This window comes from Dyella tabacisoli (assembly GCF_003350925.1).
In the GTDB taxonomy this organism is placed as follows: domain Bacteria; phylum Pseudomonadota; class Gammaproteobacteria; order Xanthomonadales; family Rhodanobacteraceae; genus Dyella_C; species Dyella_C tabacisoli.
On record NZ_KZ857177.1, the window covers coordinates 1 to 57,671 of the forward strand.

The 57,671-nt window shown below is 59.4% G+C and carries 44 protein-coding genes and 1 tRNA gene (1 of these 45 running past the window's edge); 36 read left to right on the plus strand and 9 right to left on the minus strand.

The features are described 5' to 3' along the window. Nucleotides 1–15 precede the first annotated feature (15 nt). The 3 genes from DVJ77_RS11900 to DVJ77_RS11910 are packed head-to-tail and all read left to right on the plus strand — an operon-like array spanning nucleotide 16 to nucleotide 14,364. Entirely contained in the window at nucleotides 16–13,710 is a 13,695-nt protein-coding gene (locus tag DVJ77_RS11900; RefSeq protein ID WP_225427967.1) for a putative Ig domain-containing protein, read from the plus strand. Nucleotides 13,711–13,726: 16 nt separating this feature from the next. Then, on the plus strand, nucleotides 13,727–14,158 hold the full coding sequence (locus tag DVJ77_RS11905; protein ID WP_114845752.1) for a hypothetical protein: 432 nt from the start codon (nucleotides 13,727–13,729) through the stop codon (nucleotides 14,156–14,158). Beyond that, a complete protein-coding gene (locus DVJ77_RS11910; protein ID WP_114845753.1) occupies nucleotides 14,137–14,364 on the plus strand; it encodes a hypothetical protein in 228 nt (75 codons plus the stop codon). The genes DVJ77_RS11905 and DVJ77_RS11910 overlap by 22 nt, the downstream gene beginning before the upstream one ends. A gap of 208 nt (nucleotides 14,365–14,572) precedes the next feature. Here DVJ77_RS11910 and DVJ77_RS11915 read toward each other — a convergent pair whose 3' ends face one another. Beyond that, on the minus strand, nucleotides 14,573–14,911 hold the full coding sequence (locus DVJ77_RS11915) for a hypothetical protein (RefSeq protein ID WP_114845754.1): 339 nt from the start codon (nucleotides 14,909–14,911) through the stop codon (nucleotides 14,573–14,575). 378 nt (nucleotides 14,912–15,289) lie between these two features. Here DVJ77_RS11915 and DVJ77_RS11920 point away from each other — a divergent pair, with 378 nt between their 5' ends. Continuing rightward, the gene (locus DVJ77_RS11920) at nucleotides 15,290–15,940 is read left to right on the plus strand and encodes a dihydrofolate reductase family protein (protein ID WP_114845755.1); all 651 of its coding nucleotides are present in this window, start codon (nucleotides 15,290–15,292) and stop codon (nucleotides 15,938–15,940) included. 154 nt (nucleotides 15,941–16,094) lie between these two features. On the opposite strand, the gene DVJ77_RS11925 is transcribed toward DVJ77_RS11920, so the two are convergent. After that, complete coding sequence (locus DVJ77_RS11925) at nucleotides 16,095–16,490, minus strand: hypothetical protein (protein WP_114845756.1); 396 nt, start codon at nucleotides 16,488–16,490, stop codon at nucleotides 16,095–16,097. A gap of 757 nt (nucleotides 16,491–17,247) precedes the next feature. Here DVJ77_RS11925 and DVJ77_RS11930 point away from each other — a divergent pair. From DVJ77_RS11930 to DVJ77_RS12050, 25 genes are read left to right on the plus strand one after another with little or no spacing between them, the layout of a single operon-like run. After that, nucleotides 17,248–17,511: a flagellar biosynthetic protein FliQ gene (locus tag DVJ77_RS11930; protein ID WP_114845757.1), complete on the plus strand. Its 264-nt coding sequence runs from the start codon at nucleotides 17,248–17,250 to the stop codon at nucleotides 17,509–17,511. 6 nt (nucleotides 17,512–17,517) lie between these two features. After that, nucleotides 17,518–18,282: a flagellar biosynthetic protein FliR gene (locus tag DVJ77_RS11935; RefSeq protein WP_162791467.1), complete on the plus strand. Its 765-nt coding sequence runs from the start codon at nucleotides 17,518–17,520 to the stop codon at nucleotides 18,280–18,282. After that, entirely contained in the window at nucleotides 18,282–19,358 is a 1,077-nt protein-coding gene (locus DVJ77_RS11940; RefSeq protein WP_114846087.1) for an EscU/YscU/HrcU family type III secretion system export apparatus switch protein, read from the plus strand. Before DVJ77_RS11935 ends, DVJ77_RS11940 begins: the two co-directional genes overlap by 1 nt. After that, nucleotides 19,355–21,409, plus strand: a complete 2,055-nt coding sequence (locus DVJ77_RS11945; protein WP_225427968.1) for a flagellar biosynthesis protein FlhA — start codon at nucleotides 19,355–19,357, stop codon at nucleotides 21,407–21,409. Before DVJ77_RS11940 ends, DVJ77_RS11945 begins: the two co-directional genes overlap by 4 nt. A gap of 7 nt (nucleotides 21,410–21,416) precedes the next feature. After that, nucleotides 21,417–22,091, plus strand: a complete 675-nt coding sequence (locus DVJ77_RS11950) for a flagellar hook-basal body protein (RefSeq protein ID WP_114845760.1) — start codon at nucleotides 21,417–21,419, stop codon at nucleotides 22,089–22,091. A gap of 10 nt (nucleotides 22,092–22,101) precedes the next feature. Then, nucleotides 22,102–22,869, plus strand: coding sequence for a flagellar hook-basal body protein (locus DVJ77_RS11955; protein WP_114845761.1), 768 nt, complete (start codon nucleotides 22,102–22,104; stop codon nucleotides 22,867–22,869). A 26-nt stretch (nucleotides 22,870–22,895) separates the two neighbouring features. Further along, nucleotides 22,896–23,579: a flagella basal body P-ring formation protein FlgA gene (locus DVJ77_RS11960; protein WP_162791468.1), complete on the plus strand. Its 684-nt coding sequence runs from the start codon at nucleotides 22,896–22,898 to the stop codon at nucleotides 23,577–23,579. Beyond that, entirely contained in the window at nucleotides 23,569–24,159 is a 591-nt protein-coding gene (locus tag DVJ77_RS11965; RefSeq protein WP_225427969.1) for a flagellar basal body L-ring protein FlgH, read from the plus strand. Before DVJ77_RS11960 ends, DVJ77_RS11965 begins: the two co-directional genes overlap by 11 nt. Further along, complete coding sequence (locus DVJ77_RS11970) at nucleotides 24,156–25,271, plus strand: flagellar basal body P-ring protein FlgI (RefSeq protein WP_114845764.1); 1,116 nt, start codon at nucleotides 24,156–24,158, stop codon at nucleotides 25,269–25,271. Before DVJ77_RS11965 ends, DVJ77_RS11970 begins: the two co-directional genes overlap by 4 nt. A gap of 10 nt (nucleotides 25,272–25,281) precedes the next feature. After that, nucleotides 25,282–25,653 carry a flagellar basal body rod protein FlgB gene (locus DVJ77_RS11975; RefSeq protein WP_114845765.1) on the plus strand — a complete coding sequence of 124 codons (372 nt, stop codon included), beginning with the start codon at nucleotides 25,282–25,284 and terminating at the stop codon, nucleotides 25,651–25,653. Between the two features lie 2 nt (nucleotides 25,654–25,655). Then, complete coding sequence (locus DVJ77_RS11980) at nucleotides 25,656–26,078, plus strand: flagellar basal body rod protein FlgC (protein ID WP_114845766.1); 423 nt, start codon at nucleotides 25,656–25,658, stop codon at nucleotides 26,076–26,078. Continuing rightward, entirely contained in the window at nucleotides 26,075–26,377 is a 303-nt protein-coding gene (gene fliE, locus DVJ77_RS11985; RefSeq protein ID WP_114845767.1) for a flagellar hook-basal body complex protein FliE, read from the plus strand. Before DVJ77_RS11980 ends, fliE begins: the two co-directional genes overlap by 4 nt. A gap of 43 nt (nucleotides 26,378–26,420) precedes the next feature. Further along, a complete protein-coding gene (gene fliF / locus DVJ77_RS11990; RefSeq protein ID WP_114845768.1) occupies nucleotides 26,421–27,851 on the plus strand; it encodes a flagellar basal-body MS-ring/collar protein FliF in 1,431 nt (476 codons plus the stop codon). Continuing rightward, the gene (locus DVJ77_RS11995) at nucleotides 27,848–28,300 is read left to right on the plus strand and encodes a hypothetical protein (RefSeq protein WP_114845769.1); all 453 of its coding nucleotides are present in this window, start codon (nucleotides 27,848–27,850) and stop codon (nucleotides 28,298–28,300) included. Before fliF ends, DVJ77_RS11995 begins: the two co-directional genes overlap by 4 nt. Beyond that, nucleotides 28,297–28,944, plus strand: a complete 648-nt coding sequence (locus DVJ77_RS12000; protein ID WP_114845770.1) for a FliH/SctL family protein — start codon at nucleotides 28,297–28,299, stop codon at nucleotides 28,942–28,944. The genes DVJ77_RS11995 and DVJ77_RS12000 overlap by 4 nt, the downstream gene beginning before the upstream one ends. Then, nucleotides 28,944–30,281 carry a FliI/YscN family ATPase gene (locus DVJ77_RS12005; RefSeq protein WP_114845771.1) on the plus strand — a complete coding sequence of 446 codons (1,338 nt, stop codon included), beginning with the start codon at nucleotides 28,944–28,946 and terminating at the stop codon, nucleotides 30,279–30,281. The genes DVJ77_RS12000 and DVJ77_RS12005 overlap by 1 nt, the downstream gene beginning before the upstream one ends. Continuing rightward, nucleotides 30,278–30,727 carry a hypothetical protein gene (locus DVJ77_RS12010; RefSeq protein WP_114845772.1) on the plus strand — a complete coding sequence of 150 codons (450 nt, stop codon included), beginning with the start codon at nucleotides 30,278–30,280 and terminating at the stop codon, nucleotides 30,725–30,727. Before DVJ77_RS12005 ends, DVJ77_RS12010 begins: the two co-directional genes overlap by 4 nt. After that, entirely contained in the window at nucleotides 30,724–31,548 is an 825-nt protein-coding gene (locus tag DVJ77_RS21115) for a hypothetical protein (RefSeq protein WP_162791469.1), read from the plus strand. The genes DVJ77_RS12010 and DVJ77_RS21115 overlap by 4 nt, the downstream gene beginning before the upstream one ends. 12 nt (nucleotides 31,549–31,560) lie before the next feature. Continuing rightward, a complete protein-coding gene (locus DVJ77_RS12020; protein WP_114845774.1) occupies nucleotides 31,561–31,980 on the plus strand; it encodes a flagellar hook capping FlgD N-terminal domain-containing protein in 420 nt (139 codons plus the stop codon). A gap of 10 nt (nucleotides 31,981–31,990) precedes the next feature. Next, nucleotides 31,991–33,157 (plus strand): flagellar hook protein FlgE, encoded by a 1,167-nt coding sequence (locus tag DVJ77_RS12025; RefSeq protein WP_225427970.1) that lies wholly within the window; start codon nucleotides 31,991–31,993, stop codon nucleotides 33,155–33,157. A 3-nt stretch (nucleotides 33,158–33,160) separates the two neighbouring features. Continuing rightward, a complete protein-coding gene (locus tag DVJ77_RS12030) occupies nucleotides 33,161–33,937 on the plus strand; it encodes a flagellar motor switch protein FliM (RefSeq protein ID WP_114845775.1) in 777 nt (258 codons plus the stop codon). After that, nucleotides 33,934–34,239 (plus strand): FliM/FliN family flagellar motor switch protein, encoded by a 306-nt coding sequence (locus DVJ77_RS12035; RefSeq protein ID WP_114845776.1) that lies wholly within the window; start codon nucleotides 33,934–33,936, stop codon nucleotides 34,237–34,239. The genes DVJ77_RS12030 and DVJ77_RS12035 overlap by 4 nt, the downstream gene beginning before the upstream one ends. Before the next feature lie 17 nt (nucleotides 34,240–34,256). Then, nucleotides 34,257–34,646, plus strand: coding sequence for a hypothetical protein (locus DVJ77_RS12040; protein ID WP_162791470.1), 390 nt, complete (start codon nucleotides 34,257–34,259; stop codon nucleotides 34,644–34,646). Next, the gene (gene fliP, locus DVJ77_RS12045) at nucleotides 34,643–35,386 is read left to right on the plus strand and encodes a flagellar type III secretion system pore protein FliP (protein ID WP_114845778.1); all 744 of its coding nucleotides are present in this window, start codon (nucleotides 34,643–34,645) and stop codon (nucleotides 35,384–35,386) included. Before DVJ77_RS12040 ends, fliP begins: the two co-directional genes overlap by 4 nt. Nucleotides 35,387–35,420: 34 nt before the next feature. Further along, a complete protein-coding gene (locus tag DVJ77_RS12050) occupies nucleotides 35,421–36,104 on the plus strand; it encodes a sigma-70 family RNA polymerase sigma factor (RefSeq protein WP_225427997.1) in 684 nt (227 codons plus the stop codon). 122 nt (nucleotides 36,105–36,226) lie between these two features. Here the strand turns inward: DVJ77_RS12050 and DVJ77_RS12055 are convergent. Then, a tRNA-Val gene (locus DVJ77_RS12055) sits at nucleotides 36,227–36,301 on the minus strand. Between the two features lie 133 nt (nucleotides 36,302–36,434). Here DVJ77_RS12055 and DVJ77_RS12060 point away from each other — a divergent pair. Continuing rightward, complete coding sequence (locus DVJ77_RS12060; protein ID WP_114846089.1) at nucleotides 36,435–36,779, plus strand: lipid-A-disaccharide synthase N-terminal domain-containing protein; 345 nt, start codon at nucleotides 36,435–36,437, stop codon at nucleotides 36,777–36,779. Nucleotides 36,780–36,842: 63 nt separating this feature from the next. Here the strand turns inward: DVJ77_RS12060 and metH are convergent, their stop codons facing one another. The 3 genes from metH to DVJ77_RS12075 all read right to left on the minus strand — a co-directional run bounded on the left by metH (nucleotide 36,843) and on the right by DVJ77_RS12075 (nucleotide 41,650). Next, nucleotides 36,843–39,533, minus strand: coding sequence for a methionine synthase (gene metH, locus DVJ77_RS12065; RefSeq protein ID WP_114845780.1), 2,691 nt, complete (start codon nucleotides 39,531–39,533; stop codon nucleotides 36,843–36,845). An 85-nt stretch (nucleotides 39,534–39,618) separates the two neighbouring features. Continuing rightward, a complete protein-coding gene (locus DVJ77_RS12070; protein WP_114845781.1) occupies nucleotides 39,619–40,713 on the minus strand; it encodes a homocysteine S-methyltransferase family protein in 1,095 nt (364 codons plus the stop codon). 10 nt (nucleotides 40,714–40,723) lie between these two features. Further along, nucleotides 40,724–41,650: an ArsR/SmtB family transcription factor gene (locus tag DVJ77_RS12075; RefSeq protein WP_114845782.1), complete on the minus strand. Its 927-nt coding sequence runs from the start codon at nucleotides 41,648–41,650 to the stop codon at nucleotides 40,724–40,726. A gap of 167 nt (nucleotides 41,651–41,817) precedes the next feature. Between DVJ77_RS12075 and DVJ77_RS12080 the strand changes: the two genes are divergently transcribed. Next, nucleotides 41,818–42,978 carry an acyl-CoA dehydrogenase family protein gene (locus tag DVJ77_RS12080; RefSeq protein ID WP_114845783.1) on the plus strand — a complete coding sequence of 387 codons (1,161 nt, stop codon included), beginning with the start codon at nucleotides 41,818–41,820 and terminating at the stop codon, nucleotides 42,976–42,978. A gap of 147 nt (nucleotides 42,979–43,125) precedes the next feature. Here DVJ77_RS12080 and DVJ77_RS12085 read toward each other — a convergent pair whose 3' ends face one another. From DVJ77_RS12085 to DVJ77_RS12095, 3 genes are all read right to left on the minus strand, one after another. Next, complete coding sequence (locus DVJ77_RS12085; protein WP_114845784.1) at nucleotides 43,126–46,332, minus strand: multidrug efflux RND transporter permease subunit; 3,207 nt, start codon at nucleotides 46,330–46,332, stop codon at nucleotides 43,126–43,128. Nucleotides 46,333–46,344: 12 nt separating this feature from the next. Further along, nucleotides 46,345–47,538, minus strand: coding sequence for an efflux RND transporter periplasmic adaptor subunit (locus DVJ77_RS12090; protein WP_114845785.1), 1,194 nt, complete (start codon nucleotides 47,536–47,538; stop codon nucleotides 46,345–46,347). A 422-nt stretch (nucleotides 47,539–47,960) separates the two neighbouring features. Next, a complete protein-coding gene (locus DVJ77_RS12095; protein ID WP_225427971.1) occupies nucleotides 47,961–49,436 on the minus strand; it encodes a hypothetical protein in 1,476 nt (491 codons plus the stop codon). Between the two features lie 321 nt (nucleotides 49,437–49,757). Between DVJ77_RS12095 and DVJ77_RS12100 the strand changes: the two genes are divergently transcribed. The 5 genes from DVJ77_RS12100 to DVJ77_RS12120 form a co-directional block, all read left to right on the plus strand. After that, nucleotides 49,758–50,321 carry an RNA polymerase sigma factor gene (locus tag DVJ77_RS12100; RefSeq protein ID WP_114846090.1) on the plus strand — a complete coding sequence of 188 codons (564 nt, stop codon included), beginning with the start codon at nucleotides 49,758–49,760 and terminating at the stop codon, nucleotides 50,319–50,321. Continuing rightward, complete coding sequence (locus DVJ77_RS12105) at nucleotides 50,318–50,968, plus strand: zf-HC2 domain-containing protein (RefSeq protein WP_114845786.1); 651 nt, start codon at nucleotides 50,318–50,320, stop codon at nucleotides 50,966–50,968. Before DVJ77_RS12100 ends, DVJ77_RS12105 begins: the two co-directional genes overlap by 4 nt. Nucleotides 50,969–51,048: 80 nt before the next feature. Beyond that, nucleotides 51,049–52,242, plus strand: coding sequence for a S8 family peptidase (locus tag DVJ77_RS12110; RefSeq protein WP_162791472.1), 1,194 nt, complete (start codon nucleotides 51,049–51,051; stop codon nucleotides 52,240–52,242). Between the two features lie 9 nt (nucleotides 52,243–52,251). After that, the gene (locus DVJ77_RS12115) at nucleotides 52,252–52,956 is read left to right on the plus strand and encodes a TorF family putative porin (protein ID WP_114845788.1); all 705 of its coding nucleotides are present in this window, start codon (nucleotides 52,252–52,254) and stop codon (nucleotides 52,954–52,956) included. 125 nt (nucleotides 52,957–53,081) lie between these two features. After that, a protein-coding gene (locus DVJ77_RS12120; protein ID WP_114845789.1) for an NAD-glutamate dehydrogenase crosses the window boundary here: on the plus strand, nucleotides 53,082–57,671 show its 5' portion. 339 nt of this gene lie beyond the right edge of the window; the window shows 4,590 of its 4,929 coding nt (coding positions 1–4,590); it begins with the start codon at nucleotides 53,082–53,084; the stop codon falls past the right edge of the window.

Genomic DNA, 57,671 nt, shown 5'->3' on the forward strand with positions numbered 1-57,671 from the left:
GATGGTGCCGGGCGCGTGGTCGCCAGCATCGATGCGCAAGGCGACGTGACGACGACGAGTTACGACGGCGTCGGCAACGCGATCGCCACCCGTGCCTACGCGACGGCACTGACGCTGAGCCAGTGGACGGCGTTGGGTAGTAGTCCGACCTGGGCCGCCTTGCAGGCCGACCTCAGTGTCAGCGCCAATGATCGCCTGACGCAGACGTTCTACGACGCGGACAACCGCGCCGTGGCCACCGTCGATGCGGCGGGCTATGTCACCGTCACCACCTACGATGCCGCCGGCGATGCCGTGAAAACCACGGCCTACGCGACCGCACTGACCGGCGCCCAGCAGACGGCCTTGAGAAATACACCGGCGCTGAGCACGCTGCAGGCGGATCTGAGCAGCACCGCGCAGGACCAGACCACGCGCAGCTACTACAACAGCCGTGGGCAAGTCATTTTGCAGATCGATGCCGCTGGTTATGTCACTACGAAGACATATCGTGAGATAGGAATGCAACCGGTTAGTCCGGCGAAGCAGGTGCTTTCCACACATTACACGCAGGCGCTAACCTACGCCCAGCTTGCTGCGCTCACTGGATTGGAGGCGGCGACCTCAATCGTTAGCATGGTGTCCGCAGGAACAAGCATGATCTCGCTGGACAATTGGGATGCTGACGGACGTTTGCTGCGCACGTACGATATTGGGTACGTCACCATAACTAGCTACACCTACGATAGCGTAGGGCATCTGTTGACAACGACGGCACAGCCTAGACTCGGTGGAGGTGCGGCACGTACCAGCGCCAGTGCCTACGACGCCTTCGGTGATGTCGTCAGTACGCTCGACGGCGTCGGCGCCGCTAACCTGACAAGTGGTATGACTGCAGCGCAGCAAGCGGCCGTGTTCAGCCAATACGGCACGACAAACACCTACAACGCGCTGGGCCAACGAATCACCAGCACCGACCCTCTCGGCAACACGACCTACGCGTACTACGACGCCAGCGGACGGTTGGCGTATACCGTGCAGGGCCAACCTGGCGGTAGCATGCTCAATGCCGTCGGCAATGTGACGGCCTATACCTACAACGCCTTCGGCCAGGTCGCGACCAGCCGAAGCTTCAGCAGCCCGTTGACGTTGACGACCAGCGGCAGCAGCAGCGGCACCACACTCAACGTGACCACTGCGACGACGGCGCAACTGACGACGACCGCGGCGTCGCTGGCCAACCCAGCGACAGACAGCTCAACCAGCTACACGTACACATTGAACGGTCAGGTCGCAAGCGCCGTGGATGGGTTGGGCTATCAGACGGCCTATCAGTACGACGCGTTCGGCGATCTTCTCCAGAAGCAACAGCAGTTGAGTGCGCCGGGCAGTGCACTCAGTGCCGCCAACAGCACGATCACCAGTGATAGCTATGACCTGCGTGGCGAGCGTATCGGCGAGATCGATGCGTTCGGTACCGGCGTGGCACACACTAAGTCGAGCACCTTCGATGCCTTCGGCCGCGTTGCCCAGACGATTGATAGCAGCAGCAATACCGCTGTCGGCTATGGCTACGACACCTTGGGTCGTCAGATCAGCGTCATGCAGTCGGTGCTGGGCGTGGTGCGTACTACGTTTGCCACCTACGATGCCTTCGGTCATGTGCTTACGCAAACCGACGCCGTGGGTAACGTCACCAGTTATCAGTATGACCTTGCCAATAATAAGACCACGGTCATCACGCCCGACGGCATGCAAATCATCACGGTGACCGACGTCTTCGGTGACACACTCACGGTTACCGACGGAGCCAATAACACCACCACCTACACCTACGATGCCGATGGCCATCTGACCCAAACCCAGGACGCTCTGGGCAATCTCAGCAAGAATCAATATGACCTTGACGGTCACTTGACGCAGAGTACCGATGCCACCGGTCATGTGATCACTTACAGTTACGATGCCAGCGGCCACGTGCTGACGAGAACCGTCGACCCGACGGGCCTCAATCTCAAGACAAGCTATACCTACGACGGCGAAGGCCGCACCCTCAGCGTGACCAACCCGAGTGGGATGGTGACCACCTACAGTTACGACGCCGATGGCAACGTGCTGACCCAGGTGCAAGATGCGGGCAGCGGCAAGCTCAATCTCACCACCACCTACACGTATGACGGCGCTGGCAAGACGCTTATCGTCAATGCGGGTGTCGGCACTGCGGCAGCAGCCACAACACAGTACGTGTACGACAACCTGGAGCGTCTATCGCAGCAGATCGTCGATCCGGGTGCAGGGCGGTTAAACCTTACGACCAGCTATACCTACGATGCCAACAACAATCTGGTGACTAAGACAGATGCCGGTGGCAACGTCACCAGTTATGTGTACGGCCATGCCAACGAGCGCACCTTCACCATCGATCCGAGCGGGGCGGTAACGCAAACTGTTTACGATGCCGATGGGCGCGTCACGCAGACACATAGCTACGCCACACTGTTGACCGCCAGCCAGCTCGCAGCACTAGGCCATGCACCAACCCTGGCTGCCTTGCAGCCGTACCTGACCGTAAGCAGTAGCGATCGCATCACCTATACGCTTTACGACGCGAATGGTCATGTCGCCGCAACCATCGACGCATCCGGTTACGTCATCACCACTATTTACGACAGTGCTGGTCGTGCGGCGAAGACCACGGCATACGCCACGGCGCTGACAACGGCACAGATGAGCGCACTCGGCACTACACCGACCCTGCTCGCGGTGCAGGCGGACCTGGTCACCAGTGCGCAGGATCAAACCACACGCAATTACTACGATGCCGACAACCGTGTCGTAGCGCGTATCGACGCTGACGGTTATCTGACTGTCAACAGCTACAACCAGGCCACGGACACCACGACAGCGACACGCTATGCGACCGCGTTGACCGTGACTCAGCTCGGTGCATTGACCGGCACCGAAAACGTTGTCGCCCTGGTAAGCCTGCTTGGTGCTAACACCACCAGCCAGCAAAGCAGCGTGACCTACAACGCTCTTGGTCAAGTTGCGACGAGTACGGCGGTGGACGGCACAGTAACCACCTATACCTATAACGGTGTCGGCCAGTTGCTCAACAGTACCGTCACCCCGGTCGCCGGGCAGGGTGTCGCACGCACCATCAGCGCGACCTACGATGCGCTAGGCGACGCGTTGACTCACACGGACGCCGCCGAGGCCGTAACCAGCTATGCGTATAACGCACTCGGCCAGCGTGCCAAATCCACGGACGCGCTCGGCAACAGCACCTGGTACTACTACGACGCTGCCGGGCGTCTTGCGTATTCGATACAAGGGCAGCCTTCCAGCCCCACCAGCTCTCTCAATACGGTAGGCAACGTCACGGCGTATGCCTATAACGCAGCCGGGCAGTTGATTAGCACGCGTCAATATGCGAGCCAGTTGTCCCTCACGACGACTGCCACAAGCACCGGTACGACATTGAATGTCGCGACGGCGACGCTGGCACAAGTGACTGCAGGGGTTGCGTCCCTGGCTACATCCGGCAACGACGCCAATGCGGTCACGGTCACGACTTATACCGCCGGCGGCCAGGTCGCCACGGTTACCGATGGCAATGGCTACCAGACGGCGTACCAGTACGATGCCTTCGGCGATCTGGTGCAAACGCAGCGGCAACTGAGCCAGCCGGGCAGTGCGCTGAGTGCGGCCAACAGCACGTCCTCGCAATATATCTACGACGTACGCGGTGAGCGGATCAGGGCTACCGATGGCTTCGGTGGCAGCGTGGCGCGCAGCACCTCAAACATCTATGACGCCTTCGGCCGGATAACCAGCAGTATCGACGGTAACGGCAATGCGATGGCCTACACCTACGACAATCTGGGTCGGCAGGTCACTAGCAGCCAGGTCGTCCAGGGCATCGGCCGTACCACGCAACGCAGCTACGACGCCTTCGGCAATGTACTCACCCAGACCGATGCCCTGGGAAATATCACGCAGTACCAGTACAACGCAGCCACTCACACCGCTACCGTCACCATGCCCGGCAACGTGACGATGACCACGGTGAAAGATGCCTTTGGCGATACGGTGAGCGTGACCGATGGCATGGGTAATGCGACTGCCTATACCTACGATGCCGACGGTCGCCTGACCCAAACCCATGATGCCCTCGGCAACATCAGCAAGAATCAATATGACCTCGATGGTCACTTGACCCAGAGCACCGATGCCACCGGTCATGTGGTGACTTACAGCTACGACGCCAGTGGCCGCGTGCTGACCCATACGGTCGATCCAGGCCAGCTCAATCTCATCACCACCTACGCCTACGATGGCGAAGGGCGGCAGCTTAGCGTGACCGATCCGATGGGCTCGGTCAGTACGTATACCTACGACGCCGACGGCCATGTCTTGACCCAAGTGCAAGATGCCGGCACTGGCAAGCTTAACCTCACCACCATCTACACCTATGACGGTGCCGGCAAGGCGCTTACCGTCACGATCGGTGCCGGCACCAGTGCGGCGCGCAGCACGCAGTATGTCTACGATGCCCTCGAACGGTTGAGCCAGCAGATCGTCGATCCAGCCGGCCTGCACCTCACGACCAGCTACACCTACGACAGCAACAACAACCTTATCAGCGTCACTGACGCTAACGGCAACGCGACGCGTAGCGTCTATAACGAGGCCAACGAGTTGGCCTTTACTGTGGCCGGTGATGGCGGCGTTACGCAGTACTGGCATGACGCCGACGGTCGGCGCACCCAGAGCATGGGTTATGCCACTGCCTTGACCGGTACCCAACTGACTGCATTAGGCAGCTCGCCGACGATCGCACAAATGGCGGCGCTGGTAACGGCCACGTCCAGCGATGCGTTTCAGCAAAAAGCCTATGACCCGGAAGGTCGGGTGATCTATGAGCTGGATGGGGGCGCGGGTCTTCATGTCACGCAATGGACGTACGATGCGAACGGTCGCGTGTTGGCAACAACGCGTTACCAAAATCTACTGAGTAGTGCGCCTGCCGGCGGCACATCGCCTACAGTGGCTTCCATTGCCGCGCTAGTCACCCCGTCGGCCGGTGATGAAACCACGCTTACCACGTATGACGCTGATGGCCGCATGCGTTTCAGCGTACAAGTCACCACGGTCAACGGTCAGCCGGCCGGCGTGGTCAGTGAGCAACGCTACGATGCCGCCGGGCGCCTGATCGCCAGCCTTCAGTACGGCACGACGATTGCGCTCAGCAGTAGTCAGTCGCTGACGTCACAAGTGAGTACCAGTGGTCTGGCGCAGACACTCGCCAGTGCCGCCAATCACACCACGTCTTCGATATACGACAATGCCGGTCGCCTGCGTTACACCATCGATACCACCAATCACGTTATCGAGACGCAGTACGACGCCGATGGGCGGGTACTGCAGCAGTCGGCCTACGCAAATGCCATCACGTTGCCGGGCACGTTGACAGTGGCCGCAGTCGGCGCGGCGGTGACCGCCGCCGGCGTCAGTGGCGCGCGCGTAAACACAACCACCTATGACGCGGCCGGTCGTGTGCTGACCACCGGCGATGCATTGGGCACCCGCGCCACCTTTGCCTACGACGCCACCGGCCTGCAATTGGGTCATGCCGATCGCGACGGCAACTGGACGTGGATGCTCTACGACAAGGCTGGCCGCAAGACGCTGGATCAATCGCCTGCGGTCACGGTGGGTAGCTATGATCCTGTCACCTGGGTGTTTCAGACGGCAGCCAACCAGTATCTGTACACCACCTACGCCTACGACGGTGTGGGCAATGTGCTTGCCACCAATAAAGGGGTCGGCCCTGACTCGGCGCACGTCACCACGCTAAGCACCACCACCTATGCCTACGATGCCCTGGGTCATCAGACTCAGGCGACCTATCCGGGCGGCGCTACCGCGCACGTAACCTACGATGCGCAGGGCCGAGTAGTAATGAGCCAGGACGGCAATGGCCATTATCAGTACAAGGCCTACGCCAGCATGGGCTGGGAGGCCTACAGCATTGATGCCGACGGTTATGTCACGGCCACTGGCCGCGATAGCATCGGCAATGTAACCGCGGTAACGCGTTACGCCACGGCGTTGAACACGGCGGCGATAAGCGGCTGGCATGCCGGGCAGCCATTGACGGTTGCGCAAATTCAACTGGGGCTGGTGACCTCGGCCAGTGATCGCACCACCACCACTACTTACGATCAGCGCAACCAGAAAACGCAGGTACAGCAGTCAGCCATTGCCTATGTGCTCTCGATGGGGCCGCTCAGCGGTGCCGCTATGGCGGCAACGCAGCCCACGACCACTTATACCTATGATGCCTACGGCAATGTCACCAGTACCGCGACGTTGCTCCAAGGTGCCAATGCGACCGGTGACAGTAACGCCACACCGGCGATCTGGGCCACGACCTACACTTATTACGATGCGCTCAATCGTGCGGTGATGACGGTAACGCCCACCGGCGCGTATACCAGCCCGCAGGGTTACGTCACCACCACCGCCTATAACGCCTTTGGCAATGTCACCTCGATCACGCAGTACGCCACAGCCATCGCCACCAGTGGCGTGACGACCGCCGCCGCACCGGCGCTACCGCCGGCGGGCACCGTAGTCACGGGTTACGACCGCGTCACCAGCTATGGCTACGATGCGATCGGGCGCAAAACCAGCGAGACCGATACCGGCGAATACAGCTACGTCAACGGCACGCCCGCCATCGCGGCAGGCAGCTCACTCACCACCTGGGCTTACGACGGCGAAAATCGTCTCACCACTGCCACGGTCAATGGTGCGACGGTCAGTACGACATACGACGCGCTCGGCCGCGTCATGTCCGTGACCGAGCCGACGCGCCAGGCCTTGGTGAGCAACTGGGCGTTGTTGCTGACGCAGAACCCATCATGGGATCTGACCACCGGCGCGCTCTATACCAATGTCGCTCCAGTAACCAGCTACGCCTACGATGCCCTGGGCGATGTGCTGAGCACCAAGGTTTCAGCAGGTAGTTCGTCGGTGCAGACCTGGTCGTTCTATGACGTACAGGGGCGCCAGATCAAACAGCTCGATGGCAATGGCAATCAAAGCACCATCAGCTATGACAACAACGGCAACATCGCCAGCAAGGGCTTCACGCTAACCACTAACGGCAATGACATCGCCGTTACCACAACCTATACCTACGATGCCGACAACCAGCGGCTGACCACCGCTGTACAGCGCGGCGGACAGAGCGGTTACGACAGCTATACCCAGGTGCAATACAACGCCTTTGGCGAGGTCACCGGGCGTGGCGACAATAACGGCATCGCGGCGCATTACAGCTACGACAACGCCGGTAATTTGATCGGCTCACCGGATGCCAGAACCGGTGCCGCCCATTCGTATGGTTTTGACCTCGCGCACCATCTACTGACCGATAACAGTACGGTCACCGGCGGTAGTGCAAGCACTTGGACCCATAACTGGGTAGACCTGTCCGGCAAGGTCGTGCAGCAGCGTACCCCCAGCGACAGCGCGAGCAGCGGCGTCAACACCAGCTTGCTTACCGCGCGTAGCTACGACCGCTGGGGCAACCTGCTTATCCTCACGGATGCCGCCGGCAACACCACGCAATACCACTACGACAGCCGCAATCAGTTGATAGGGCAGGTCGAGCCCAATGTGCTGGTTGTTTCCGCGACCGGTACGCGCACATGGGCAACACCTGCCAAAGCCTGGTACTACAACGTCAGCGGTCAGTTGATCGGTACCACCGACGAGAACGGCAACTCGTCATGGAACACCTATGACGGTGCCGGTCACCTCACCGTAGCGCAAGACAATGTCGGCGCCCGTACCTACACCGCCTATGACGCGCTGGGGCGTGCCGTTGCGCAACAGATGCCGCCGGCCAGCACCAATACCGGCGCTGCGGCGCACATCGTCGTCACCGGCTACGACAACCTCGATCAGGTCACTACTCAGAACGATCTCGTACTTAACAGCACCGGTACGGCATACATTTCTGGAGGTTCAGATAACTATCTGCTCAACAGCAACGGCGACCGCATCCAGGTAACCGATAAGCTCGGCAACACCACGTTCTACAGTTACGACAGCCAGCATCGGGTACTGCGAAGCGCTACGCCGCTGCAGCAAGCCAATAGCCAGGCGCAGACCTATGCCTACGATGCCAACGGCAACCGGATAAGCCAAACCGATGCCGATGGTTTCCAGCAAAGCTGGGTCTATGACTATTTTGGTCGGGTGCAAAGCCATATCGATGAAAGCGGCGCGACCTACACCTACACCTATGACGCCAGCTCAGGCAGGTTGACCCAGAAGACCAGCAACTGGGCGGCGAGCGGCCCCAGCGCATCGGTAACCTCCACGCAGAATTTCCAGTACATGGCCGATGGCCAATTGGCGCAACTGAGCGAAACCGTGGGTGGGGTCAGCTCAACGTTCACCTACCAGTACGATGCCAACGGCAACCAGACCCTGCAGACGGCCAATACACAAGACGGTGCCGGTCAGGCCGTGGCGACGCAGACGGTGGTGACCTATGACAGCCACAACCGTCTGCAGGAAGTCACCGTAGAGAATGCCGCCGGCACAGTGGCCTCTATGCGCACCGTGTACAACTACGATGCCAATGGCAATCGCCGGGCCGTATTGGCACAAAGCGCCTATGGCGCCAGCGGCGCCGCGGCGCCGATCTCGTTGTCGACAAGCGCGCCGGTGGTGGGTGCCGCACTGGCTGCGCAGACGGTGCAGCCTTTGCGGTCTCTAAATTACAGCGTTCCCGCGGGAAGTTTTACCGACCCGTTGGGTATGGGCTTGACCTACACGCTCAGTGGTGCGGTGCCTAGCTGGTTGAGTTTCAATGCCACGACGTTGGCATTTACCGGAACGCCGCCAAGCGCCGCGGCAAGTTACACGTTCACGGTAACTGCCACTGACGCACTTGGTCGCAGTGTCAGCAGTGCTCTGACAGTTACCGTGCCAACCGTAGCTCCTCCGGCGGTAGCCACGTCGCTGGCGGCGCAGACCGTGCAACCCGGCGCGGCAGTGAGCTACACCATCCCTGCCGGCAGCTTTACCGATCCGCTCGGTCTGGGGCTGAGCTACACCGCGACCCTTGCCGGTGGGGCGTTGCCCAGTTGGCTGAGCTTCAACGCCAGCACACAGACATTTACCGGAACACCACCCGTGTCTGCCCAAAGCTATGGCATTACGGTGACAGCGACGGATGCGCTCGGTCGCACTGTCAGCAGTGCGCTCACGATCAGCGTGCCGCTCGTCGCTCCGGTGTTTAACGGCGTGCCAGCAAACCAGTCCGTCGTATGCACGAATGCACTGAGCTTTACCGTGCCGGGAGCGACCGACCCCAATGGCTTGCCCGTTACTTACAACGCGGCCTATTACAACGGCTCTGTGTGGACAAGTTTGCCGTCCTGGCTCGCATTCAATGCCAGTACGCTAACGTTTAGCGGTACTCCGCCGATCGCCAGTGTTGGCAATTACACCTTGGCGGTTGGGGCGCAAAGTCCCGGAAGCCCCTCAACCGGCATCTCGTTCACGCTTTCCGTCGCACTGCCTACAGCTCCGGTATTTAGCAGCGCCGCATCAAATCAGTCCGCAACCTACAACACCGCTATGAGTTTTTCGGTGCCGGGCGCAACCAACGCGAACGGGTTCCCCATCACCTACTCGGCCTCCTATTACAACGGCTCGACGTGGACAAGCTTGCCATCATGGCTGGCCTTTAATGCCAATACGCTAACTTTTAGTGGCACCCCGCCGGCCAGTAGCGTTGGTACTTTGACGCTGGCTGTTGGGGCAACGGATACCGGAACCAGCGTCTCATCCGCTATCTCATTCACCCTCACTGTGGCTGCCCTTCCACCGGTTTATAACGGCGGGATACCCGCTAACATTGCCTTTGCTGCGGGCGATACGACCACCTGGACCATCCCGGCGAATACCTTCAGCAATCCGATGGGGCGCCCACTGACCTATCAGCTAAACGGGTTTTTTCCGCCTGGAACCAGCATCGACGCCTCCGGCACGATAACCAGCTCGCCACCCGCAGCGATGGCGAAGCAGCGCTTCGCCGGCCACATTTTCGCGACCGACCCGGTCGATGGCCAGAGCGTCATCGTGGCCTTTACTCTTGTTGTCAGCCCGTACATCGGCGCGATGGTCGCGCGGCCGATGGTGGCCGCTGCCGCCGCACCAGCTCCCGCCCCCAACGTACAGGCCGACTGGTTTACCTACGATGCCGATAACCGGGTGATCGTGAACAACGGTAGCCTGGTGAACGGCGTTATCGGTATCACCAATGCCATCGGCTCGGCCCAGAATGGCTACGACGCGGCGGGCAATGTCACCGTGTACACCGTGGTCAATGCCGCTGGTGTCAGCAGCAGTCAGCAAAATGTCTACGATGCGCGCAACGAGCTGGTTCGCGTGCAGGCGCCCAGCAGCATCAACGGCACCATGGGCTTATCCGAGACACGCAGTTACGACGCCGATGGCCACCTGGTCAGCGATGTCGTTTACAACGCGTCGGGGCATGTCGGAACCGGCACGTACAATGGCTTGCCCATCAGCTTCAGCGATGCGGGCTGGGTGGCCAGCGATACGGTTTACACCTACAACGTCGACGGCCAACTGACCGATCAAAGCCAATACGTAGAAGACTCGGCGCAAGACCTGATCACTAAATACGGTACGGCCGTAGCGACCAGTACCTATGCCAGCCAAGCCGGAACCGCGCCAGGCACTCTGCCGACTGTAGGCAGCAATACCAATGGCGTGCTGTTGCTCAACACCGAAGCGAGTTATGCGCCGGTAACGTCGGGGCTAGGCTACGACGCCGACGGCAACTTGCTCGGGTATCGCTCCATCGTCAGCGGCAATTTCGGCCGCACGGCCTATACCAATAGCTACCAGACAGCCTATATCCGGCAAAACGGCGCGTTGTCGGCAAGCACCAGCGCCACCAGCACCAACGCGACCTTCGTGCCGGCGACCGACACCAGCACCTATAACGCCCTGGGTGAGCTGGTCCAGGTCAACGGCAACACCAACGGCGCGGCGGTGGTGCGTGCGATGGCCTATGACCCGAACGGGGAGATTCTGCAGCAAAGCACGACCAGTGGCGGCAGCACACAGAGCAGCGTCTACGCCTACGCCGGCGGTCATGCGTTAGGTAACGCCGATCAACACGGCAACATCAATATTCAAGACACCTCCAGCGGTTTCAGCAACAGCAACCTGGGCACGCAACACTACGTGGTGCAGGCCGGCGACACCCTGCAATCCATTGCGCAAATCGTCTACGGCAATAGCAACTACGGCTACATCCTCGCACAGGTCAATGGCCTGCAGAGCAGCAGCGATTTGTTGCCCGGCACCCGGCTGACGATCTCGCAGGTAACCACCAGCAACAACAACGCGACGACGTTCAAGCCATACAACCCAGGCGAGGTGATTGGATCGACGACACCCACGCTGGCGCCAGCCTCGACATCAAAAGCAGCGGCGCAATTTAACGCCGTGAGTCAGTTGCTGACCTCAGCGATCGAGGCCGTGCTTCATGGCAAGGCATCCGCACAGACGGGCGGAAACGGCGCCCAGGTGAAGCCGCAGGCGTTCCAGGGCGGGCATATGCGGATGATGATGGAGATGCAGCAGGGTGATGGTGGTGGTGGCGGCATTGATGATGGCGGCGGTGATGGTGGGTTTGGTGGTGGCGGCGATGGCGGCGGCGGTGGTGGCGGTGTCGATAACAACGGCGGTGACGGTTCGAATGGGGGTGGTGACAACCCGGATCCGTCGTCTTCGCCTGGGCAGAGTTCGGATCCGGCGCCGGCCCCGGCCCCAGAGCCAGCTCCAGCGCCAGCGCCAGCGCCAGCGCCACCGGTTGATTTGCCACCGATCGAAGTCCCGGCCCCAGAGCCGATCATCATAGAGCCGCCCTCGATAGAGCTTCCCCCCATAGAGCTGCCTTCGATAGAGCCGGTTACGATCGTGGCGCCGACTCCAGTCCAGCTACCGCCTATACCGAATGACCTGCCGTCGCAGCAGCCGGTCATCGTTACCGCGACGGCACCTCCTTTGCCTGAAATAACGATTGTTCCGTCCGATGGAATTCCCAATAAACTCGTGATTGGTCCAAATACGATCGTTGGCCAACTGACGGGGGGGCGCTCTAGCAATTCCTCCGGCGGAATCGCTGGCAGTTCCTGGAACCCCATCTACACTGGGCTTTCCGACGGCAACATCTACCAGGATTATGGAAACCTGGAGTCGAATGGTGGGGGTGGGAGTGCGGGAGCGACACCTGCGACGACACCTACAGCAACGCCTACAACAACACCCGCAACGGCATCCACACCGACACCGACAAACAGCACCAATACATCGTCGACACTGACCAGCACGAGTAGCAGCCCATCGCAACCGACCAACAACCCGCCGGCGAATAACGGTTGGGAAAACGCGGGTGCGAACAACGGCGACAATGTCCTGCTAAGCGGGCCATTAGCGGGGGAGTGGAATAGCTTTTCGTCACCGACCTATGATTCGTCCACGATGACAGCGGCTGCCGCGCTAAGTGACCCGAACAACAGCAACCTTTCCGCGGTAAATCTTGATGCGGTGTCGGTGACTCCCGATGCGCTTGAGCAAGGGTGGTTACAAAGCGAGGATACGAAGGCGTTGGGTTATGGCTCGGATAATTGGGGTAGTAAGGTGGCCTCTATGTTCGACGATAACAGGCCTGTCAGTCAGTCCAATCTGCCGGCAAAAGAGGGTATTGCTGCTTGGGGGCCAGGTGTAGGGCCAACGGATCAGTTTGGACGTCCTTTTGTTGGTAAGGGTATTGTTAAGTTAGGTACAGCCTTAAGCAACGTTGCCGACTCAGACGGCTCTGCATGGAAAAAGCTGGGTCAGTACGCAACCTTAATGGTAGGTAGTCCACCAAATATTGAGGAGCTGTGGGCCGCTAATCCATATCTTACGAGCAAGGAACCGCAATGGCTGCAAGACCACGACACCCGCATAGCAAGCCCTATCGGAACCATCGCGGAGCTCGTATCTACGTATGTACTTCATGCAAGCGATCAGACGAATCGTAATGTCTTGTATTCCGGAGCTTTGGTTGATCAAGGCATGCAGGCCATTGGCGGGATGCGCGAAGCACAGCAGAATATTCAGAACCTGTCTTCGGTACAGGTGTCGTCCTATCGGACGTGGGGAAGTGTCTCCTCTCCTTATGAGGTATATGCTGCGGGTAATGTTCCAGTCAGTGTAGAGGCTGGGAGTTCGACATCACTTCCTGAGACGGTATTCCGAGGTGAGCGATCCTCTGTTACCCCGGACGACGTTTTTGCAAATGGCATCTCGTCTAAGGGGAGCAATCTTGATCTGCTTGCGCACACTTCGGCAAATCAAGGGGACTCTGGATTCGTTGCTACTTCTCCGCAATTCAATATCGCTCAAGAATTTGCTGGTCGAAACGGTTATATCTATGACATCTTCCCGAAAGGCGGTGTTGATGTTAATGCGACCCTCGGTGCCTCTTCTCCGTTTCCTGAGCAATTTGAGATTGCTATGCCCGGAGGGATAAGTCCGGGCAACATTAGAGGTGCGTATCCATTGCGCCAGGGACAGTTAACCGGCGAATATATTGAAAATCCATCGTTTGGAAAGTAAGTGTGTGAAAAGCTCAATGGACGATCATTCGGATGCAATAGTTTGTGAGATTCCTATCTTGACCGTGGAGGGTCAATGGATGGCAGTCTTATGGCGCTGGGATGAGGCACCTGAAAATCAGGATGAGGTCAAGCTGCGCCTTGAGTTCAACGAAAGGGTGCTGGAGGCAATAGCGGGGAATGGCTATTTCCGTGCACTCTGCGAGCTTCGCATCAAGCTTGAAGTCGATGGATTGCTACTGGCGTGCTACGGTGCAAGTGAGAATGTCTATCCGTCACCAATGATCGAGTCAATGGGGTGTGGCGAAAGGGCTTATCGCCTGACTTTAGGAAAGCCCGCGCTAAGACAGGACTTGGTTTCTATTTTCGATTTTGGAAGTGATGTGGTTCCGGTGACGGTCAAGGATCAACAGAGGTTTTATGAGCTATGGTTGAAAAGTCTTCGATAAAGCACACCCCGTCACCAGGAGCTATTGCAGAAGCGAAGAGAACCCCTGGTGGATGGGTGTATGAGGTGCGTGGGAATTACGGGCCAAATGACTATGTGCCACCGCACGCTGTTGTTGGTGCTTGGAAGGTGGGTGATGCGGGAGAAATTGTTGGGGATTTTATTCCCAATCCCAACTTCAAAGAACCCAACATTGAAGTTGATTAGTTCCACGCACGGGAATTTACGAAGTATGAGGACCAGTAAGTGGCCGTCCATTTGGGGTGTCTCATGTCACGCAAACCTCGCTTGCGAAGTAATACGCAACGACATGGCCCGCGGATAGTTGGGGTTTGCTTGCGCTCCCCCCAACGACGGTTGAGCGACGAACTCATGCAAACGAAGCCCGCCTAGGCGGGCTTCGTGCTTTATCGGCTTAGCTCTTTTGTTTCTCTTGCTTAGTCAGCAAATGCCCAGCCACCGCTTCCGCCCGTTCCGTCAAAAAATGCAGGGCCATAAACAAGCCTTCGGTGGTCATCGGAGTGAAGGGCATCTCTTCGGGCTCTTGGTATTGATTGGTGTCGCGTAGCTCGCGAAACGATTCACTGGTGGCAAGGATGCGCACCAGGGTAAGCACGCCTGTAAGCATGCCGGTGAGGGTGGCGAGGGATTCCTCGTGAGGGCCGACCAAGGTGCCTTCGGTCAAAAAATAGCGACTTAGCGGGTTAAATTCAGCAGACGGGTGCTGCTCTACCGTACTATCCGTCTTAGCCATGACGACTCCTGTCTAGTTGTTGTGGTTAGCGGGTCAAGGGTGCTCGATACACTCTTGGCTCGCGCTTCTTACTTCTGCTGCTGTCGCTATCGGTGCGCTGATCGAATCAAGCCCGATAGCGACAGCCCGAGTCTGCCACGGGTTTGCACCAAAAGTCTGTAGGCCTCGCACGCCAATGTGCGTAGGTTGGGCTGAACAACGTGATGCCCAACGTTGAGGATCGCTGCGGCTCTTGGTGCGGGACTTCACCTCGGTGGGCCGCACCGCAGTATGCTTCGGGCGTCAAACAAACGCGCCATACTCTGCCTGCTTCCGCATCTCGATCACTGCACCATCGCCTATCGGCTCGTTAATTCCGACTCAGCAGCGAGAAAAGTCATGTCGAAAATCCGCGTGCAAAGCTTCGCCATGTCCACCGACGGTTTTAGTGCCGGGCCGGATCAGAGCCTGGAGAATCCACTTGGCGTTGGTGGTCTTGAGCTTATGGAGTGGTTCTTCCATACCCGCATGTGGCGGACGATGCACGGCCATGATGACGGGGAAACAGGCGTCGACAACGGTATCGCCGAGCAAGGCTTCTCAGGAATCGGTGCATGGATTCTTGGGCGCAATATGTTTGGGCCGGTGCGTGGCCCTTGGCCGGATGACAGTTGGAAGGGCTGGTGGGGCGACGAGCCGCCCTACCACACGCCCGTCTTCGTACTGACCAACCACCCGCGTGCACCGCTCACCATGGCGGGAGGTACGGAGTTTCGTTTTGTCACGGGCGGTATTCACGCTGCGCTGGAGCAAGCAATCGCCGCGGCCAACGGTGGTGACGTACGTATCGGCGGTGGCGTCGCCACGATTCGGCAGTATCTGCAAGCCGCATTGATCGACGAGCTACACCTTGCCGTTCGGCCTATCTTGCTGGGCGCTGGCGAGCATCTTTTTCACGGCCTGGATATGCGTGCGTTGGGTTATGAATGTACGAAATACATTGCCGGGGAGCGTGCCATGCATGTGTATTTGGGCAAGCGTAAAACATAAGCTGCCAGACTGATTGTCTGACGCTTGGTGAAGGCATCGGCTATGTCAGTGCTTCTGGTGGGGGTATGGGGTTGAAGTGTTTTATGTCATGCCAACCTTGCTTGCGAAGTTATACCTAGCGACATGGCTTGCGACGTTGGGGTTCGCTTTTAGCTCACTTCTTTTGCAGCCCAGCCACCAACTCGGCAAATCGCTGCTGAAATCCGGGATCGGCATCGAAGGCTTTGCCTATAGCTGTCACCATCAGTAGAAATTGTGAGTCTTGGCGGAAGTCGCTGCCGAACTCCCACAGCAGAATTTCGCGTAGTACGGGCTCGCGTGCATGAGTCAGCGACTGGGTATCGGCTACATCGACGTCGGCTATCAAGCTGCGCAGGCGTTGACGTAGTTCGCTGACTTTATCTGTGGCAGAGGGGGGCGCCTGATGGCGCGGTGATGAACCGGCGTCGGCCACTTGATTGTTTTGTCCAGGCCCTTTGGCTCGATCGCGTGCAAGCGCCCGCATGGTCTCGATCAACGAAGACGATGGCGTAATGCGATCGGTGGGCATGGATCTGTTCCTCGGATAATTCTTTGCGCGGCTCGAAGTTTAGCGTGATCCAATTCACTCATGGCTGATGTCTGGCGAGTGGTTGAACCCAGTCATTGGCTGATGTCGCGCGTGTTGTCGCTGGCATCGGATCGGAGTCTCTTGGTATGTCCAATAACCGCTTTATGGGCGTCAGGGTTTATCAATCGATGTCTTTGTGGGCGTAAAAAATTACGCCTTAAACTCGAAATAACTGTGAAGTAAGTCTATGAAAGCCAATAAATTTTCGTAATAACTTGCTGTTGAAGATTTTGTTGACAGTCCCTTCACAGGCCCCCTAGTCTCTCGCCGTTGCGGCTCAGGTCGGAGGGTATGACCTGCTGAATAGCGCGGGGGCGCTGTTGTGAAGGGCTGAGGTTGGGGTAGGGCGTGCGGCTGGATTTGCCGTACGTAAATGGACTTTCAGTGTTTAACGTTCGCAATGGTGGGTGGGGTTATCCCATCCAGGCTTCGGGTTATATCCGCGATCCGCAGCGAAAGTTTAGGGGCGTGGCATGAGTCGCGTCTCTGGGCTTGGCGTTTTGGCTAAGGGCCATATCGACCATGTCTTGATCTGTCTGCATCAAGTTCTCTCGAACTTGGGTGTACCCCTCTCCGACAAATGCTTGCGAAGCGCCGCGCATGTCGATGTGCGCTGATTTTGTGCCTGCCGTGGCTGTGATGGCGCCGCCGATGTTGCCCGCGCACGCTGTTTTGCGCCTGCAAGAGAGAGCCGTCGATGGACAGTGACACCGCCATGCACCTGCTTTCGGAAACACTGCTTACGGCAGCAAAAGTGTGTGCGCCGATTCTGCTGACGACGCTGGTTGTCGGCGTGATGATTTCCATCTTGCAGGTGGTCACGCAGATTCAAGAGATGACGCTGACCTTTATCCCCAAGCTGGTCGTGGTGGTGGCGATGTTTCTGGTGACCGGCGCCTGGATGATGGCGGTGGTGGTCGAGTTTTCCAAACGGCTCTTCGGCTTGATTGCGGGGATGTAGGGACGCGTGAAAATTTTGGACATGGAAGTCAGTGTGTTTCTGCTTGCAATGGCGCGTTTTACGCCATTGCTGATGGTGCCTGCTTTCACCCCCTTTGCCTGGGTACCTTCGTCGGTGCGGGTCGTGGTGCTGTTGGCGCTGACGCTGATGGCGGTGGGCGCGGGCATCACGCCCACGATGCAGCTTGGCCTGGATGAGCCGCTGCCGTTTGTCATGTCGCTATTGAGCGAAAGCCTGCTGGGTCTGTCGCTCAGCCTGGCCGTTGTGCTGCCTGCGGCGGCCTTGGGTTTCTCTGCCCGCATCGTGGATATGCAGTCGGGTGTGGCTGCCGCGAGTTTGCTCAACCCCTCCACGCATACCGTCGAATCGCTGGCCGGTACGGTGGTGCAGTGGGCCGGCATGATGGTGTTCTTCACTCTGGGTTTGCATGTGGTGCTGCTGCAGGGCTTGGTGGCTTCGATTGAGATCGTGCCCTTGGGCGAAGGCGGTTGGCTGCTATCGCCGGGGATCTTCATGAGTATGCTTTCGTCGCAGTTTTTGCTGGGCCTGATGGTGGTGGCGCCGGTGATCCTCGGGCTATTCGCGATTGATCTGGCGATGGCCTATGCGAGCCGCTCGATGCCGCAGGCGAATATCTATTTTGTGTCGCTACCGTTGAAGGTGCTGGCGAGCTTTACCTTGCTTGCTGTGTCGCTGCGCTTTGCGCCATTGATGATTGAGCGGCTTTACCGCAATGCCTTTTCGTCGTTGTCAGTGTTGGGAGGGCATTGATGATGGCTGAGAATGGTCAAGACAAAACCGAGCAGCCCACATCGTTTCGCTTGCAAGAGGCGCGCGACAAAGGGCAGGTGCCGCGCAGTACGGAACTGAGCGGCGTGATGGTGACGGTTATTTTCAGCATCGCGCTGATGGCCTGCGGTTACACCCTGGCCGCGGCGTGGGCGCGTGCGTTTCGCCGTACCTTGCTGATGGCCGGTAATGCGCCGACGCCATCGGCGGGGTTGGTCCACTGGCTGCAAGGTACGTTTCAGCCAACGTGGCAGGCACTGGTACCGGTGGTGCTGGCGATGGTGGTCGCGGCCGTGGTCGCCAACATCGTGCAGACGGGTCCAACCTTCAGCACGACTCCGCTCAAGCCGGATTTCTCTCGACTTAACCCTGCGCAGGGTTTTACGCGGGTTTTTTCCCGCCGCATGTTGTGGGATCTCTTGAAGCTCAGTTTCAAGGTGGCGGTACTGGGTGCGATGGCCTGGGCGGCGGCATCGAGCATCGAGCATCGGGTGCAGGCGGCGGCAGCCTCGGCGCCATCGAGCATGGGGTTGTTGCTGCGTTCTATCTATGTGCAGGTAACGGTATGGGTATTGACGCTGTTGGTGGCGGTGGCGCTGCTTGATCTGATTTTTTCGCGCCGCGAATACATTCGCAAACTGCGCATGAGCCGCAGTGACATCAAAGACGAGGGCAAGCGGCGCGAGGGCGATCCCGATATTCGGCACAAGCGCAAGCGCTTGATGGCCGAGTTGCTCAAGCATGCACGTTCAGTGCGCAAGGTACCCGACGCGGACATCGTGTTGACCAACCCGACCCACCTGGCTATTGCGTTGCAGTATCGGCCCAACACCATGCGTTCGCCGATTGTCTTGTCGAAGGGGGCCGATGCCGTCGCCGCGCAGATGCGTTCGGCGGCTGCGCGGGCCGGCGTGCCTTGCCTGCGCTCACCGGAGCTGGCCCGCGCCTTGTTTCGTGAATGCCGCGTCGATCAAACCGTGCCCGCGCATTTGTATACCCAACTTGCACCGATCTATCGCTGGCTCATGAAGCGGCCCGGCACCAGGATTTTCTCGTGAACACGTTGTTTGGACAGCTTTGGAGCGGCAAGCGCGATATTGCGCTGGTAGTCGGAATGATCGGCATCCTGGTCATTCTATTCACGCCCATTCCGCCGTCGCTGCTGGATTTTCTGCTGGTACTCAATTTCACCGGCGCACTGCTGGTACTGCTGATTACGTTTTTCACAGATACGCCGCTGAGCTTCTCGACGTTTCCCTCGCTGTTGTTGATTACCACGCTTTTTCGGCTTGCGCTGAATATCTCCGCGACGCGGCTGATTCTGGACAGCGGTAATGCTGGGCGCGTCATCAACGCGATCGGCGCTTACGTCGTGGGTGGCAACTACGTGATCGGCCTGGTGGTCTTTCTCATTCTGGTGGTCGTGCAGTATGTGGTGGTGACCAGTGGTGCGCAGCGCGTGGCCGAAGTGGCCGCGCGTTTCACGCTCGACAGCATGCCTGGCAAGCAGATGAGCATCGACGCCGACATGAACATGGGGTTGATCGATCAGGAGGAGGCCAAGCGGCGTCGCGGACAGGTCGAGAAAGAAGCCAGTTTCTACGGCGCGATGGATGGTGCGACCAAGTTCGTCAAAGGCGATGCTATTGCCGGCATTCTGATTATCTTGATCGATATCGTCGGCGGTCTGGCGGTTGGCATGGTGCAGCGTGGCTTGCCCTGGGCCGAGGCGGCGCATCGCTACACGCTATTGACCGTGGGCGACGGTATCGTTACGCAGATTCCGTCGCTGGTGATTGCGGTGGCCACGGGCATCATCATTACCCGCGCCGCCTCGGATGCGCAGCTTGGTACCGAGATTTCGCGGCAGGTGCTTTCGAATTCGCGAACGCTATTGATTGTCGCCCTGTCACTGGCGGGTTTGCTGTTGCTGCCGGGGCTGCCGGCGTGGCCGGTCTTGCTGGTGTTGCTGGGCGTGGCGGCGCTGATTTTCTTTGCCACGCGAAGTGGCGCCATGAAACTGGCCGAGCCGGAAAAGGCAGTGTCGCCGGAGACCAGGCGCGGCGATGAGGATTTGTACAAGCTACTCGCCGTCGAGGCGATCGAGATTCATCTAGGTAACGCGATTGCCAGCGCCTATAAGGCTCGCGGCCTGGATTTGGGCGAGCGCATTGCCACGTTTCGCAAGCAGTACGCGTTGGAAGGCGGCTTTGTTCTGCCCAAGGTCAAACTGATCCAGGATGCGCCGCTGGCCGAGGACGCGTACGAGTTGCACGTGCAAGGCTCCAAAGTGGGTCGAGGCGAGCTTTATTTCGATGCTTTACTGGCGATCAACCCCGGCGGCAAACGGCCGAAGCTTGAAGGCCGCGAAACGCGTGACCCGGCTTATGGCCTGCCGGCGCAGTGGATCGGCCTGGATCAACGCCAATATGCACGAGGCGCTGGTTACACGCTGGTTGATCCTGAAACCGTATTGATTACCCACCTTGGCGAAGTGGTGAAGCGCCATGCGCCCGAGTTGCTCACCCGTGCGGAAACCGAGCGTCTGGTCGCCCGTGTCCGCGAGCAGCAGGCATCGCTGGTCGATGAGCTGGTGCCCGGCGTGATGTCGTACACCGATATTCAAAAGGTATTGCAGCAGTTGTTGCGCGAGCACGTCAGCATTCGCAATACCGAAACCATTCTTGAAGTACTGGTGGATGCGGGCAAGACGTTGAAACAGACCGACGATCTGGTAGAGCGCGTCCGCGAGCGCCTGGGGCCAAGCATTTGCCAGCGGGTGAGTAATGCACAGGGTGAGCTTCACGTCTTGACGCTTGCGCCGGATTTGGAGCGGTCCATCGTATCTGCGGTGCGCCAGCGCGATGGTGCGGGCAGCTTGATGGGCGACCTGGGTCAACTGGAGGCGTTGCTGGGCGGCCTGGCCAAGCAGTCCGAAGCGATGATGTCGCGCAACCACCTTCCTGTATTGCTGTGCCCGAGCCTTGTTCGCCGTCACCTGCGTGGCTTGATTCAACGCAGCCTTCCGCACATCACTGTGCTTGGTATCAACGAAGTGCCTTCATCCGTGGTGGTGAAGGCTTTCGGCACTGTCGTCGCTGCCGCTTGAGGAGATTATGAATAACGTTATTTCCAGCATCGCGAGTTATCTGAGCCGCGACGTCGATGCGCTCGATGTGATCGGCCAGAACGTCGCCAATATGCGCACGACGGGTTATCGCACCGAGCGTCTGAAAGCGGATTTCAAGGCAGAGACCATGGGGTCGCACGCCTTGAGTCTTGCCGATGGCAATCTCGACACCACTGGCCGGCCCTTGGATCTGGCCATCCAAGGGCCGGGATTTTTCGTTGTCGATGTCGGCGGGCGGGAGATGCTTACTCGCGACGGACAATTCCACCTCAATGCGGATAAGCAACTGGTCGATGCCTCGGGGCATAGCGTGCTGGGACAGTCCGGCCCGATCACCCTTGACCATCCCTCGGTGCATATCAATGCCGCCGGCGAGATTGTCGATGGCGACAAGCAAGTGGATGCGCTGCGCATTGTCGCCATTGGCTCACCCGATGGGCTTAGTGAAGCCGGCGGCGGGCTCTATACCTATAACGGTGCTCCGGCAGATTGGATGGGACAAATTCATCAGGGGGCGCTGGAGCGGTCCAATGTGGATGCCAGTACCGAAATGGTGCGTTTGATGGAGGTCACCCGCCATGCGCAATCGGTTCAACGTGCCATTCACGCTTACGACACGGCCATGCAATCGGGCATTAGCCATCTTGGCGACAACACTTGAGGAGCGGGACATGATTGATGCGCTTTATATCGCTACATCTGGCCTGAAGAGCCAGCAGACGCAAATCGATGCGCTGTCGAACAATATCTCCAATATGCAGACGCCCGGTTTCAAGAGCCGTCGGGTGGCCTTCGGCGATATCGCGACGATTTCGCCTGCCCAGGTGGCGGCGGGCTTGAGCCCTGAAAGCTCGGGTGCAGGGTCGGAGATTCTGTCGACCAGCGCGGTGTTTTCGCAGGGCCAGATGATCCAGACCAATAACACCTGGGATATCGGCATTCAGGGCGAAGGGTTTCTGGAAATAGCCGATGCCAACAGCAATCGTCTGTATACCCGCGCCGGTCAGTTGCACGTCGATAGCGAGGGCTATCTGAGCACTGCAGAGGGAAATCGGTTGGCGCAGAACATTCAGATTCCACCTGATGCAAGCCACGTCCAGATCAATCAAAGCGGACAAATCTACGCGACCGTGGGCAGCAGCACGGCACGAACGCTGCTTGGCGCCATTGAGCTGAGCACGTTCCCTTCGCCCGATGGATTGCAGTCGGTAGGCGGCAATAATTTTGTCCCTACCCAGGCGTCCGGCGATGCCAGCGTGGGCAAGCCCAACGAAAATGGAGTGGGCACGATTCTCCAGGGGTCTCTTGAAGGATCCAATGTGGACATGGTGTCGGAAATGTCCGCGCTGGTGATTGCACAACGCGCCTATCAGCTCAACGCGCGCGTACTGCAAGCCTCCGATCAAATTCTCGACACTATCAATAATCTGCGCCAGTGATGATGTTTCGGGCACTGATCGCATCCATGTTTGTCGTGCTGCCGTTGCAGGCGGCGGCCGGGTCTACGCAGCAGCAAATCGCTGCGGTGCGTATGGTCGAGGCTGCGCGGGCGCAGATCGCCGAGCGATTGGGCGCAGATGGCAGTGCCGCTGATGTGACGGTGATCGGGGTGCCCGAGGATGTGGCTGTTCCCATGGGTGCGGTGACCTTGAGCGCTCATGCCCTGACGGGGCATTGGCCGCGCGCGCGCGCAGGTGTGTCGGTGGATGTCCGTGTCGATGGTCGCGTAGTACGTACGACGACGGTCTGGTTCGCCTTGAGTGTGCATCGCGCGGTGCTTGCTTATCAGAACGACCTGCCGATCGGTGCGTCTGGGGCATCCATCAAGCTTGTTTCTCGCGACGAAGATATTGCGGCCATCCAGGGTGACGTCATTGGCTCCGAACAGGAGATCGACGGCCTGCGCCTGCGCCATCCCATGGTGGCCGGTTCAGTAGCCATGCGTGCGGATTTTGAGCGTATTCCCGAGGTGGACCGGCGGCAACGGGTCATGGTGATGGCGAGCTATGGAGCGGTGCATTTGCAGACGAAGGGCACGGCCAGTGGCATGGGGTACACCGGTGATGTTGTACCGGTACTCGTCGATGGTGCCGAGGCACCGGTGCGTGCGCGCATTACGGATAAGGGAGTAGTGGAAGTTGTCCAGTAAACATTGGTTAGTCGCGTGCCTGGTCTGCTTTATCGGACCAACGGCCGCTCATGCCCAGACAGCGCCGGGTTCGATGGTTAACCCTGACAGCTATCGAGGGCTTGCCGCCGATCGTCGCGCTCATCTGGTGGGCGACACGTTGACGGTGGTGGTTACCGAGACGGCGCAGGCCTCGGCCAGTGCCAATACCGATGCGAGTAGTGGCGTGCAGCTTGGCGCCAATACACAGACCTATCGGGCGAGCCACAACTACGGTGTCGGCTTGTCGGGCAGCGATGCAGGCCAGGGCAGGACGTCGCGCGTCGGCATGCTTCAAGCGCAACTGACCGTGCGTGTGGTGGATCTGGAGGGCGATGGGATGCTGCGCATTCGCGGTGAACAGACCGTGGTAGTCAATGGTGAGAAGCAACAGTTCGCTCTGACCGGGTTGGTGCGCGCAGAAGATATTTCGGCGACCAATGTGATTGTGTCCAATCGCATCAGTGAGGCCAAGATCGAATTCACGGGGCAGGGTGATGTGTCTGAGTCTCAGCGGCGCAGCATTCTCTATCGCATCACACGCTGGTTGCATCTCATATGAAGCGTACTCAGTCTATTTTCTGGCTTGCCTTGCTGTGCTGTTCGATGGCCTGGGCCGATGGCGCCAGCGTGCGACTCAAGGAGATCGCGCGCGTCGAAGGGGTGCGTGATAACGCCCTCACCGGCTACGGTCTGGTCATCGGCTTGGCCGGCACGGGCGACACCGGCAAGAATCATCTGACCGTGCAGTCGGTGGCCAATACGCTGAGCCGTTTCGGGGTCAACATCAGCCCCGAGGATTTAAACAGCCGCAACGTGGCCGCGGTATTGGTAACAGCCACGTTGCCGGCCTTTGCCGAATCGGGGGAGAAGCTCGACGTGGCAGTATCGTCACTCGGCGATGCACGTAGTCTCTCCGGTGGTGTCCTGGTGCTGACGCCACTGGATGGCGCCGACGGCAAGCTGTATGCGTTGGCTCAAGGGCCGTTGTCGGTAGGCGGCTACGACGTGCGCGCGTTTGGCAGCGCCGAGCAAAAAAATCATCCGACGGTGGGTCGGGTGCCGGGCGGTGCATCGGTGGAGCGTCAAGCGCCGATGGGTTTGGGTAATGACAGTCGCACACTCAACGTGTTGCTCTATCAACCGGACTTTACGACCGCCGAACGGGTTGCCGAATCGCTGCGACGCCATGCCGGTGTATCTGCCATGGCCGAGCATGCGGGCAAGATCCGGGTGACTTTCGATGCGCCGCCGGCCGATATGATTCGGGCCATTTCGTTGATTGAAAACGTGCCGGTCACCCCGGACGAAGTGGCGCGCGTGGTGGTCAACGAACGCACGGGAACGGTGGTGTCGGGCGGTGATGTGCGGCTTGGCAGCGTGACCATTTCGCAGGGGGATCTACGCGTCAGCGTACAAACCGACTATCTGGTTTCGCAGCCGGGCGGTGTAATCATCAATCCGTCGCGCAACATCGCTACTACGGTAGTTCCGCAAACCAATATCAATGTGCGGGAGCCCGAAGCCCGCCTCGTCAATATGCCCAACGGCGCTACTGTGGCCGACCTGGTCGGCGCACTTCGTAACATTCACCTATCCACACGCGATGTCATCACCATTTTGCAGTCGATCAAGACGGCCGGTGCTCTGCGTGGCGAATTGATTATTCAATGAGGTCTTATCCATGGATCTGACTACCGAAGCCTTACGTCTTGGCATGTCCATGGCGCGTGTGCGGGCCGATGTCGCCAGCGACAATATCGCCAACGTCGATGTGGCCGGCTATCGCGCAAAACGGGCGGATTTCGCACAGGCCGTCGGTTTGTTGCGCGAAGTCGCGGCGCAGCCGTCGATGTCCAGCGAGCGATTGGAGCGTATGACACCCACGGTTCTGCGTGAGTCGGTGGGTCTGGAACATTCGGCGACGAACGCTTCGGCAAGTCTGGATGCCGAGGTGGCTGAGCTTGAGACGGCGAGCGTGGATTTCCAATCCCTGACCACGATCATGTCGCGTCGTTTCTCTTTGATGCAGTTGGCTTTGGCAGGGAGGAACTGACTATGGTCATCGATTCGATCTTTACCGCCTCGCGTTTTGGGTTGCAGTTTGAACGTCTGCGGCTTGAGGCGGCCAGCCACAATATCGCTATTGCCAATACCCCCAGCGCGCCCGGACAAACCGCACGCTTGATGCATGTGGCCGTGCCTTATGCGGCAGGTTTTGATGCGGCGATTGGCGCATCGAGCCATGGCCGGCAGGCGCAGCCAGCGCTGGTCGAAACCGACGCAACGGAGCGTAAAGTTCGCGACCCATCCGACCCACTGGCCGACACGAGCGGCATGGTCAGCTACCCCAAGGTGGATATGGTCGTGGAAATGGGCACGCTGGTTGAAGCCGGCCGTGCTTATGAAGCCAATGTGCGGGCCTTCAATACCTTGCGAAGCATGTCGCTGCGTGCGCTGGATCTGGGGAATGGCTCATGAGTGTGGCGCCGCTCGAAGCTATTTCAATCGGCCGGATCGGCCAGCTACCGGAAGGCCCGGTGGAGTCAGCCAAGGTAGGCACGTCATTCATGCAAATGATTGGCTCGGGGATCAACGAGATCAATGGAAGCCTCACTCATGCCGATGCCATGGCGCGCGCACTGGCCGCGGGCCAGAACGTGCCCGTTCACGACGTGATGATTGCGATGGAGCAAGCGCATTTGAAATTGCAGCTTGCTGTGCAGGTGCGCAATCGGGTCGTGGATGCTTATCAGAATCTGACGAATATGCAGATGTAATGGCGAGCTTTCGGGTTCTCCACACGTTTTTTCCGGAGTAGGTATGCGGCAGTTTTTTTCATCGATGTCTCAGCGCGCGCGTATGGCGTTCGCCGGCGGTGTGCTCTTGATTGCATGCGCCACGGCGGCTTTTGCCTGGTGGGCGATGCATCCACCTTATGGCGTGCTTTTCAGGGATCTGCGTGAATCCGATGCAGCGGAAATTACCGCGTCGTTGACTCAGATGCAGATTCCCTACCGTCTGGAGGAAGGCGGCAAAGCCATCATGGTGCCGGATGCCCAGGTGTATGAGACACGGATGAAGCTCGTTTCGCAGGGGGTGCCCAAGGGTGGCAGCGTTGGCTTTGAGTTATTCAAGGACTCCGACTATGGCGTCACCGAGTTCGCTCAGAAGGTCAATTTTCAGCGCGCTTTGCAGGGAGAGTTGGAGCGCACGATTGCCTCCATGGACGAGGTCGCCTCTTCTCGCGTGCATCTGACGATACGCCGCACGGATTTATTCGCCCGTGAGCAGGAGGCATCCAAGGCATCGGTGACGCTTAGTTTGCGGCCGCAAAAGCATGTGGGCGCGCGTGAAGTCGTCGGCATTCAGCGCCTGGTCGCGTCGGCGGTCGATGGGTTGGTGTCCGATTCGGTCGTTGTGCTTGACGACAAAGGCATGGTGCTGTCGAACCACACGACCGATGGGCAGAGCGGTATCGCGATGGGCGATCGGCTGGACGAGCAGGGCAAGCTGGAAACCCAAATGCGCGCGCGCGTTGGGGAGCTTCTGCATCGTGTGCTGATGACCGACGATTTCACCGTTTCGGTGGATGTACGTCTGAACTACGACCACGTCAAGCAGGTTCGTGAGCAACTGATTGCGCAAGGTAAGGACGGCAACGGGCTTTTGGTCCGCGAAAAGATCGGCGCGACCGGCCGGGTAGCCGATGAATCCGACCCTGAACATAGCAAGCCAGGGGCGACCAGCAATGATCGTGAAGTCGAGTACGCCCACGGCCGCGAGCAAGAAGAAGTGGTGCAGGCACCGGGGCGTATCGAGCGCGTTTCGGTGGGGATTGTGATCCCGGCAACCTTGCCACAGAGCGAGCTTGGCAAACTTTCCCAGGTGATCTCCGCTGGCCTCGGTCTGGATGCGTCGCGCGGCGACAAGGTCGACATTGCGGCGATTGCGCCGCCGGAACCGGTGAAGCCGCTACATGCGGTGACGACTGCCGCGTCGGCTGAGGCGCCAGCGGCACACTTGCCGGCATCGACTAACGACCCGGTCACTGACGCTGAGAGTGATACCACCAGCCTAAGCCGCAATTTTGCACCGTGGATGTATCCATTACTTGCAGTACTCGCGCTGACGTTGGTGATTGCTCTCTTGCGGGGTACCCGAAGTTCAGCGCGTCGGTTGAGCGCCCAGGAGCGCGAGCAGGAACTGTTGCGACTACGGCAATGGATTGAAGCGGCAGAGGTAGACCGGTGAACTCGATCGGAGTGCGCAAGGCTGCCCTGGCCATGGCTTCTATGCATCCGGCAGACCGGCGCTGGATGCTTGCCCGCATGCCGCCTGCCTGGCGGGCAGCGCTCAACCCCCTGCTCAAAGAAGCCCAGCGCTTTGCAACGATGGATATCAGTCTGCTGAAGTCGGCGCTTTCAAGCGAAGAGACGTCGAGCCCTGTCGAGGTGCCGACACCGGACGTGCTGATTGCAGTGCTTGATGGCCTTGGCAGCACATGGGTCGCTCGCCTGCTAATGGCGGCTGCGGCTGACCATGCGGAAATCTATCTGGCCACCTGTGCCAAGCAGCGAGCAGAAAGCATACGCCGCGAAATGGCTGGCCTGCCGGCAACATTTCCCGCCGCGCTTGCGGATGCGATGGCGCGTTACCTTAGCGATGCCGGGCGTAAGGTGTCGATGGTGAAGGCGCCATGATCCGACGCCTGCAAGCCGATACACGCTACGAGATGACGCCCCGTCGCATTACTGCCGGTGGCGAGCAGACGCCAGTGCTTGATGAGGCTGCTCCTGCCGCCGACTCGGTGGATCAACAGGCTTATCGCGATGGATACGCGAAAGGTTTCGCAGCGGGGGAGAGTGATGGCAAGCGCGATATGCAAACGCGGTTGCAAGCGCTGGAGAATGACGCTCGGCAACAATTCGATGCCCTGCAGCAAGAGCTAAGCACCGAACGGGGGCGTCTTGCCGCGTTGATCGATGTGCTGACAAGCGCACAACAGCATCACGACAACATGGTGAAAGAGCTGGCCTTCGAGGTGGCGCTGGAAAGTCTGGCGCGAACGTTCAGCCGGATGCGAGTGGATCGGCCGCTGCTCTTGGGTCTGTGTGAGCAGCTCGTTGAAGAATTTCGTGCGAAGGCTATCCGACTTTGTGTTTCTGCATCGGATCGTGCGGCGTTGCCGGATCAGATCGAAGGTATGGACATCGTCGTCGGGCCTGGCCTGGCATCGGGCGAATGCGCCCTGATGACTGAGCGAGGTCAGGTCGAAAGCTCTATTGCTTCACGACTGAAATCGATTTACGAGGCGATGCTCGAAGCCTTGGAGGCTGAGCTCTGATGAATGCCGTAGCCATCATCGATCGCTATCGGAACCTGCTCGGAGATAAGCCTCTGGTTCACATGTCGGGCAGCCTGCTTGGATTCAATGGGCTGGTGATCGAGGCATATGGCCCGGATGCGAGCATCGGCGAGCTATGCGAGATCGACGGTGATGAACCGGGGCAGCGAATTCGTGCAGAGGTTATTGGCTTTCGGGATGGGCATGTTTTGCTGATGCCGTTTGGACATCTGCGCGGTGTTTCAGTCGGGGCTAAAGTCCGTTCGTTGGGTAGCATGCTGCAGGTGCCCGTAGGAACCGCCATGATCGGGCGCGTGCTAGATGCTTTCGGCAAGCCTCTCGATGGAGGCCCGATGTTTCAGGTCGAAGCCCATCTCGATATCTTGCGTGAACCGATAAACCCCCTGCGCCGAGCCCCATTGAGTGAGGTGCTTGAGACTGGGGTACGCGCGATCGACGGCATGCTGCCGCTGGCGAAGGGACAGCGAGTAGGCATATTTGCCGGCAGCGGTGTGGGTAAGAGCACCTTGCTCGGCATGATGGCCGGCCATGTACGCGCCGATGTGGTGGTGGTCGCCATGATCGGCGAGCGTGGACGCGAAGTGGGCGATTTTCTGCGTGAGGCACTTACCGCCGAAGGGCGCGAGCGAGCCATCATGCTGGTGGCGACAGCCGATCAACCTGCGCTGGTCCGAACGCACGCCGTGCACGCGGCACACGCGGTGGCCGAGTATTTTCGCGATCTTGGTCAAGACGTTTTTTTGATAGTTGACTCCATTACCCGCTTTGCCATGGCGCAACGCGAGGTAGGGCTCGCTGCCGGCGAGCCGCCGACGTCACGCGGTTATCCGCCTTCGGTGTTCAATCTTCTGCCGCAGATCCTTGAGCGTGGTGGTCGTGTGCGAGAGGGCGGTTCCATCACGGCGATCTATAGCGTTCTGGTGGAGGGCGACGATATGAATGAACCCGTTGCCGACCATATGCGCGCGATTCTGGACGGACATGTGGTGCTTTCACGCGAGCTGGCGACGCGAGGTCAATTGCCGGCTATTGACCTGCTTGCCAGCGTCAGCCGATTGATGTCGCGGGTATGCAGTCAGGCCGAGTTGCAAATCATTTCTCGGATCAAGGCCATTATTTCTACCTACGAAACCTCCCGTGACCTGGTCGATATGGGGGCTTATCAGGCTGGAGCTAATCCGGCGCTCGATGAGGCGATTCTGCTTTATCCGCGGATTGTCGGCTGCCTTTGCCAGGCTCCCGCCGATTCATCGACGAGGGCGGAGAGCTTTCAGTTGCTTCATGAGATTGCTTCGTTCAAGGGGGCGGGGGCATGAAGGATCGAAAGCTGCGATCCCACGAAGTCATGTTGCGCATGGCCCGAGTGCGAGAGCTGCGCGCTTCCATGGCGCTGTCTAAGGCGCATAAGGATGAGCGCGAACAGAAGGCCGTGGTGAATGAAGTCACAGTCACGCGTGATGCCGTTACCGCGGCAAGCGTGGCGTGCCTGAGCCGCGACCTTCCAGTGAACATGGGCAGGTATGCCACGCTTGCGGTGCTTGAGGATGCTCTGGCCGTGAAATGGCGTCTTGCCTCGGACGAACTGATCTCACTATCCAAGGCACGTGAAGCATCTGCGAATCAGAGCTTGATGGCCAAGCGCTATCGAGATCACGTGAGTACATGTACTGATGAAACCCGGCGGGTGCTTGAGCAGGCTCGATCGGCAAGACAGCTCGACGACGGCATCGAAGTCTGGCTCGGCAACAAGGTGGTCGCATGACGGATATCAGCAGCCTGAATTCGTTGGCTATGTCGCGCGGATTTGGCGAAAACCGGACGCCAGCGAAGGATTTTGCACAAGAGCTGGCCAGAGAGGGAAAGCCGTCGGAACACCCCCATCCTATGCATGACGACGTCGCCCACCAGCATCACATGATGGGTGACATGCCTCCTGGGTCTGAATCAGCATCTTCGGGCGGCCGTCCAGAGCCATCAGTGTCGGCTGACGCATACGGCGTGCCGGATAAGTCTGCACGCGATGCAACGCAGATTGGAATCGAGCCGATCGGAAATATCGAAGCACTGCTTGAGGCGCGAGTGTTTGGCGTTCATTTGCGCGCGGGTGCTTATCTTTCAGAGGTCGCAGTAAAGGAATTGGGCGCGGCGCCGAGCGCTGATAATAGCTTTGTGTCCATGTCGTCTGGGGTAAGTGAAGCCAGTGTTGCTGTGGACGTCACGACAGTCTCATCACCTGATGGCAGTGCAATAACAAGCGATATGCGATCGCTGTTATCGCAGGCGATCGCCATGGCCTCGGATGCGCTGGAGACGCCGGACCGATTTGAGTTTGCGTCACTTGCCGGCGCAGCGTCAGTCGCTTCTCCGGTTGGAACCACGATCAGTTGGGCCGAGCGCTCCCTGCGTTTCATACGGCAGCGGGAAGGCGGTCTGGTGGCATGGTTGCGTGACTACCGGGCCGAGGGCGATGAAGTGTCGCAGATGGTCAATGCCTTGCGGCAAGAGGCGAAAGCGCAAGGACTGGTGCTGCAGAAAATTATGTTGAATGGGCGCGAAGCTTGGACTTCACGCAACAATCTTTGAGCGAGGAACGTCATGTCCGTTAATGCTATTGGCAGCCCGTTGAACACCACTCTGGCTTCAGGCATGCCCAATTCGGGCATCAATGAGAAAGATTTTATCAAGTTGTTCGTCAGCGAATTACAGTTTCAAGATCCGATGCAACCACTGGATAACAGCCAGTTTCTTACGCAGCTTGCCCAGTTCGTCAGTATTGAACAGCAGAGTGAGGAGGTGACCGGCATCAATAATCTTCTGACGCTCGACTCCTCCGGTCAGTCGCTGGGGCTGCTTTCGCACACGGTCCAGATTGCCAATGCCGATGGTTCAACCACGATGGGCAAGGTTACCGCTATCCAGTACAGCCAAAGTGGTGTGCAGCTTACGGTCGCGACAACGGGCAACAACGTGATTACGAATGTCAGCCTGGCTCAGATCCAGATCGTAACCCCTTAAAGGAACGGCCATGCCTAACATCATGCAGGCGTTGTACAACAGCGTTTCTGGTCTTTTCAGTTTTTCTCAGAGCCTGAATACGATAAGTAACAACATCAGCAACATGAATACGCCGGGATTTCGAGGGAGTGAATCTTTCCTGGAAAACGTCGTTGGAGACAACGGTGCGAAAGTCGCCGGTACCGGCCACAATTTGAGTGAAGGCCAGATTCAACAGACCGGTACTAATACGGATGTTGCTATCAATGGCGATGGTTTGTTTATCTTGACCGATTTGCAGGGGAATACTTACTACACACGGTCGGGTCAGTTTGAATTCAACGCGCAAGGGCGGCTGGTTGACTCGGTCAATAAGTTTTTTGTGCAAGGCTACGACCCATCGGGAAATCTCGGCGCTATCGATATCACGAGCTATCGGGCGCTTCCCGCTCAGGCGACGACATCGGTGAATATCACCGGAAACATCGCGCCTTTAGATCCATCGGGCAACGTCAGCGGCATCACTGTTTACGATGCGCAAGGCGCTTCGCACCAACTTAAATTTGCACTGACAAGCAATGTTGCGGCAACTGCTGGAAGCTGGCTTGTCAGCGTGACGGATAGTGGCGGCAATACGGTAGGTAGCGGTGAGGTTCGCTTCAATACCGATGGCACCCCACAGGCGGGCTACAACAGCATTACCGTCACCGGCGCCTGGGGCGGTAGCAGACAGTCCATTGCTATCAACCTTGGCACGCCGAACGGCTTGAGTGGTGCAACGAGTTTTTCCGGCACAGCTTCAAATCTGCTCGCAAAGGTGGTGGATGGCCATGCCGTGGTGGGCCTTTCCTCTGAGGCGTTCGATACCAATGGCATTCTTCAGTTGACTTATTCCGACGGCGAGACGAAGGCTGGCCCTCAATTGGCTCTGGCATCGTTTCAAGATGAAGCCTCGCTACAGATGATCCAGGGCAATCTCTATGCGCAGCCGAAGAATCAGGTCGCGCAGGTCGGCCGCCCCAATACGCTGTCGCTGGGCAAGATCACCGGCAGCAGCCTGGAAATGTCGAACGTCGATCTCACTCAAGAGCTTGCCCAGATGATCGTGATTCAGCGCGGTTATCAGGCCAGTTCGCGAGTCATGACGGTGTCGAGTGAAATGCTGCAACAACTTTACGATTCGACCCGTGGTGGCTAAAGCATGAGTGATGTCCGTTTCGGATGGATTGGCGAAACACGTCGAACCGCATTGCGTTCGCTGCTGGCCGCGGAGGTATCGCATTGGTCGAGTGACTGGTGGATCCAGCACGCAGCGGCTGAGGTCGATGTGCGTTCAAGTGATCGGTGGAGTGCGACCGAGAAGAAAGCCATATCGTGGGTGTCGTACGCGGACGCCGGTGTACTTGCCTTGTATTGGCGTCATATGGATGTCAGTGCCGTCGGCTGCCATCTCGCCGGCACCGTTCGAGGTGAGGACGCAGCGCTGGCTCAACGCATAGGCGAAGACGCTTTGCAGGACCTGGCAAAGAGGGTGTATCGACGTGCGGAGGGAGCGGGCGCCGAGCGATGGAAACAAGAACGCTTGCCTGCCTACGTGGCGAGTCCCCATCTCGGTGCTTATCTGGTGACCTTCACGCTGGGGGGCTTGGCGATGGAGCTCGCTATCGATAGACAGTTAGTAGATCGCCTGACACCGCCCACTTATACAGGCAACACGCGTCTGGTTTCACGCCAGGATGCCCTGGGCCAGGCACGCGTATCCGTCACTGCCGTGATGGATTTCGGCCAGGTCAATCTGACTCATTTGCCGGATCTTCGCGTGGGTGAGGTATTGGTTGGCGATCGTGGCTTGGATGAGGCTCTCCAAGTCATTGTGAACGGTAAGGGCGCTGTCGCCATTGGATATATGAAGCGCCTGGGAGCACAACGTGCCGTTGTGCTCGATGGCATTACTTTGCAGGAACAACATAAGTCATGAATGAAGTCGTCGTTGCACCCATCGAGCTGGAAGAGGCCCGTCATGAATCGCTTGGAGGCGACCCGCTGATAAAGCGCAATCTGGCGTTGCTTGGTCACGTCAATGTTCGTTTGGAAGTGCTTGTAGGAGGCGCTGAACTGACCGTCGAAAAACTGTTCTCGCTAAGCAAAGGTGACGCCATTGCGCTGGATGCTCACATGGATGCCCCTGTGACCGTGCAGTTGGATGGAAAGCCGGTGGCGCGTGGGCATCTCTTGGCGGTCGGCGATCAATTTGGCGTGAAGATTTCCGAAATTCTCTGAATATGGATGCCTCGAACATGACGCCTGGCGCCACAACGCCCACCGCCAGTACTTCTACGGCGCAGGCCACGATCCCGTATCGCACCGAGACACCTGTGTCCGGAGGGCGCATCGTGGTTGCGATGTCGGTGACGGCGATCGTGTTGATGCTCTTTGTCGCGCTGGCATGGTATGCACGGCGACGCGGTTGGAACGGTAGTTGGTTATCGGGTGCGAGTCTGGACAAGCGCCCCCAGGATCGGCATGCACTGCAGGTCCATGCGTCTCGACGTGTAAGTGTCGCGACTTCTGTGCATGTCTTGGGCTATCGCGGCCGCGAGTACCTTATCGTGGAGTCGACTCGCGGTTCTTCCGCGAGGGTGGTTATGCCAGATAGCGATGAACGCCATACGGATGCCGCACTATGAGTTCTCGCCGCTGTTTTATCTTGCTGGTACTTTTTCTTAGTGGATTGTTCTTGTCGGGAGCTGCCTGCTGCGATCCCATACAAGACGCGATTGCAAAAGCTTCGGCCGATGACTATTCGCCGATTCTGCGCTCATTCCTGCTGCTGACGCTATTGGCGTTTATTCCGTTGCTGGTGATCGCGCTGACGTCATTCACACGCATCATCGTCGTGCTTTCGCTGTTGCGAAGCGCGCTTGGTTTGCAACAAACGCCGCCCAATAGCGTGTTGCTTACGCTGGCGATGTTTCTTACGGTGTTTTCAATGAATCCGGTGTTTCAGGCGGCTAAACAGACCGGCTTGGATCCCTATGTGAGACACGAGATTCCTGCTGGAGTGGCGGTCGCTCGTGGGTTCGAGCCATTCAAGCAATTCATGATCCGACAAATACGCGAGGAGGACATGCTCGCGGTTATTCGTATGGCCAAGATGGCCCCGCCCAAGACTATTGATGATGTTGGGGCCCTGCAGTTGATCCCTGCTTTCATGCTTAGCGAGTTGCGGACCGCCTTTCAGATTGGCTTTGTGATTTTCTTGCCTTTTCTGCTGATAGATCTGGTGGTGTCCGCGATCTTGATGGCACTCGGCATGATTATGTTGCCGCCGACGACGATCAGTTTGCCTTTAAAGATCCTCTTATTTCTCCTGATCAACGGATGGGCATTATTGGCCCAGGCCTTGTTGAGCAGTTACCACGGCTGAGTAGATAGGCGTCGCCTTGGATACTGCTGAGCGCTTGCTATGGTATCGATGGCGGGTCGGAAACGACGCCCTCGCCCGTGATGCGCTTGTCGCAAGATATTCACCATGGGCACGGCTGGTTGCACGCAGTGTGTACATGCGCATCTACTCATTGCGCGATGCATGGGAGGATTGTTCGCAAAACGCGTTGATCGGCTTGCTTGAGTCGATTGATCGTTATCAGCCGGATCGCGGTGTGAATTTCGAACTTTATGCGCGTCATCGTGTGCGCGGAGCCGTGTTCAATGGGTTGCGGACTCTGCGGGAAAGCCTGGCTCAGGGTAATCGCAGCCATGATCGCGCCGTGGCTATCGAGGACCGTAGGGAATCGTTGGGCGACGACGAGACGGCCGATCCTTTGGATGCTTTTATCTCAACGACGGTCGGGCTGGGCTTGGGTTTTCTGCTCGAAGCTCATTCTGTGCCCGCCGGTGCACAGCAGGCCGATGCGTATGCAAATTTTGAAAAAGATCAATTGAGCGCAAAGGTCGTTGAAAGTGTTGAGCAGTTACCTGAGCGACAGCAGATGATTGTGACGCTGCATTACTACCATCACGTACCCTTTGTTCAGATTGCCGCGCAGCTTGGGGTAACGAAGGGGCGTATCTCGCAATTGCATAAACAAGCTTTGGAGCGTCTGCGCGCTTATCTGAAAGAGCGCGTTCATACGGAGCTGTAGCGTCAGACGGGCCTCACGCAGTCGGGAGACCTGCCGTGTGAAGGTTCGCTGCTACACGCACGCTCACTGGGCGCCACAACGAAAAAAGCCGCTCGTGAGAGCAGCTTTTTCGTAAATCTTAGTGGTGGGCGGTACAAGGATCGAACTTGTGACACCTGCCGTGTGAAGGCAGTGCTCTACCGCTGAGCTAACCGCCCGCCGAGAGCGCGCAACTATACGTAATGCTTGGGTGCAGGTCAATGCCCTGGTTTGGGCCTTGTTTCCAGGCCATGCCAGCGGGAACGCCGGCTGGTTGCTAAAATCGCCGGCTCTCAAGCAATGGCCAACCTCATGGATTTCCTTCAGCACGAACTCAATCACATCCTGGAGGCCCTGCATCGCTTTGAACTGACGCCTTGGAAGGCTGTGGGCTATCTCGGTTCGATCATGTTTACCAGCCGCTGGTTTGTGCAGCTCTACTACACGCGCAAGCTGGGACGGGTGGTGATGCCGTTGTCGTTCTGGTGGCTGTCGGTGTGCGGCAGCGTGCTGCTGCTGGCTTATTTCATTGTCGGCAAGAACGACTCGGTGGGCATTCTCTCCAACTTTTTCCCGGCTTTCGTTTCGATCTACAACCTTGTCGTACATATGCGCGAGGTGAAGCGGCGGCGGACCTTGGTGGAAAGCGAGGTTTGATGCGGTATGACCACATCTATCCGGGGATAGATGTGGTCATCGGCAGACTCAATACGGGCGGACTCAATCGGGGTCGTAGTCCAGATTTGGCGCCAGCCAGCGTTCGGCTTGCTCGCGACTCCAGCCTTTGCGCTTGGCATAGTCGTCGACTTGTTCGCGGGTGAGGCGGCCAACGATGAAGTACTGGCTGTCGGGGTGTGAGAAGTACCAGCCCGATACCGCGGCGGTGGGGTACATCGCGAAGCCCTCGGTAAGCTCGATACCGGTGTTTGCGGTGGCATCGAGCAGCCGGAACAGGGTCGTTTTCTCGGTGTGGTCGGGGCAGGCCGGGTAGCCGGGAGCGGGGCGGATGCCCTGGTATTTTTCGTCGATCAAGGCGTCGGTATCGAGCGCCTCGTCGGGCGCATAACCCCAGAATTCACGGCGTACGCGCTCGTGCATGCGTTCGGCGAAGGCTTCGGCAAAGCGATCGGCCAATGCCTTGAGCAGGATCGATGAGTAGTCGTCGTGATCGGCTTCGAAGCGCGCGATATGCTCGTCGATGCCGATACCCGCGGTGACTGCGAAGCCACCGATCCAGTCTTGCTTACCGGCAAGCCGGGGGGCGATGAAGTCAGCCAGGCAGAAGTCAGGGCGTTCGACCGGCTTGTCGACTTGTTGGCGCAGGTGATGCAGCACGGCGATTTTTTCGCCATCGGCTGAGTACACCTCGGTGTCGTCGCCGGTCTGCGTCGCCGGCCATAGGCCGATGACCGCGCGGGCGGTGAGCCAACGTTCGGCGATGATTTTGTCCAGCATGGTCTGTGCATCGGCGAACAGTTCGCGCGCTTGAGCGCCGACGACGACGTCGCTGAGGATCGCCGGATAATGGCCGGCCAGCTCCCAGGCGTTGAAAAACGGCGACCAATCGATATAACTACGCAGTTCGGCCAGGTCGTAGGCGTCAAATACCGTAATGCCGGGCTGCTTCGGCTGCGGTGGCGTGTAGTCGGCCCAGTCGCAGGTCCAGCGTTGCGAGCGGGCTTTTTCCAGCGATACGAGTTGCTTGCCTGGGCCGCGATTGCGATGGCGCTCGCGCACTTCGGCATACTCGGCGCGGATTTTTATCATGAAGTTGTCGACCAGCTCTTTGCTGACCAGCGACTGCGCCACGCCGACCGCGCGCGACGCGTCTTTGACCCATACGGTGGGTGATTTGTAATGCGGCTCGATCTTCAGCGCGGTGTGCGCGCGTGAGGTGGTGGCGCCACCGATCAGTAAGGGGATATGGAAGTCCTGCCGCTGCATTTCGCGCGCGACCTGGCTCATTTCCTCCAGTGAGGGCGTGATAAGGCCGGACAAGCCGATGATATCGGCGTTGTGTTCGCGTGCGGTGTCGAGAATTTTCTGCGCGGGCACCATGACGCCGAGGTCGATGACCTCGAAGTTGTTACAGCGCAGCACCACGCCGACAATGTTTTTGCCGATGTCGTGCACATCGCCTTTCACCGTCGCCATCACGATGACGCCGTTGTTTTTGCCGACGTCGCCGGTGCGCAGTTTTTCTTCTTCGATGAAGGGCAGCAGATAGGCCACTGCTTTTTTCATCACACGGGCGGATTTCACCACCTGGGGCAGAAACATCTTGCCGGCGCCAAACAGATCGCCGACCACATTCATGCCGTCCATCAGCGGGCCTTCGATGACATCGAGCGGGCGCGTAGATAGCTGGCGGGCCTCTTCGGTGTCTTCGTTGACGTATTGGTCGATACCATGCACGAGTGCATGGCTGAGTCGCGACTGCACGGATTTCTCGCGCCAGGCGAGAGTTTCGACGACCACTTCGCCTTTCTTGGTGTTGAACCTCTCGGCGATTTCCAGCAGGCGCTCGGTGGCGTCGGTGCGCCGGTTCAATACGACATCTTCGACGCGCTCGCGCAGCTCCTCGGGCACATCGTCGTAAATCATCAACGCGCCGGCGTTGACGATGCCCATATCCATGCCGGCCTGGATCGCGTGGTACAGGAATACGGAGTGAATCGCTTCGCGCACCGTGTTGTTGCCACGGAACGAAAACGAAACGTTGGAGACGCCGCCGGAAATATGGCTATGCGGAAAGCGCTGCTTCAACTCGCGGGTGGCTTCGATGAAGTCCACGGCGTAATTGTTGTGTTCTTCAATGCCGGTGGCGATGGCGAAAATGTTGGGGTCGAAGATGATGTCTTCGGGCAAGAAGTCCAACTCGTCGATCAGCAGCTTGTAGGCGCGCGAGCAGATCTCGACCTTGCGCTCGCAGGTGTCGGCCTGGCCTTGTTCGTCAAAGGCCATCACGACCACGGCGGCGCCGTACTGCTGCACTTTGCGCGCGTGTTCGAGGAAAAGCGCTTCGCCTTCTTTCATCGAGATCGAGTTGACGATGCCCTTGCCTTGCAGGCAGCGCAGGCCGGCTTCGATCACGCTCCATTTGGAGGAGTCGATCATCACCGGTACGCGGGCGATGTCGGGCTCGGCGGCGATCAGATTCACGAAGCGGGTCATGGCCGCCTCGGAGTCGATCAAGCCTTCGTCCATATTGATGTCGATGATTTGCGCGCCATTGGCGACCTGCTGGCGCGCGACCTCGACCGCTTCTTCGTAGCGGTTTTCTTTGATGAGTTTTTTGAACTGTGCCGAGCCGGTGACATTGGTGCGCTCGCCGACGTTGACGAACAGCAGGTCAGGCGTGATGACCAGCGGCTCGAGACCGGCGAGGCGGGTATGGCGAATGACATTCATGTAAGACAATACTTCGCGTTAGCTTTTGCGCCCTCTCCTGCATGCAGGGGAGGGCTGGGGAGAGGGTTAGCCGAGAACAGTGCGCTCATGCCGCAGCTTCCAGCGCTGAAGGCAGCGCTCGGGGCGAGCAATTTCGTACGGCCTCGGCAATCGCCTTGATGTGCGCGGGAGTGGTGCCGCAGCAGCCGCCAACCATGTTGAGCAAGCCATCGCGGGCGAAGCCGCCAATAACGCTGGCCATCTGCTCGGGCGTTTCGTCGTATTCGCCGAACGCGTTCGGCAAGCCGGCATTGGGATGGGTGCTGACGAAGCAGTTGGCGATGTCGGCCATGGTTTGCACGTGTGGGCGAAGATCCGCCGCACCGAGCGCGCAGTTCAGGCCAACCGATAGCGGGCGTGCATGGCGCACCGAGTAATAGAACGCCTCTGCCGTCTGGCCGGACAGCGTGCGGCCGGAGCGATCGGTGATCGTGCCGGAGATCATCACCGGCAACCGTGTGCCGCTTTGATGGAACAACTCGCTCAGCGCGAACAGTGCGGCCTTGGCGTTGAGGGTATCGAAAATCGTCTCGACCATAATGACGTCGGCGCCGCCGTCGATCAGCCCTTGCGCGGCTTCGGTGTAGTTGGCGGCGAGCTCTTCAAAGGTGACGTTGCGAAAGCCCGGATCGTTGACATCCGGCGATAGCGACGCGGTACGGCTGGTGGGGCCGAGCACGCCGATCACGAAACGAGGCTGCTGCGGTGTTTGCGCTTCGATGGCATCGCAGGCGGCGCGTGCGAGACGCGCGCCTTCCCGGTTCAGTTCGTAGGCCAGATGTTCCAGGTGATAGTCGGCTTGGCTGATGCGGGTGGAGTTGAAAGTGTTGGTTTCGACCAGGTCGGCGCCGGCTTCGAGATAAGCCGTGTGCACGCCGCGGATGATCTCCGGCTTGGTCAACGTAAGCAGGTCGTTGTTGCCTTTCAGATCGCAGTGGCCGGGATGGTCATGCTCATGGGCGCTGTCGTGACCATGTACAAAGCGCTCGCCACGAAAGCCGGCTTCGTCCAATTGGTGACCTTGCAACATGGTGCCCATGCCGCCGTCGATGATAAGGATGCGCTCGCGCAACGCGGCTTCAAGCAGGGCGACACGTTGGGGATGCAGCCAGGCAGGGGGGCGGGAGGATGGGGTGCTCATGAACTTGTTCTCACGATTTGCGGGCGAGTAGGCTGATGACTTCGAAATGGGGGGCTTTGCGCTCACGGCTCAGGCGCGTGCAACTGAGTACGTCCAGCTTGGCGGCCTTGGCGTAACCGCTGAGTTCGTCGCTGGAAAAGCCGAGATTGCGATGATCGAATGGTTCGACCACGGCGCGATGGTCATGCTTGCCCAGCGTGACGGCTAATAGACGGCCACCGCTGCGCAGTAGCCGGGCGGCCTCGGCGACCGCCTTCGCGGGGTGCTCGGCATAGGTCAATGCATGCAGCATCAGTACCAGGTCAAAGCGACGCTCGCCCAAATCCAGGGCATGCATATCGCCTTGGCGCACTTCGACGTTAGTGAAGGATTGGAGGCGTTTGGCGGCGGCGTCGACAACACGTTCGCTGCTATCTACGCAGACAATCGAGCGCGCGTGCGGCGCCAGCAGCTCGGCGGTGATGCCGTCGCCGGAGGCGATGTCCAGTACGTCACCGGTTTCGAGTAATTGCAGCAAGGCGCGGGCTACGGTTTCCCAAGTGCGGCCGGGCGAATAGTGGCGCTCCATGTCGCCGGCCACTGTGTCGGCCCAGCCTTGTTCGCGTGCGCGCTGTGCCAGCACGCTGGGAAGGCGCGCGGCGTCTTCGCGCAGCAGGGCATCGTCGATGCTTTCGCGTAGCGATCGCAGCAAGTCGTGCTGGTGATCGTCGCCGTCGTTATTGGCGCGGTAATAGGCCGATACGCCGGCGCGGCGATCACGCACCAACTCGGCGTCCTTCAACTTGGCCAGATGGGTGGACACGCGCGGTTGCGCCAGGTGCAGCACGGCAGCCAGCTCAGCCACCGTCAGCTCCTCGTGTTCAAGTAGGGCCAGCAAGCGCACCCGAGTAGGGTCCGCGAGCAGGCGCAACACACTGGAGGCCGTGGCCAGGTCCATTGCACATCCTTATATCGCGATAAAGAGATGCATAAGGCTAGGCGCGTGTCTGGGGGGAGTCAATAGCGGGGTTTTGCATGAGCAATGGCAGGGGGCAGGGCGGCTGTTCTCGATTTCCCCCGTTCAGCCGCTAAAATGGCTAGCTAAGTCATGCTTTGGAGTAGTTCATGGATTTCCGTTTTACCGAAGACCAGCTTTCGATCCAGTCGATTGCCCGCGATTTTGCACAAAAGCGCATTGCGCCGGTGGCGGCTGAACTGGATGCCAAGGGCGAGTTTCCGTTAGACAACATCCGCGAGATGGGCCAATTGGGCTTGATGGGTATCGAGGTGCCGGAGGCTTATGGCGGCGCGGGTATGGACCCGATTGCCTATGTTTTGGCGATGATCGAGATCGCCGCGGCCGACGCGGCCACATCGACCGTCATGTCGGTGAACAACTCCCTGTTCTGCAACGGCATCCTCAAGCACGGCAACGAGGCGCAGAAGCAGAAATATGTGCGCGCCATTGCGCAGGGCGAGGCCATCGGCGCCTACGCGCTGACCGAGCCGCAGTCGGGCTCGGATGCTTCGGCCATGCATACCCGCGCCACCAAGAACGCGGATGGCGATTGGGTCATCAACGGCAAGAAAAGCTGGATCACCTCAGGCTCGGTGGCGCGCTATATCGTGCTGTTTGCAATCAGCACGCCGGGCATTGGCGCCAAGGGCGTGTCGGCTTTCATCATCGATACCTCGCTGCCGGGGTTCCATGCCGGCAAAATCGAACCCAAGCTGGGCATCCGCGCTTCGGCGACCTGCGAAATCGAGTTCACCGACTACATTTGCTCCAAGGCCGACTTGCTGGGCGAAGAGGGTAAAGGCTTCTCGATCGCCATGGGTGTGCTCGACGCCGGCCGTATCGGTATCGCCTCGCAGTCGGTGGGTATTGCTCGTGCAGCCTATGAGGCTACCTTGCAATGGTCACGCGATCGCAAGGCGTTTGGCCATCCCATCGGCACCTTCCAGATGACCCAGGCCAAGATCGCCGACATGAAATGCAAGCTCGATGCGGCGATGCTGCTGACCTTGCGTGCGGCCTGGACCAAGGGCCAGACCGAAAAGCATGGCGGCCGTTTCGGCACCGAGGCGTCGGTAGCCAAGCTGGTCGCGTCCGAAGCTGCCATGTGGATCAGCCATCAGGCGGTGCAGATTCACGGCGGCATGGGCTATTCCAAGGAAATGCCGCTGGAGCGCTATTTCCGCGATGCCAAGATTACCGAGATCTACGAGGGCACCAGCGAGATTCAGCGGTTGGTGATTGCGCGCGCCGAGACCGGGTTGCGCTAAGCGTTAGCGTTAGATAGGCAAACGCCCGGATGGGAAACCGTCCGGGCGTTTTTGTTTAAGGCGGGCGTTTTTGTTTAAGGATAAAAAAGCCCCGGCACGCTGGCCGGGGCTTTGGTTTCGCGATGACTTTGCCGTCACCTTATTCGATCAAGAGCCGCGTCGCGGATCCGAATCGAACGGCTGCATCCCAGGCGCTGCGGCAGCGATGCCGTGGCCGTTGTGTTCTTGCGGCAGTTTGTGCGACACCTCATCGAGTTTGTCGCCCAACATGCGACGCACCACGATGTAGAACACCGGGATCAGCAACAGGCCGAGGAAGGTGGCGAAGAGCATGCCGCCGATCACGCCGGTGCCGATCGCATGACGCGCATTCGCGCCGGCGCCGGAGGAGAAGAACATCGGGGATACGCCGAGGATGAAGGCCATCGAGGTCATCAGGATCGGACGCAGTCGCAACCTGGACGCCTCGATCACGGCCTCGCGCAGGGTCTTGCCAGCCTTCTGCAGATCCACCGCGAACTCTACGATCAAGATCGCGTTCTTCGCCGCCAGACCGATGACGGTAATCATGCCGATCTTGAAGTAGATGTCGTTGGGCAAGCCACGCAGCATGGTGAATACCACCGCACCAAGCACACCCAGCGGCACCACCAGCAGTACCGAGATCGGGATCGACCAGCTCTCGTACAGCGCGGCCAGACACAGGAACACGATGACGATCGACAGCACCATCAGCAAGGTAGCCGAGTTGCCCGACAAGATTTCCTGGTAGGACATGCCGGTCCAGTCAATGCCGAAGCCCTTGGGCAAGTCATTGCTGACGATGTTTTGCATCGCCGTCATGGCTTGGCCGGAGGCTTGGCCCGGCGCCGGGCCACCGACGATTTCAACCGCGGAATAACCGTTGTAGCGGGTCAGTGCGGGCGAGGCCATGGTCCATTTGCCGTGCACCACGCTCGATAGCGGAATCATCGCCAGCGTGCCGTCGCTATTGGTCTTCGTGCTTGGCGTATAGAAATGATTCAGTGCCTCCGGGCCCATGCGATAAGGCGCATCGGCCTGCATCGTCACGCGTTTGATACGACCGCCGTAGAAGAAGTCGTTCACGTAAACCGGTGCCAGCATCAGGCTGATCGAGTTGTAGATATCGCTGACCGACAAGCCCATGGATTGCGCTTGCACGCGGTCCACGGTCAAGTTCAGTTGCGGCGAATCTTGCAACGCATTGGGACGCACGCCTTGCAGTACGGCGCTATTGGCGGCGGCGTGCTGGAGCAGGCTGCCTTGGGCCTGATTGAGCGCATCGCGGCCCAGGCCAGCGCGGTCCTGCAGGTACATGTCGAAGCCGCCGAACTGGCCCAGGCCTTGTACCGTCGGCAGGTTGACGATAAACACCGAAGCATCGCGGACTTGCTGCACGGCGCCGAAGGCACGCTGGATGAACTGCGAAGCCGTCGCGCTACGTGCGTTCCAATCCTTGAGCTTGATAAACACCATGCCGGCGTTTTCGCCCGAGCCCAGGAAGCTGAAACCCGAGACTTGCAATACACCCTCGACCGCATCGTCTTTCTTCAGGATCTCGCGGATCTGCGACATCACTTGCTGATTGCGTTGCAAGGTGGCGCCCGCCGGCAACTGCACGATACCCAAGGCATAGCCTTGGTCTTCTTCGGGCAGGAAGCTGCCCGGCAGGCGGGTGAACAGGAATCCGCAAAGCACGGCCAGCAGTACGAACACAAACATCCATCGCGGCGCATGACGTACCGCGCTGCCAATGTGGCCGCTATAGGTATGCGTGACGCGAGTGAAAATGTTGTTGAAGCCGCGATAGACGATGTTTTTCTTTTCGTCGTGAGTCGGCTTGAGGATGGTCGCGCACAACGCCGGCGTGAACGACAGCGCCAGGAAGGCGGAAAAGCCCATCGATACGGCGATAGTCAGTGCGAACTGTTTGTAGATCTCGCCCGAAGCACCCGGCTGCAGTGCCGATGGTACGAAAACCGCAATCAGCACCACGGTGATCGCCACGATGGCACCGGTGATCTGCCCCATCGCTTTGCGGGTTGCTTCCTTCGGCGGCAGACCTTCCTCGGTCATGATGCGTTCGACGTTCTCGATCACCACGATCGCATCGTCGACCACGATACCGATCGCCAGCACCATGCCGAACAAGGTTAGCTGGTTGATGGTGAAACCGAGCGGCAACATGCCGAGGAACGTGCCGAGCAGGGCTACCGGGATCACCAGGGTGGGGATGATGGTGGCGCGGAAGTTCTGCAAGAAGATCAGCATCACCAAGAACACGAGGATGATCGCTTCGATCAAGGTGTGGATCACCTCATTGATCGAGATCTTCACGAAGGTCGTCGTGTCGTAGGGGCTGAACCAGCTCACGCCTTGCGGAAAGCTCGGGGTGAGCTCGTCCATCTTCGAGCGCACGGCGGTAGCCACGTCGAGCGCGTTGGCGCCGGGCAGCAGCAAGACGGCGAATGCGGCGATCGGGGTGCCGTCCCATTGGGTGTCAAAACCGTAGCCGTTGGGGCCGAACGAAACCCGTGCTACATCACCCAGCTTTACCGTAGTGCCGTCGGGGTTTGCCCGCAGAATGATGTCTTCGAACTCTTTAACCGTGGTAAAGCGCCCTTCGGCGGAAACCGTGGCGGTGAAACCCTGGCCCTCCGGCGCCGGGTCGGCACCGAGCGAGCCGGCAGCGAACTGCACGTTCTGTGCCTTCACCGCCGCCAAGACCTGGGTGGCCGACAAGTTATAACCCTGCAGCTTGTCCGGGTTCATCCATACACGCATGGAGTACTCGGAACCGAACTGGCGGGTGCTGCCGACGCCGGGTACGCGCGAAATCTGATCGAGCACCTGCGAGGCGACGATATCGCTGAGGTGGTTGCGATCGATACTCGGGTTGTCGGTTTTAAGCGATACCACCATCAAGAACGCTGGGTTGCTCTTGGCAACCACCACGCCTTGCTGGGTTACCTCGGTGGGCAAGCGCGGCGTTGCCAGGGCCACTTTGTTCTGCACCTGCACCTGAGCGATATCCGCGTTGGTGCCGGTTTCGAATGTCAGCGTGATGCTGGCGTTACCGCTGGAGCTGGACGACGAGCTGAAATACAGCAGGTGGTCGATACCGGTGAGCTGCTGCTCGATCACCTGAGTGACCGATTTCTCGGTGGTATCTGCACTGGCGCCCGGATAGGTCGCGTTGACGACGACCTGGGGCGGCGCGATGGATGGATAAGACTCCACGCCCATGCTCAGCACCGCAATGGTGCCGCATAGCGTGATGAGGATCGCTACCACCCACGCAAAAATGGGGCGGTCAATGAAAAAACTCGGCATGGTCGGGTTTCCTTACTGCTTGCCGGCGGAGTTAGCGCCGGGTGCGGCGTGCGGGCCAGCGCTGGCCGGCTGCTCTGGCTGCCACGGCGATGCTTTTGCCGGCGCGCCATCCTTCACTTTCTGCACACCCGAAACCACCACTTGATCGCCGGCATTGACGCCGCCGGTGACGATCCAGTTGCCGCCTTGCTGGGTGCCGGTCACGACGTTCTTGCGCACGACCTTGCCATCGGCGCCGACCACCATGACGTAGGAGCCGGCGGTATCACGCAGCAACGCGGGTTGCGGAATGGTGAAGATGCCGCGCTGTTCGCCCAGGTTCGCTTTCAAGGTGACATACATGCCCGGCAGCAGGCTGCGCTGCTCGTTGGGGATCTTTGCGCGCAGATTCACCGCGCCGGTCGCGGGGTTCACCGAAGTGTCGGAGAAATCCAGCGTGCCGTCTTGAGCGTATTTACTGCCGTCGGGCAACATCACTTGCACGGTGGCCTGGTTCGGTGCGGCCAGCGTCACATTGCCCTGTGCCTGAGAGCGGCGCATCTGGTCGAGCTCGCTTACGCTGAGGGTGAAGTTCACGTACAGCGAATCGATTTCATCGACGGTAGTGAGCAAGGTGGCATCACCTTGGCCGACCAAGGCGCCCTCGGTGACCTGTTGCTGGCCGGCACGGCCATCGATCGGTGAGGTGACGCTGGTGTAGCCAAGGCTGATGCGTGCCGATTCCACCGACGCCCGCGCCGATTGCACTGCCGCTGCGGAAGTGCGCTCGGCAGCCTGGGCATTGTCCAGATCTGCTTTGGAGATGAAGCCTTTAGGCGCAAGATCGCGGGCACGTTGTGCGGCGACTTTGTTATTAGCGTAGGTTGCTTGCGCCTGTGCTAGCTGACCTTCCGCGGTGCTCAGGGAGGCTTTTAGCGGAGCTGGATCGATCTGGAACAGTAGCTGGCCTTTTTTGACGTCGGTGCCTTCAGCGTAAGCACGCTTCAGCAGCACGCCCGGTACGCGGGCGCGCACGTCGGCGCTACGAAACGGCGACAACCGGCCGACCAGATCCTTAGTCAAGGGTGCGTTCTGCGGTTGAACTTTAATGACCCCCACTTCCGGCGGCGGCATCTGCGGCGGACCTTGCTCTTTCTTGCCGCCACAGGCGGTCAAGGCGAGCAGGCCAAAGCACAACAAGGGTGTGCGCAGTGACGAGGACTTCATGGGGACTCCATTTCTTAGATGTGATCGAAGTGGGTAAGCGCTGACAGCGTTGGTGCGCAAGACATTAAGGCACAACTTTTTAAGTGTGTGGCGCCATGGTGTCTTGTGCCATTCGTCGCTATTGCCGGCACGTGCAGAATAAGTGAACGCACGACCTTAAGGGCACGCGGTATTAACACCGCGTGATGACAGGAGCTGCGGCTGGCTTGGGGCTTAAAGCTGACTATACCGGCGAGTTTACAATTTATTAGCGCGGAAGATCTAGCCCCACATGCAAGCTTGGCGCAAGACCGCCGGTGGCCCGGCAGATCATTGGCCATCACATGGGTCGACAAATATAAAGAGGCGACGCCCATTCAAGCGGGCGCCGCCTCTGCTTACAGATACTTTCGTTCTTCGATTTGCGATCCAGGCTCCCGCGACTAACGATCGTCGGCGTCTCGTCCGGCGGAGGCTTCTACTGCGGGATGGACTGGAACGCGTGACCCTTGCAGCACCCAGGCGCGTTGGCTGGGGGCGAAGCGCGGGGCGAGCAGGCCGTCGTTGATTTCACGGGTGACGGCAAAGCGGTTGAATTGCGTTGCCGGGATAAATAGCCGCTCGTTGTTCGGGAACCCGTCGCTTGCGGTGTCTACATCACCCTCGGCGGCGGAAATGACGCCATCGCCGTTGGTGTCGACACGCTTGACTTCGGCGGCATAGGCATCGAACAGTCGCTGTGGGAAGGTTACGCCCGGCTCGAACGAAGCCAGTCGCTCGTACGTGTCGAGGTAGATTTCGTTTGCCAGTCCGCTGGGAATGAAGCGCTGGCGGAATTCGCGTTGCGAATCGGTGCCGGCGTCGAACTTGTCGGGGTCACGTGGGCCCGATGCCTGAAGCACGCCCATGGTGTTCGGGTTATCGCCGTAATGAATGGCGTCGTTAGGCGTACCGGAGGGGCCAGGGCCAGGGATGATGGACGACAGCGCTCCCAGCTTTCCAGCCTCGAACGTACCCGGTATGCCACCGGTAAAAGGCAGTTCGTACAGTGGATGGATCCAGTTGGTGGTGTAGTTGAACTCCCAATAAGAATGGCAATCGCTCTGCTGGAGGCAGTTGTAGGCGCCCATGCTGAGCTGGATCGGCACGACGTTGGTCTGGATGTCGGGAAAGTGGTCATGTTCGCTGGGGAAATGCACATCCTTGCCGTCCATCGTGAAGATTTTCCCCGGCAGGTTGTGGCCACTGCCCATGTACTTCAGCAACTGAGCATCCGCTGACGTCAGCGTGCCGAATTGCGCATGGCCATCGGTGCGTGGTGCGGCGACATCGGGAACCGTGAGGTCGTGAATCATCCAGCCTTCGTACCAGCCACTTTCGTTGTTGATGACGAACAAGCCGGAGATGTCGGTGAAAACATCGATAAACGCGCGGACGTTCGTCGGGTCGGTCGGCAATCCGGGCTTCGGTTCCACCACCATGCGAACCGCTCCGATGGTGCTTAGATTGCAGTCAAAACCGGTGGCGGTGAGCATCGCGGTATCGTTGATACCGGGGAATGTCGCAGTGAACGGATTAGCCTCGAAGCCGTGTGTGTTCAGTAGGTAGTATTGAAAAAGCTGGCTGGGGTTAGCCGCCTCCGCATAAACCTGAAGTGGTAGATAGGTATGCGGCCTGCCGGCCTGCCGCTCCAAAGCGTCTTGCAGGCGATCCGGCAGGTGGCGGATGTCACCGCGATCGCGAACGGTGTCCACATCCTGGGCCGCTTGCGGATTGGGGTGGCATGGCGCAACAGGCTGGTCGGCATGTGCGGCTGTGATGGCGAAAAGAGCGGCGCCGAATGCCGCCGCTGCGCCGGTGCGAGTGAGATGCGTAGATGCCGGGCTTCCTCTTCGAGTCGGTGACTTGAAATGCTTCATGGCTATTCCTCGCTGGCAATACCGCCGAATCGCTCAGGGCCCCCTGGGCGAAGCAGATGCGGCGGATGTAAGAGCCGACGAGGACACGATTCGGTTCATCGAGCGACAGGTGTCCATATCCCAAGACAAGGCGCGGCGATAACGTCCTCTGCGCTGGTTCTGTGCATTCCCACGGTGTCGGCAAAGCTTGATTGCGCGCATCATTGAACCGAAGTCATCGAACCGGGTATTGACTGGCAACGAGGATTGTTGCGTTCCTACGCGAAGAGCTTGAATACGCTCTAAGGGAACACCCATGCCGTCATGCAAAGCGATACGTTCATGAGCGGGCACGGCACGCCCGCGCTGGACGAGGCTGCCCTGCTGGGGCGGGTGGCCGCTGAGGAAATGGATGCCTTTGAAACGCTTTACCGGATATATCGCCCGCGGCTCAAGCGATTTATCGAAGGCATGACACGGCAGCCGGCACTGATCGAAGAGGTGCTGGACGACACCATGCTGGTGGTATGGCGCAAGGCCTACACGTATAACCACACCGCGAAAGTTTCCACCTGGATCTTTGCGATTGCCTATCGCCAGACCTTGAAGGCACTCAAGCGTTTCGACGACGTGGTGGAGTTCGATTACAGCGATAACGCCAGCGCCCTTGCGCCGGGGCCGGACGTCGAGTTGCAGCAATACGAATTGCGCAAGTATCTGGTCGATGCGCTTGGCAGGTTGTCGGCGGAACACCGCGCGGTGATCGAGCTGACTTATTACCAGGGTTACGCGTGCCGCGAAATCGCCGAGATCATGGACTGTCCGGTGGATACGGTGAAAACGCGAATGTTTTATGCGCGACGCAAGCTCAAAACACTGCTGGCGGCGCGGAAGGAGGCGATATGAGTGGGCGAGTGCTGCGATTCGAAGGGTCCGTGCATGTCGAGGTGGAGCGGCTACTGCCTTGGCTGGTCAACGGAACGCTGCAAGACAACGAGCGTGCGCTGGTCGAGCAGCACCTCGCCGAATGCGCTCAATGCCGACGCGAGGCCGAGTGGCAGCGCACGCTGCAATCGGCGCATGACGCCGAGGCCGACACCGACGCGGATGCCACGCAGGCATGGCAGCGTATGCGTCGCCGGGTCGAGGAGGAACGCGTTGGCCGGCGCGCTGCGGTAAGCAAGACAGGCACGCATGGATGGGGGCGGCGGCGGTCGTGGTGGCGTTGGGCAGTCGCCGTGCAGGCTTCGGTCATCCTGATGCTTGGAGTCATGCTGATTCAGCGCAACCCACCAGTTGCCGTCTACCGCACACTTGGTGCCGCCCAGCCGCAAAGCACGCATCTGGTCGTGGTTTTCGATCCGCACGTCAGCGAGGCGCAGATGCGTAGCCTGTTGCGTGCCGGCAACGCGCGTATTGTGGATGGGCCGACCGCTACCGGGGCCTATGTACTCAGCGTGCCGACAGCAGGCGTGGCGAACGTGCGCGAGGCTTTGCGCGCGGCACCAGGCGTCACCTTGGTGGAAAACCTGAGTTCCGGCAGCGAGCGTTGACCATGCGCTGGCCGGCACTGTTGCTTGTACTATGCCTGGGGCTGACCGCCTGCGCAGCGGCTGCGCCACGGCGGTCGACCATGCCATCCGCCATGCCATCGGATAGGACGCTGGAGCAGGCGCAGATACTGGTCATGCTGCGCGTTGGGCCGGTCCATTTTCGTCCGGCGGCGGATTATGCCGGTAACTATCTGGCGGCGCCCGATCGGGCGGCACGTCGACGGATCGCGCGGCAGCTTGCTCACGAGCATGGTCTGGTTTTGCTGAGCGATTGGCCGATGCCTGCGCTGAATGTGGACTGCTTCGTTATGCAGGCTGGAAGTGAGGCGTCCATTGCACAACTGGCCCAGGCGCTGGCGGCTGACCCACGGGTGGAATCGGCGCAGCCGATGCATTTGTTTCATGTACTGGGCCGGTCCGATCCGCTGTACCCGTTGCAGCCCGCGGCTGCACGCTGGCACTTGAGCGAGCTGCATACCTTCACGACGGGCAAGCATGTGGTGATCGCCGAACTGGACAGTGGGGTGGAGGTCACTCATCCCGACCTGCAAGGGCAGATCGCACTCACCCGCAATTTCGTCGATGACGGTGACTACAAGGCCGAGGCTCATGGCACCGAAGTGGCCGGCATCATCGCGGCACGTGAAGGTAATGGCATCGGTATCGCCGGGATTGCGCCCGATGCGCGCCTGCTGGCACTGCGTGCTTGCTGGCAGCCGGCGCCGGCCGACCCCGCTGCCGTATGCAGCAGTTTTACCCTGGCCAAGGCGCTGCAGTTCGCCCTGCAAAGCCAGGCGCAGATATTCAACCTCAGCCTGTCCGGCCCGCGCGATCGTTTGCTGGAGCGCCTGCTGGATGTCGCGCTGGCGCACGAGGTGACGGTGGTCGGCGCATGGGATGAGACCTCAGAGGGTGGGTTCCCCGCGACCTATCCCGGTGTGCTGGCGGTGGCGGGGGAGGGCGCCGATAGCCGCCTTACTGGTGTGCTGCGTGCTCCCGCGCAGGACATCCCCACCACCATGCCTGGCGCAAGCTTCGGTTTCGTCACGGGATCTTCATTTGCCGCTGCGCAAGTCAGCGGCCTGGTGGCTTTGCTGCGTGAGCTGTCGCCGGGTATTCATCCTGTGCAATTGCGCGCCGCACTGACATCGGCAACTGCGCTAGGCTTGGCGCCGCAGCGGCCCGCGACGATCGACGCGTGCGCAGCCATGGCGAACGCCGGCGGGCGTTGCGCCTGCGGCTGCGGCACTACCACTTTGGGGCCGCGCCGATGAGAGCTTTCCGTGCTGCGAGCTGCGGTCGCCCTATTGATTTTGCTGTCGATCGCTGAGGCCCACGCCCAGGTCTCGGGCAGCGTTACGCTGGTTTCCGATGATCGTTTTCGCGGGGTTTCCCTCAGTGATGGCCGGCCGGCAGTGCAAGTGGCCATCGCCTACGATCATGCCGATGGTTGGTATGCCGGGGCGTTCGCGTCCAGCGTGAGGTTGGAGCAGGGTGGGCGCTCAGGCGCGCAAGGGCTGGTATATATGGGCTTCGCGCGGCGTATCAGCCCCGGTCTCAGTTGGGAGCTGGGCTCGCAGTACACGCGCTTCAGCGGTCACGAGCACTATGCCTACCCGGAGATTTATATCGGGCTTGCGTCCGAGCACCTCAGCGGCAGGCTGTATTACACGCATGACTACTTCGGCTCGGGAACACCTATGGTCTATGCCGAGCTGGGTAGTACGCGGACGTTGTCCGATCATCTGTATCTGTTCGGACATGTGGGCATGCTGCGGCGCAACGGTCATGGGCCGGCGCACGACGACACCAGTCATTATCGATTCGACATACGCGCGGGTATCGGCACATCCTTGAGCGGTTGCGATCTCCAAGTGAGCTGGATCACTGCTCGTGGCGCTGCCGGAAACCCCTATGCATTCGGTTATCCCCTCGGCACTCGATCCAGTCGCAATACGTGGATGGTCAGCCTTTCGCGGTCGTGGTGAAGGCCTGTATCAATACATGCTGATTGCCAAATGGAGGGGTTCCTAGCTGTGGATTAGCCTGCACGCTCGGCGTATCCTTCTGGAGCTTTGTGTGTCACTTCCGTTTCCACTGACCAGTAGATGCCATGAACGCGATTCGTGCGGCCAATGACGGCTCATTCCAGATAGTCGTTTTTGAAGAACTGAAGAAAACCGGTTTTTCGTCCATGCGCCTTGAAGAGGCGCAAATTTTTATCAACGCTTTCTTCGCGCGGATCCCTCGCAGCGACGTCAATTTGCATACCACGGCTGAATGGGCGGCACTGGTCGCCGGCCTGCTTGATTTCATGCAGCAGCGCCAGCCGGGCCGCGCCTCGGTGCGCGTGGTCAACCCCGAGACCGGGCATGCCGGCCATAGCCTGATTCAGGTCATCACCGACGACATGCCGTTCCTGGTCGATACCGTGACGATGATCGTGGCGGCTCAACGGCAGATTCACGCGGTGATCCACCCGGTGATGAAGGTCACTCGCGATGCAGCGGGGAAATTACAGCGCCTGGGCGATGAGGCCGGCGCGCCAGAGTCGGTGATGCATTTCGAGCTTGACCGCGTAGCCGGCGACGCCGAGCAGGCGCAGTTGAAGGCGCAGTTGGAGTTTGCGCTGGACGATGTGCGCATGTCGGTGAATGCATGGCCGAACATGCGCGAAAAGGCCTTGGCCATTGCCAACGAGCTGCCGCAGCGCAAGCTGCCGCTGGATCAGGCCTCCGTGCATGAAGCCAGCGAATTTCTGCGCTGGCTGGCGGACGACAATTTTACGTTCCTTGGTTATCGCGAATACGAAGTCACCGATGCCGACGGCGAACAAGTGCTGTGCGCCAACGAAGCCTCGGGACAGGGCATTCTGCAGAAGGGCGAGCGTTCGCTGGCGCCGCGCTCGCTGCGTAGCCTGATTGCCAACGAATTGCCGCAGTCGGGCGCCGAAGACGCGATCATTCTGACCAAGACCAATGCGCGTTCGGTGGTTCACCGTCCGGGCTATATGGATTACGTCGGCGTGCTGAAATTCGACGCCGCCGGCCGGCCGGTGGGCGAGCAGCGCTTCCTTGGTCTGTTCTCCTCCAATGCCTATATGGCACGTCCGCAAGATGTGCCGATGGTGCGGAAAAAGGTCGAAACGGTACTGGACCGCTCGGGCTTGAAGCGTGATTCGTACTCGGGCAAATCGCTGCGCCATATTCTGGAGTCGCTGCCGCGCGATGAGCTGTTCCAGAGCAGTGAAGATGAGCTGGAGGCGGTCGCTACCGGCATTCTGGAACTGCGCCAGCGTGCGCGTACCCGGTTGTTCGTGCGTCGTGGCCGCTATGGCCGTTTCTTTGCCTGCATCGTGTTTGTGCCGCGCGAACGCTTGAACACGACCGTGCGCGAACGCATCGTCAACCATCTGCGCGATACCTTGCATGCCGAACACGTCGACTCCGAGGTCTTGATGGGCGAGACCGCCCTGGCACGCTTGTATGTGGTGTTGCGTCCCAAGGTGAATGATTACGTCGAGTTCGATGCTCAGGCATTGGAGCAGCAAGTTGCCGCGATTGCGCGCAACTGGCATGACGACTTGCGCGATGCCTTGGTGAAGACGCGTGGCGATCACGATGGCGTGGTGTTGGCTAATCGCTATGGCAAGGCGTTGCCGCCGGGTTATGTCGATGAGGTATCGCCGACGACCGCTGCAGAAGATGTGTATCAACTGTCGCTGTTGAAGGGCGCCGACGCGATGCGGATGTCTTTCTATCACCCGGCAGAGCGCCCTGAGGCGTTGCGCTTCAAGATTTACCGCAGCGGCGGCGATCTGGCGCTGTTCGAGGTGCTGCCGCAGTTGGAGAACCTCGGCCTGCGCGTGGTCACCGAATATATCCACGATGTCCGCGGCACCGGGGCGCCGTTGTATATCCAGGATTTCGAAGTACAGCCGGTCGGCAATCTCGCCTTTAGTGTGGAGCAGGTCGGCTCGCTGTTTGAAGAAACCTTCGAGCAGATCTGGCGCGGCCAGGCCGAAAGCGACGGCTTCAATCGACTGGTGCTCGGCGCCAAGTTGAACTGGCGTCAAGTGGCGATGTTGCGCGGTTACTGCAAATACCTGCTGCAGACCGGCGTGACCTTCTCGCAGAGCTATATGGAAGAAGTACTCAACCGTTATCCGGCCATCGCCGGGTTGCTGGTTGAAATGTTCCTGGCCAAGTTTGATCCGCGCCGCGAACAGCTCTCTGCCGATGAGTTGGCTCGCGCCGGCCGCTTGCTCGCGAGCGAGATGCAAACGCTGATTCCCGAAGCGGTACGTACCGCGCAGCCAGGGTTGATCGACGGCATGGTCGCGGCGCTGGCCAAGCCGCGCAGCGAACAGATCGCGGTGTTGGAAGATGCCATCGACGCGGTACTGGAGACGGTTTCCAGCCTCGACGAAGATCGCATTCTGCGCAGTTTCCGCGCATTGATTCGCGGCACCTTGCGTACCAGTTTCTTCCAGCAGTGGAATGGTGCATACCGCGACTACATCAGCTTCAAGTTCGACTCGCATCAAGTGCCCGACCTGCCCAAGCCGGTGCCGTACCGCGAAATTTTCGTCTGCGCGCCGCGTGTGGAAGGCATCCATCTGCGCTTCGGCGCGGTGGCGCGCGGTGGCCTGCGCTGGTCCGATCGTCGCGAAGATTTCCGCACCGAAGTACTGGGCCTGGTGAAGGCGCAGATGGTGAAAAACACGGTGATCGTGCCGGTGGGCTCCAAAGGCGGCTTCGTCGTCAAGCGTCCGCCGACAACGGGCGACCGCGACGCGCAGCTAGCCGAAGGTATTGCCTGCTATCGCATGTTCATCAGCGGCCTGCTCGACATCACCGATAACCTGGTCGATGGCAAGCTGGCAGCGCCGCATGACGTGGTGCGCCACGATGCCGATGACCCGTACCTGGTGGTCGCGGCCGACAAGGGCACCGCCACCTTCTCGGATATCGCCAATGCGATCTCCATCGAGCATGGTTTCTGGCTGGGCGACGCGTTCGCCTCCGGTGGCTCCAACGGCTACGACCACAAGGGCATGGCGATTACGGCGCGCGGCGCCTGGGAGTCGGTCAAACGCCATTTCCGCGCGTTGGGCCGCGACAGTCAGACGCAGGATTTCACCTGCGTCGGCGTGGGCGACATGTCCGGTGACGTGTTCGGTAACGGCATGCTGCTGTCCAAGCATATTCGCCTGCTTGCCGCGTTCGATCATCGGCATATTTTTCTTGACCCGAATCCCGACGCGGCGCGCTCGTTCGAAGAGCGTGCGCGTATGTTCAAGCTGCCGCGTTCGAGTTGGGACGATTACGACAAGTCGCTGATTTCGGCGGGTGGTGGCGTGTATCCGCGCTCGCTCAAGTCGATTCCGATTTCGCCGGAAATACGCCTCGCATTGGGCCTCAAACCCGAGGTGACGCAACTGGCGCCGACCGATCTGCTTAGCGCCATTCTCAAGGCGCCAGTGGATCTGTTGTGGAACGGTGGCATTGGTACTTACGTCAAGGCCAGCAGTGAATCGCACGCTGATGTGGGTGATCGCGCGAATAACGCATTGCGCGTCAACGGCATCGAGCTGCGCTGCAAAACGGTCGGTGAGGGTGGCAACCTGGGCATGACTCAGAAGGGCCGTATCGAAGCCGCCCAGCATGGCGTGCTGCTCAATACCGACTTCATCGACAATTCGGCTGGCGTGGATACCTCCGATCACGAGGTCAACATCAAGATCCTGCTCGACGACGCCGTGCAGCGTAACGAGCTGACTGTCGATGCGCGCAACCAGCAACTGGCTGCGATGACGGACGAAGTCGGCGGCTTGGTGCTGCTGGACAACTACCGCCAGAATCAAGCGATTACCTTGATGGAGCACCAGTCGGTGCGTCGCCTGGGTTCGATGGCGCACTTCATTCGCATTCTCGAGGGTGAGGGCTTGCTCGATCGCCAGGTGGAAAACCTGCCTAGCGAAGCCGAGTTGACCGAGCGCAAAACGCGCGGCCTGGGCATGACGCGGCCGGAGCTGTCGGTACTGCTGTCTTACGACAAGATCCGCTTGTTCCAGCAACTGGTGGATTCGGACGTGCCGGAAGATCCGTACCTGTCCAAGGAGTTGGTGCGCTACTTCCCGGCGCCGCTGCACGACAAGTACGCCGCGCACATGCAGCGCCATCGCCTGAAGCGCGAAATCATCGCTACCGCGGTGACCAACTCGACGATCAACCGCATGGGCGCCACCTTCATGATGCGCATGCAGGAAGACACCGGGCAGGGGCCGGCGGCCATCGCCAAGGCCTATACCGCTGCTCGCGAGATTCTTGGCGCGCGTGAACTATGGGCGCAGATCGAAGCGCTCGACAGCAAGGTGGCCGAAGATACCCAGGTCGATGCCGTGCTGCAGATCTGGTCGTTGCTACGCCATTTGACGCGCTGGCTGCTCAACCGTCCTGGCAACGCGCTGGACATCGCCGCCAACGTCGAGCGCTACCACACGGGCGTGAGCGCATTGAGCGCGGCCTTGCCTGGCGTGCTTACCGAGACCGGTAAGGCCGACTTCGCTACCAGTCAGGAAAAGTGGGAAGGCCTCGGCCTGCCGGCCGATCTGGCGTTGCACCTGGCGCGTCTGCCGGTGATGCGCGCGATGCTGGACATCGTCGAAGTGGCACAGCAAAGCGGGCAGCCGGTGGACAAG

Coding starts and splice junctions, on each gene's coding strand:
- DVJ77_RS11960 (WP_162791468.1), top strand. CDS start 22,896: ATGTTTGTCGTGCTGCCGTTGCAGGCGGCGGCCGGGTCTACGCAGCAG.
- DVJ77_RS12110 (WP_162791472.1), top strand. CDS start 51,049: ATGCCATCCGCCATGCCATCGGATAGGACGCTGGAGCAGGCGCAGATA.
- DVJ77_RS11920 (WP_114845755.1), top strand. CDS start 15,290: ATGTCGAAAATCCGCGTGCAAAGCTTCGCCATGTCCACCGACGGTTTT.
- DVJ77_RS12100 (WP_114846090.1), top strand. CDS start 49,758: ATGAGCGGGCACGGCACGCCCGCGCTGGACGAGGCTGCCCTGCTGGGG.
- DVJ77_RS11905 (WP_114845752.1), top strand. CDS start 13,727: ATGGACGATCATTCGGATGCAATAGTTTGTGAGATTCCTATCTTGACC.
- DVJ77_RS12080 (WP_114845783.1), top strand. CDS start 41,818: ATGGATTTCCGTTTTACCGAAGACCAGCTTTCGATCCAGTCGATTGCC.
- DVJ77_RS12085 (WP_114845784.1), bottom strand. CDS start 46,332: ATGCCGAGTTTTTTCATTGACCGCCCCATTTTTGCGTGGGTGGTAGCG.
- DVJ77_RS11930 (WP_114845757.1), top strand. CDS start 17,248: ATGGACAGTGACACCGCCATGCACCTGCTTTCGGAAACACTGCTTACG.
- fliE (WP_114845767.1), top strand. CDS start 26,075: ATGAGTGTGGCGCCGCTCGAAGCTATTTCAATCGGCCGGATCGGCCAG.
- DVJ77_RS12000 (WP_114845770.1), top strand. CDS start 28,297: ATGATCCGACGCCTGCAAGCCGATACACGCTACGAGATGACGCCCCGT.
- DVJ77_RS11955 (WP_114845761.1), top strand. CDS start 22,102: ATGATTGATGCGCTTTATATCGCTACATCTGGCCTGAAGAGCCAGCAG.
- DVJ77_RS12060 (WP_114846089.1), top strand. CDS start 36,435: ATGGATTTCCTTCAGCACGAACTCAATCACATCCTGGAGGCCCTGCAT.
- DVJ77_RS12075 (WP_114845782.1), bottom strand. CDS start 41,650: ATGGACCTGGCCACGGCCTCCAGTGTGTTGCGCCTGCTCGCGGACCCT.
- DVJ77_RS21115 (WP_162791469.1), top strand. CDS start 30,724: ATGACGGATATCAGCAGCCTGAATTCGTTGGCTATGTCGCGCGGATTT.
- DVJ77_RS11950 (WP_114845760.1), top strand. CDS start 21,417: ATGAATAACGTTATTTCCAGCATCGCGAGTTATCTGAGCCGCGACGTC.
- DVJ77_RS11975 (WP_114845765.1), top strand. CDS start 25,282: ATGGATCTGACTACCGAAGCCTTACGTCTTGGCATGTCCATGGCGCGT.
- DVJ77_RS12005 (WP_114845771.1), top strand. CDS start 28,944: ATGAATGCCGTAGCCATCATCGATCGCTATCGGAACCTGCTCGGAGAT.
- DVJ77_RS12030 (WP_114845775.1), top strand. CDS start 33,161: ATGAGTGATGTCCGTTTCGGATGGATTGGCGAAACACGTCGAACCGCA.
- DVJ77_RS11925 (WP_114845756.1), bottom strand. CDS start 16,490: ATGCCCACCGATCGCATTACGCCATCGTCTTCGTTGATCGAGACCATG.
- DVJ77_RS12095 (WP_225427971.1), bottom strand. CDS start 49,436: ATGAAGCATTTCAAGTCACCGACTCGAAGAGGAAGCCCGGCATCTACG.
- DVJ77_RS11980 (WP_114845766.1), top strand. CDS start 25,656: ATGGTCATCGATTCGATCTTTACCGCCTCGCGTTTTGGGTTGCAGTTT.
- DVJ77_RS12105 (WP_114845786.1), top strand. CDS start 50,318: ATGAGTGGGCGAGTGCTGCGATTCGAAGGGTCCGTGCATGTCGAGGTG.
- fliP (WP_114845778.1), top strand. CDS start 34,643: ATGAGTTCTCGCCGCTGTTTTATCTTGCTGGTACTTTTTCTTAGTGGA.
- fliF (WP_114845768.1), top strand. CDS start 26,421: ATGCGGCAGTTTTTTTCATCGATGTCTCAGCGCGCGCGTATGGCGTTC.
- DVJ77_RS12070 (WP_114845781.1), bottom strand. CDS start 40,713: ATGAGCACCCCATCCTCCCGCCCCCCTGCCTGGCTGCATCCCCAACGT.
- DVJ77_RS12035 (WP_114845776.1), top strand. CDS start 33,934: ATGAATGAAGTCGTCGTTGCACCCATCGAGCTGGAAGAGGCCCGTCAT.
- DVJ77_RS11970 (WP_114845764.1), top strand. CDS start 24,156: ATGAAGCGTACTCAGTCTATTTTCTGGCTTGCCTTGCTGTGCTGTTCG.
- DVJ77_RS11910 (WP_114845753.1), top strand. CDS start 14,137: ATGGTTGAAAAGTCTTCGATAAAGCACACCCCGTCACCAGGAGCTATT.
- metH (WP_114845780.1), bottom strand. CDS start 39,533: ATGAATGTCATTCGCCATACCCGCCTCGCCGGTCTCGAGCCGCTGGTC.
- DVJ77_RS12040 (WP_162791470.1), top strand. CDS start 34,257: ATGACGCCTGGCGCCACAACGCCCACCGCCAGTACTTCTACGGCGCAG.
- DVJ77_RS12025 (WP_225427970.1), top strand. CDS start 31,991: ATGCCTAACATCATGCAGGCGTTGTACAACAGCGTTTCTGGTCTTTTC.
- DVJ77_RS12010 (WP_114845772.1), top strand. CDS start 30,278: ATGAAGGATCGAAAGCTGCGATCCCACGAAGTCATGTTGCGCATGGCC.
- DVJ77_RS11940 (WP_114846087.1), top strand. CDS start 18,282: ATGATGGCTGAGAATGGTCAAGACAAAACCGAGCAGCCCACATCGTTT.
- DVJ77_RS11915 (WP_114845754.1), bottom strand. CDS start 14,911: ATGGCTAAGACGGATAGTACGGTAGAGCAGCACCCGTCTGCTGAATTT.
- DVJ77_RS12090 (WP_114845785.1), bottom strand. CDS start 47,538: ATGAAGTCCTCGTCACTGCGCACACCCTTGTTGTGCTTTGGCCTGCTC.
- DVJ77_RS12020 (WP_114845774.1), top strand. CDS start 31,561: ATGTCCGTTAATGCTATTGGCAGCCCGTTGAACACCACTCTGGCTTCA.